Origin of the sequence: Burkholderia sp. BCC0506, assembly GCF_902833145.1 — a bacterium.
GTDB lineage: Bacteria > Pseudomonadota > Gammaproteobacteria > Burkholderiales > Burkholderiaceae > Burkholderia.
Genome location: NZ_CADFEN010000004.1, coordinates 115,344 through 173,014, shown reverse-complemented (window position 1 = coordinate 173,014; position 57,671 = coordinate 115,344). Strand labels below are relative to the sequence as shown.

At 67.7% G+C, this 57,671-nt stretch carries 43 protein-coding genes and 2 pseudogenes (1 of these 45 only partly in view); 29 read left to right on the top strand and 16 right to left on the bottom strand.

Going from position 1 to position 57,671, the window contains the following annotated elements:
* From HWX62_RS10750 to HWX62_RS10740, 3 genes are all read left to right on the top strand, one after another.
* Window positions 1-5,598: the 3' portion of an MG2 domain-containing protein gene (locus HWX62_RS10750; protein ID WP_175928614.1), read on the top strand. It extends 453 nt beyond the left edge of the window; 5,598 of the gene's 6,051 nt are visible here — the last part of the coding sequence; its start codon lies off the left edge, out of view; its stop codon occupies window positions 5,596-5,598.
* A gap of 10 nt (window positions 5,599-5,608) precedes the next feature.
* Window positions 5,609-7,873, top strand: coding sequence for a penicillin-binding protein 1C (gene pbpC, locus HWX62_RS10745; RefSeq protein WP_175928615.1), 2,265 nt, complete (start codon window positions 5,609-5,611; stop codon window positions 7,871-7,873).
* 104 nt (window positions 7,874-7,977) lie between these two features.
* Window positions 7,978-8,667 (top strand): hypothetical protein, encoded by a 690-nt coding sequence (locus tag HWX62_RS10740; protein ID WP_175928616.1) that lies wholly within the window; start codon window positions 7,978-7,980, stop codon window positions 8,665-8,667.
* A 29-nt stretch (window positions 8,668-8,696) separates the two neighbouring features.
* On the opposite strand, the gene HWX62_RS10735 is transcribed toward HWX62_RS10740, so the two are convergent.
* The gene (locus tag HWX62_RS10735; RefSeq protein WP_175928617.1) at window positions 8,697-9,218 is read right to left on the bottom strand and encodes a GNAT family protein; all 522 of its coding nucleotides are present in this window, start codon (window positions 9,216-9,218) and stop codon (window positions 8,697-8,699) included.
* Between the two features lie 21 nt (window positions 9,219-9,239).
* Window positions 9,240-10,487 carry a multidrug effflux MFS transporter gene (locus HWX62_RS10730; RefSeq protein WP_175928618.1) on the bottom strand — a complete coding sequence of 416 codons (1,248 nt, stop codon included), beginning with the start codon at window positions 10,485-10,487 and terminating at the stop codon, window positions 9,240-9,242.
* Window positions 10,488-10,781: 294 nt separating this feature from the next.
* On the opposite strand from HWX62_RS10730, the gene HWX62_RS10725 reads away from it, so the two are divergent.
* The 3 genes from HWX62_RS10725 to HWX62_RS10715 all read left to right on the top strand — a co-directional run bounded on the left by HWX62_RS10725 (window position 10,782) and on the right by HWX62_RS10715 (window position 13,226).
* Window positions 10,782-11,315, top strand: a complete 534-nt coding sequence (locus tag HWX62_RS10725) for a hypothetical protein (protein WP_175928619.1) — start codon at window positions 10,782-10,784, stop codon at window positions 11,313-11,315.
* A 290-nt stretch (window positions 11,316-11,605) separates the two neighbouring features.
* Window positions 11,606-12,466 (top strand): DUF1989 domain-containing protein, encoded by an 861-nt coding sequence (locus HWX62_RS10720; protein ID WP_175928620.1) that lies wholly within the window; start codon window positions 11,606-11,608, stop codon window positions 12,464-12,466.
* Between the two features lie 85 nt (window positions 12,467-12,551).
* Complete coding sequence (locus tag HWX62_RS10715) at window positions 12,552-13,226, top strand: GntR family transcriptional regulator (protein ID WP_175928621.1); 675 nt, start codon at window positions 12,552-12,554, stop codon at window positions 13,224-13,226.
* Window positions 13,227-13,292: 66 nt separating this feature from the next.
* Here HWX62_RS10715 and HWX62_RS10710 read toward each other — a convergent pair whose 3' ends face one another.
* From HWX62_RS10710 to HWX62_RS10690, 5 genes are all read right to left on the bottom strand, one after another.
* Window positions 13,293-13,691: an ectoine synthase gene (locus HWX62_RS10710; protein WP_175928622.1), complete on the bottom strand. Its 399-nt coding sequence runs from the start codon at window positions 13,689-13,691 to the stop codon at window positions 13,293-13,295.
* A gap of 61 nt (window positions 13,692-13,752) precedes the next feature.
* On the bottom strand, window positions 13,753-15,090 hold the full coding sequence (locus tag HWX62_RS10705) for an amidase family protein (protein ID WP_175928623.1): 1,338 nt from the start codon (window positions 15,088-15,090) through the stop codon (window positions 13,753-13,755).
* Window positions 15,091-15,113: 23 nt separating this feature from the next.
* Window positions 15,114-16,616 carry an amino acid ABC transporter permease/ATP-binding protein gene (locus HWX62_RS10700; protein WP_175928624.1) on the bottom strand — a complete coding sequence of 501 codons (1,503 nt, stop codon included), beginning with the start codon at window positions 16,614-16,616 and terminating at the stop codon, window positions 15,114-15,116.
* Between the two features lie 88 nt (window positions 16,617-16,704).
* Window positions 16,705-17,547 (bottom strand): ABC transporter substrate-binding protein, encoded by an 843-nt coding sequence (locus HWX62_RS10695; protein ID WP_175928625.1) that lies wholly within the window; start codon window positions 17,545-17,547, stop codon window positions 16,705-16,707.
* A gap of 495 nt (window positions 17,548-18,042) precedes the next feature.
* Entirely contained in the window at window positions 18,043-18,939 is an 897-nt protein-coding gene (locus HWX62_RS10690) for a glutamate/aspartate ABC transporter substrate-binding protein (RefSeq protein ID WP_175928626.1), read from the bottom strand.
* Window positions 18,940-19,359: 420 nt separating this feature from the next.
* Here HWX62_RS10690 and HWX62_RS10685 point away from each other — a divergent pair, with 420 nt between their 5' ends.
* Together HWX62_RS10685 and mgtA are read left to right on the top strand one after the other, a co-directional pair.
* Window positions 19,360-21,018 (top strand): S8 family peptidase, encoded by a 1,659-nt coding sequence (locus tag HWX62_RS10685; RefSeq protein ID WP_175928627.1) that lies wholly within the window; start codon window positions 19,360-19,362, stop codon window positions 21,016-21,018.
* 715 nt (window positions 21,019-21,733) lie between these two features.
* The gene (mgtA, locus tag HWX62_RS10680; protein ID WP_175928628.1) at window positions 21,734-24,499 is read left to right on the top strand and encodes a magnesium-translocating P-type ATPase; all 2,766 of its coding nucleotides are present in this window, start codon (window positions 21,734-21,736) and stop codon (window positions 24,497-24,499) included.
* A 123-nt stretch (window positions 24,500-24,622) separates the two neighbouring features.
* On the opposite strand, the gene HWX62_RS10675 is transcribed toward mgtA, so the two are convergent.
* Window positions 24,623-24,907 (bottom strand): transcriptional regulator, encoded by a 285-nt coding sequence (locus HWX62_RS10675; protein WP_175928629.1) that lies wholly within the window; start codon window positions 24,905-24,907, stop codon window positions 24,623-24,625.
* 73 nt (window positions 24,908-24,980) lie between these two features.
* On the bottom strand, window positions 24,981-25,856 hold the full coding sequence (locus HWX62_RS10670; RefSeq protein ID WP_175928630.1) for a LysR substrate-binding domain-containing protein: 876 nt from the start codon (window positions 25,854-25,856) through the stop codon (window positions 24,981-24,983).
* Between the two features lie 51 nt (window positions 25,857-25,907).
* Here HWX62_RS10670 and HWX62_RS10665 point away from each other — a divergent pair, with 51 nt between their 5' ends.
* The 6 genes from HWX62_RS10665 to HWX62_RS10640 all read left to right on the top strand — a co-directional run bounded on the left by HWX62_RS10665 (window position 25,908) and on the right by HWX62_RS10640 (window position 30,344).
* A complete protein-coding gene (locus HWX62_RS10665; RefSeq protein ID WP_175928631.1) occupies window positions 25,908-26,186 on the top strand; it encodes a hypothetical protein in 279 nt (92 codons plus the stop codon).
* A 196-nt stretch (window positions 26,187-26,382) separates the two neighbouring features.
* Entirely contained in the window at window positions 26,383-27,465 is a 1,083-nt protein-coding gene (locus tag HWX62_RS10660) for a serine hydrolase (protein ID WP_175928632.1), read from the top strand.
* Between the two features lie 44 nt (window positions 27,466-27,509).
* Window positions 27,510-27,788, top strand: coding sequence for a hypothetical protein (locus HWX62_RS10655; RefSeq protein ID WP_175928633.1), 279 nt, complete (start codon window positions 27,510-27,512; stop codon window positions 27,786-27,788).
* A gap of 38 nt (window positions 27,789-27,826) precedes the next feature.
* A complete protein-coding gene (locus tag HWX62_RS10650; protein ID WP_175928756.1) occupies window positions 27,827-28,270 on the top strand; it encodes a MarR family transcriptional regulator in 444 nt (147 codons plus the stop codon).
* A gap of 59 nt (window positions 28,271-28,329) precedes the next feature.
* Window positions 28,330-28,893: an isochorismatase family protein gene (locus tag HWX62_RS10645; protein ID WP_175928634.1), complete on the top strand. Its 564-nt coding sequence runs from the start codon at window positions 28,330-28,332 to the stop codon at window positions 28,891-28,893.
* The gene (locus HWX62_RS10640; protein ID WP_175928635.1) at window positions 28,890-30,344 is read left to right on the top strand and encodes a DHA2 family efflux MFS transporter permease subunit; all 1,455 of its coding nucleotides are present in this window, start codon (window positions 28,890-28,892) and stop codon (window positions 30,342-30,344) included. Before HWX62_RS10645 ends, HWX62_RS10640 begins: the two co-directional genes overlap by 4 nt.
* Window positions 30,345-30,366: 22 nt before the next feature.
* Here the strand turns inward: HWX62_RS10640 and HWX62_RS10635 are convergent, their stop codons facing one another.
* Window positions 30,367-32,085 carry a SulP family inorganic anion transporter gene (locus tag HWX62_RS10635; protein WP_175928636.1) on the bottom strand — a complete coding sequence of 573 codons (1,719 nt, stop codon included), beginning with the start codon at window positions 32,083-32,085 and terminating at the stop codon, window positions 30,367-30,369.
* Between the two features lie 453 nt (window positions 32,086-32,538).
* On the opposite strand from HWX62_RS10635, the gene HWX62_RS10630 reads away from it, so the two are divergent.
* The gene (locus HWX62_RS10630) at window positions 32,539-33,780 is read left to right on the top strand and encodes a mechanosensitive ion channel family protein (RefSeq protein WP_175928637.1); all 1,242 of its coding nucleotides are present in this window, start codon (window positions 32,539-32,541) and stop codon (window positions 33,778-33,780) included.
* Between the two features lie 37 nt (window positions 33,781-33,817).
* Here the strand turns inward: HWX62_RS10630 and HWX62_RS10625 are convergent, their stop codons facing one another.
* The gene (locus tag HWX62_RS10625) at window positions 33,818-35,239 is read right to left on the bottom strand and encodes a PLP-dependent aminotransferase family protein (protein WP_175928638.1); all 1,422 of its coding nucleotides are present in this window, start codon (window positions 35,237-35,239) and stop codon (window positions 33,818-33,820) included.
* Between the two features lie 152 nt (window positions 35,240-35,391).
* Between HWX62_RS10625 and HWX62_RS10620 the strand changes: the two genes are divergently transcribed.
* The 5 genes and pseudogenes from HWX62_RS10620 to HWX62_RS10600 all read left to right on the top strand — a co-directional run bounded on the left by HWX62_RS10620 (window position 35,392) and on the right by HWX62_RS10600 (window position 41,872).
* Complete coding sequence (locus tag HWX62_RS10620) at window positions 35,392-37,716, top strand: FdhF/YdeP family oxidoreductase (RefSeq protein ID WP_175985132.1); 2,325 nt, start codon at window positions 35,392-35,394, stop codon at window positions 37,714-37,716.
* A 122-nt stretch (window positions 37,717-37,838) separates the two neighbouring features.
* A pseudogene (locus HWX62_RS10615) lies at window positions 37,839-38,150 on the top strand (EmrB/QacA family drug resistance transporter); the annotation flags it as partial.
* 297 nt (window positions 38,151-38,447) lie between these two features.
* Entirely contained in the window at window positions 38,448-38,783 is a 336-nt protein-coding gene (locus HWX62_RS10610; RefSeq protein ID WP_175928639.1) for a sugar ABC transporter ATPase, read from the top strand.
* Between the two features lie 136 nt (window positions 38,784-38,919).
* Window positions 38,920-40,509 (top strand): ABC transporter substrate-binding protein, encoded by a 1,590-nt coding sequence (locus tag HWX62_RS10605; RefSeq protein WP_175928640.1) that lies wholly within the window; start codon window positions 38,920-38,922, stop codon window positions 40,507-40,509.
* 109 nt (window positions 40,510-40,618) lie between these two features.
* Entirely contained in the window at window positions 40,619-41,872 is a 1,254-nt protein-coding gene (locus HWX62_RS10600; RefSeq protein WP_175928641.1) for a hypothetical protein, read from the top strand.
* A gap of 18 nt (window positions 41,873-41,890) precedes the next feature.
* Here the strand turns inward: HWX62_RS10600 and HWX62_RS10595 are convergent.
* From HWX62_RS10595 to HWX62_RS10575, 5 genes and pseudogenes are all read right to left on the bottom strand, one after another.
* Window positions 41,891-43,196: pseudogene (locus HWX62_RS10595) on the bottom strand (Nramp family divalent metal transporter).
* Between the two features lie 95 nt (window positions 43,197-43,291).
* Window positions 43,292-44,548, bottom strand: coding sequence for an oxalate decarboxylase family bicupin (locus HWX62_RS10590; RefSeq protein ID WP_175928643.1), 1,257 nt, complete (start codon window positions 44,546-44,548; stop codon window positions 43,292-43,294).
* Window positions 44,549-44,860: 312 nt separating this feature from the next.
* The gene (locus HWX62_RS33055) at window positions 44,861-45,292 is read right to left on the bottom strand and encodes a hypothetical protein (RefSeq protein WP_244136021.1); all 432 of its coding nucleotides are present in this window, start codon (window positions 45,290-45,292) and stop codon (window positions 44,861-44,863) included.
* An 89-nt stretch (window positions 45,293-45,381) separates the two neighbouring features.
* Entirely contained in the window at window positions 45,382-46,743 is a 1,362-nt protein-coding gene (locus tag HWX62_RS10580; RefSeq protein WP_175928644.1) for a lytic polysaccharide monooxygenase, read from the bottom strand.
* A gap of 47 nt (window positions 46,744-46,790) precedes the next feature.
* Complete coding sequence (locus HWX62_RS10575) at window positions 46,791-48,353, bottom strand: glycosyl hydrolase family 18 protein (protein ID WP_244136020.1); 1,563 nt, start codon at window positions 48,351-48,353, stop codon at window positions 46,791-46,793.
* A gap of 484 nt (window positions 48,354-48,837) precedes the next feature.
* On the opposite strand from HWX62_RS10575, the gene HWX62_RS10570 reads away from it, so the two are divergent.
* The 9 genes from HWX62_RS10570 (at window position 48,838) to HWX62_RS10530 (ending at window position 57,547) form a co-directional block, all read left to right on the top strand.
* Window positions 48,838-49,719, top strand: coding sequence for a MurR/RpiR family transcriptional regulator (locus tag HWX62_RS10570; RefSeq protein ID WP_175928645.1), 882 nt, complete (start codon window positions 48,838-48,840; stop codon window positions 49,717-49,719).
* A gap of 17 nt (window positions 49,720-49,736) precedes the next feature.
* Complete coding sequence (gene ddpX, locus HWX62_RS10565) at window positions 49,737-50,300, top strand: D-alanyl-D-alanine dipeptidase (RefSeq protein ID WP_175928646.1); 564 nt, start codon at window positions 49,737-49,739, stop codon at window positions 50,298-50,300.
* A gap of 70 nt (window positions 50,301-50,370) precedes the next feature.
* On the top strand, window positions 50,371-51,972 hold the full coding sequence (locus HWX62_RS10560; RefSeq protein ID WP_175928647.1) for an ABC transporter substrate-binding protein: 1,602 nt from the start codon (window positions 50,371-50,373) through the stop codon (window positions 51,970-51,972).
* A gap of 10 nt (window positions 51,973-51,982) precedes the next feature.
* The gene (locus HWX62_RS10555; RefSeq protein WP_175928648.1) at window positions 51,983-53,053 is read left to right on the top strand and encodes an ABC transporter permease; all 1,071 of its coding nucleotides are present in this window, start codon (window positions 51,983-51,985) and stop codon (window positions 53,051-53,053) included.
* 65 nt (window positions 53,054-53,118) lie between these two features.
* Window positions 53,119-54,033, top strand: coding sequence for a nickel transporter permease (gene nikC / locus HWX62_RS10550; protein ID WP_175928649.1), 915 nt, complete (start codon window positions 53,119-53,121; stop codon window positions 54,031-54,033).
* A 1-nt stretch (window position 54,034) separates the two neighbouring features.
* Window positions 54,035-54,955 carry an ABC transporter ATP-binding protein gene (locus HWX62_RS10545; protein WP_175928650.1) on the top strand — a complete coding sequence of 307 codons (921 nt, stop codon included), beginning with the start codon at window positions 54,035-54,037 and terminating at the stop codon, window positions 54,953-54,955.
* Window positions 54,952-55,728 (top strand): ABC transporter ATP-binding protein, encoded by a 777-nt coding sequence (locus HWX62_RS10540; RefSeq protein WP_175928651.1) that lies wholly within the window; start codon window positions 54,952-54,954, stop codon window positions 55,726-55,728. The genes HWX62_RS10545 and HWX62_RS10540 overlap by 4 nt, the downstream gene beginning before the upstream one ends.
* Before the next feature lie 415 nt (window positions 55,729-56,143).
* Window positions 56,144-56,695 carry a fimbrial protein gene (locus HWX62_RS10535; protein WP_175928652.1) on the top strand — a complete coding sequence of 184 codons (552 nt, stop codon included), beginning with the start codon at window positions 56,144-56,146 and terminating at the stop codon, window positions 56,693-56,695.
* 111 nt (window positions 56,696-56,806) lie between these two features.
* Entirely contained in the window at window positions 56,807-57,547 is a 741-nt protein-coding gene (locus HWX62_RS10530) for a fimbria/pilus periplasmic chaperone (RefSeq protein ID WP_175928653.1), read from the top strand.
* Window positions 57,548-57,671 lie beyond the last annotated feature (124 nt).

The window sequence follows — 57,671 nt, the reverse complement described above, 5'->3', positions numbered from 1 at the left end:
CCCGGCTCCCGCGAGATCGAGGAGCGGCAGGTCTTCGTGATGAAGCTGAACGGCCCGGCCGAGCCGCGCTCGGCGCTCGCGAACATCTGGTGCGAAGCGGCCGGCATCGGCAACCGCATTCCCGTCACGGCGGCCGACGACGCTACGCGCAACGCCCTGCTCGATCATTTCGGGCTGAAGAAAGACGCGGCGCGCGTGCTGACGCTGTCGTGCTCGCAGGCGCTGCCGGCGAGCGCGAAGATGCAGCTCGTGTACGGCAAGGGCGTCGCGAGCCCGAGCGGCATCGCGAACGACACCGAACGGCGCTTCGATTTCACCGTGCGCGCGCCGTTCGCCGCGAGCTTCTCGTGCGAGCGCGAGAACGCGAAGGCGCCCTGCACGCCGCTGCGCCCGGTCACGCTGTCGTTCAACGCACCGATTTCGCGCAAGCAGGCGGAAGCGATCAAGCTGCGTGGCCCCGACGGCTCGCTGTCGCCGACCTTCGCGGCCGACGATCGCAGCGAGGAAGTGACGACCGTCACGTTCAACCCGCCGCTGCCCGCGCAGGCCGGCCTGACCGTCGAGCTGCCGTCGGGCCTGCGCGACGTGACCGACCGCCCGCTGTCCAACGCCGACCTGTTCCCGCTCGCGACGCGCACCGCGCCGATGCCGCCGCTCGCGAAATTCTCGTCGGGCACCTTCGGGATCGTCGAGCGCTTCGCCGAGCCCGGTACGCCCGCGCTGGTGCCCGTCACGCTGCGCAACGTCGAGGCCGACCTGCATATCGCCGGGCTCAATGCGGGCGGCGCGCAATTCGCGAACCTGAAGGTCGAGAACGACACCGCGATCCGCCAGTGGATGCGCACCGTCGATCGCTTCGACAACTGGTCGATGACGGCCGGCTCGATCGACGACCAGATTCCCGGCCTGCTGGAACGCAAGGGCCAACGCCCCGTCTACGTGCCGCTCGAGGCCGGCGAAAAGCAGCCCGCGCCGAAGAACCGCCGTATCGACGTGCGTTCGCTGTCGCTGCTGACCGGCGAGCCCGGCGCGCAGGTGCTGACGCTGCCGAAGGCCGACCCGAAGACGCTGCGCCCGTTCGAAGTGGTCGGCGTGCCGATCGACAAACCGGGCTTCTACGTGCTCGAACTCGCGTCGCCCGCGCTCGGCCGCTCGCTGCTCGCGAAGCCGTCGAGCATGTACGTGCGCACCACCGTGCTCGTCACGAACCTCGGCGTGCACCTGAAACAGGGCCGCGAGAACAACCTCGTGTGGGTCACGACGCTCGACAAGGGCAAGCCCGTGCCGAACGCGCAGATCCGCGTGTCGGACTGCAACGGCGACGAGATCGCGGCCGGCAAGACCGACGCGCAGGGCCTGCTGAAGATCGACGGGCCGTTCGAGCCGAAGCGCGCGTGCAGTTCGTCGGCGCAGCGCTTCGACGACTACTTCGTGTCGGCGCGCGTCGACGATCCGAAGACGGGCCCCGACATGGCGTTCGTCAGCTCGGGCTGGAACCGCGGGATCGAATCGTGGCGCTTCAACGTGCCGACCGACACCGACAGCGCGCCGACCGTGCGCGCGCATACGGTATTCGACCGCACGCTGCTGCGCGCCGGCGAAACCGTGTCGATGAAGCATTTCATCCGTACCGAAACGCTGCAGAGCCTCGCGTTCCCGTCGCAATACCCGGCGCGCGTGACGATCCGCCATCTCGGCACCGGCCAGACCTACAAGCTGCCGCTCACGTGGGCGGCCGATCACAGCGCGGATTCGCAGTTCACGCTGCCGGCCGCCGCGAAGCTCGGCGAATACAGCGTCGAACTCGAAGGCGGCCCGGAAGATGCGCCGAGCGCTACCTACTACAGCGGCAGCTTCCGCGTCGAGGCGTTCCGCCTGCCGGTGCTGAAAGGCTCGATCGGCGCGCGCGACGCGCAGAAGAGCCCGCTCGTCGCCGTGAAGGAGGCGCCGCTCGCGGTGCAGATCGACTACGTGTCGGGCGGCGGCGCGTCGAACCTGCCGGTGCAGGTGTCGGCACTGATGAAATGGGCGTCGCCGCCGTTCGCCGATCGTTTCGAGGATTTCAGCTTCACGCCGTATCGCCCCGACACGAGCGACGGCAACGCCGACGACGATGCGCAGGACGGCGACAACGCGTCGTCGTCCGCGTCGAGCAACGATCCCGACGCGACCAAGCTGATCGCCGACAAGCTGCCGCTGACGCTCGACCGCAACGGCGCGGGCTCGGTCACGCTCAAGGGCCTGCCGGACGTCGACGCACCGAAGCGCATCGCGCTGGAGGCGACGTTCGCGGACCCGAACGGCGAAGTGCAGACGATCCGCGGCGACACGATCCTGTGGCCGGCCGCGGTGGTGGCCGGCATCAAGGCCGGCCGCTGGGTGTCGGTCGGCCAGCGCGTGCCGGTGCAGGCACTGGCGGTCGACCTGCAGGGCAAGCCGCGCGCGTCGGTGCCGCTCGAGATCAAGGGCGTCGCGCGCATCACGACGTCGTCGCGCAAGCGGATGGTCGGCGGCTTCTATGCGTACGACAACAAGAGCGATACGCGCGACCTCGGCGTGCTGTGCTCGGGCAAGACCGACGACAAGGGCCGCATGACGTGCGACGCGACGCTCGAGCAGGCCGGCAACGTGCAGCTGATCGCGGTCGCGAAGGACGGCGACGGCCGTACGTCGAATGCGTCGACGTCGGTATGGGTCACGCGCGAGGACGAACTCTGGTTCGGCGGCGACAACACCGACCGGATCGACGTGATCCCCGAGAAGACGTCGTACGAACCGGGCGAAACCGCCCGCTTCCAGGTACGCATGCCGTTCCGCTACGCGACCGCGCTGGTCGCGGTCGAGCGCGGCGGCGTCATGGAAACGCAGATCGTCGAGCTGAACGGCAAGAACCCGACCGTCGACCTGAAGGTCGGCGAATCGTGGGGGCCGAACGTCTACGTGTCGGTGCTCGCGCTGCGCGGCCGGATTCGCGAGGTGCCGTGGTACTCGTTCTTCACGTGGGGCTGGAAAGCGCCGGTCGAATGGGCGCGCGCGTTCTGGCGCGAAGGCCGCCACTATGAGGCGCCGACCGCGTTCGTCGACCTGTCGAAGCCCGCGTTCCGCTACGGCCTCGGCGAGATCAAGGTCGGCACGGGCGTGCATCGCCTCGGCGTGACCGTGACGACCGACGCGACGCGCTACACGGTACGCAGCAAGGCGCAAGCGCACGTGAAGGTCACGCTGCCGAACGGCCAGCCGGCACCGGCCGGCACGCAGATCGCGATCGCGGCCGTCGACGAGGCGCTGCTCGAACTGATGCCGAACAACAGCTGGGACCTGCTCGACGCGATGCTGCGCCGGCGCGCGTACGGCGTCGAGACGGCCACCGCGCAGATGGAAATCGTCGGCCGCCGCCACTTCGGCCGCAAGGCCGTGCCGGCCGGCGGCGGGGGCGGCAGCGCGCCGACCCGCGAGCTGTTCGACACGCTGCTGCTGTGGAACCCGCGCGTGACGCTGGACGCCAACGGCAGCGCCACCGTCGAGGTGCCGCTGAACGACGCGCTCACGCGCTTCCGGATCGTCGCGATCGCGGCGGTCGGCCCGGACCGCTTCGGCACGGGCAGCACGTCGATCCGCAGCACGCAGGATCTGCAGCTGATCTCCGGCCTGCCGCCGCTCGTGCGCGAAGGCGACGCGTTCCGCGCGCAGGTCACGCTGCGCAACACGACCGACCGCGCGATGCAGGTCGTCGTGACGCCGCGCGTGACGGGCCTCGACGTCGCACCGCAGACCGTATCGCTGGCGGCGAACGCGGCCACCGAAGTCGCATGGACGCTCACCGTGCCCGAGCAGGCGCTCGATGCGGCCGGTGCGCTGAACTGGCGCATCGAGGCGGCCGAGCAAGGCGGCAAGCGCGCGTCCGACGCGCTGGCGGTCGCGCAGAAGGTCGTGCCCGCGCTGCCGGTGACCGTCCAGCAGGCGACGCTCGCGCAGGTCGACGGCACGCTGACGGTGCCCGTGGCGGCCCCGGCCGGCGCGGTGAGCAACGCACAGGGCGCGCCGCGCGGCGGCATCGCCGTGTCGCTGCAGTCGAAGCTCGCCGACGGCCTGCCCGGCGTGCGGCGCTGGTTCGAGCGCTATCCGTACCGCTGCCTCGAACAGCAGACCTCGCGTGCGATCGGGCTGCGCGACCCCGCGCAATGGCAGGCGCTGATCGCGCGCATGCCGGTCTATCTCGACAGCGACGGCCTGGCGAGCTACTTCCCGCCGTCGTCCGACGATTCGCATCACGGCAGCCCGACGCTGTCGTCGTACCTGCTCGTGGTGTCCGACGAAGCCAGCCGTCTCGATCCGCGCTTCGCGCTGCCGGAAGACCTGCGCACGCAGCTCGAAGCCGGGCTCGCGCGCTTCGTCGACGGCCGCCTCGAGCGCAACGCGTGGGCGCCGCGCCAGGATCGCGACCTGCGCAAGCTCGCCGCGATCGAGGCGCTGTCGCGCTACGGCGCCGCGCAGGGCCGCATGCTCGGCTCGATCGAGATCGCGCCGAACCAGTGGCCGACGTCGGCGCTGATCGACTATCACGCGATCCTGACGCGCGTGAAGGACATCCCGCAACGCGACGAGAAACGCGCGCAGGTCGACCAGATCCTGCGGGCGCGCCTGACGTACCAGGGCACGCAGCTCGTGTTCTCGACCGCGCGCGACGACGACCTGTGGTGGCTGATGACCAGCAACGAGACCAACGCCGCGCGTCTCGCGCTGGCGTTCGCGGGCGATCCGGCATGGAAGGACGAAATGCCGCGCGTGACGGCCGGCCTGCTCGCGCTGCAACGCCAGGGCGCATGGCAGACGACGACGTCGAACGCGCTCGGCCTGCTCGCGGTCGAGCGCTTCTCGCGGACCTACGAGAGCACGCCGGTCGCCGGCGCGACGAAGGTTGCGCTGGGCGGCGACGAGCGCTCGATCTCGTGGTCGCAGGCGGCATCGGCCGCGCCCGCCGATACGCCTGCGTCGGCCACGCCCGCGACCCGCGCGGCCGCCGCGCGCAGCGTATTGATGCCGTGGCCGCGTGCGTCGCAGGGCCCGGCCACGCTGTCCGTCACGCAGGACGGCACCGGCCGGCCGTGGGCGACCGTCGAAAGCCTCGCGGCCGTGCCGCTGCGCGCGCCGTTCGCGGCCGGCTACCGGATCACGAAGACCGTCACGCCCGTGTCGCCGGCCGTCAAGGGCGTGCTGACGCGCGGCGACGTCGTGCGCGTGCATCTCGACATCGATGCGCAGAGCGACATGACGTGGGTCGCCGTCAACGATCCGATCCCGGCCGGTGCGACGATCCTCGGGTCGGGCCTCGGCCGCGATTCCGAAGCCGCGACGCAGGGCGAGAAAACGCCGGACGGCGCGTGGCCGGCGTTCATCGAGCGCGACTTCGACGGTTACCGCGCGTACTACGACTATTTGCCGAAGGGCAAATTCTCGGTCGAGTACACGGTGCGGCTGAACAACGTCGGCACGTTCGGATTGCCGCCGACGCGCGTCGAGGCGCTGTATGCACCGTCCGTGTACGGCCTGTGGCCGAACCCGCCGATGACCGTGAAGCCGGCCGACGCGGGCAAGTGACGAGACCGCGATGACCGATCTGGCTTGGCCGCGGCCGGCGCGTTTCGCCGGCCGCATCTTCGTCGCCGCCGTGCTGGCCGCGCCGCTCGTCGCGCATGCGCTGCCCGGCTACGACGACGTGCGCCGCAACTGGCGCAGCTCCGACTGGGTGCTGCTCGCGCGCGACGGCACGCCGCTGCAGCGCACGCGCATCGACCTTGCGGAACGGCGTGGCGACTGGGTATCCCTCGCCGACGTATCGCCTGCGTTCCGCGAGGCGATCGTCGTATCCGAGGACAAGCGCTTCTACGAACACAGCGGCGTCGACTGGCGAGGGATTGCCGGCGCCGCGTGGGGCAACCTGTGGAACGAGCGCACGCGCGGCGCGTCGACCGTCACGATGCAACTGGCGGGCCTGCTCAGCGATTCGCCGCGCCGCTCGGGCCAGCGCTCGCTGCCGCAGAAGGCCACGCAGGCCGTGAACGCGCTGTGGCTCGAACGCAGCTGGCGCAAGGACCAGATCCTCGAGGCCTACCTGAACCTGGTGCCGTTGCGCGGCGAGACGATCGGGCTCGGCGCGCTGTCGCAGGTGCTGTTCGGCAAGGCGCCGTCGGGCCTCGACGCGCGCGAGGCCGCGATCGCCGCCGCGCTCGTGCGGGCGCCCAACGCGGCCCCCGCGAAGATCGCCGAGCGCGCGTGCCGGATCCTGCGCGACATGCATGCCGAACAAGCCTGCGCGTCGCTCGACGGCTACGTGCAGCTCGTCGTCGCACGCCCGGCCCATACCGTCCGCGACGACGGCGCCGCCCTCGCCCCGCACTTCGCGCGGCGCATCGCGGCCGAGGTCAAGCCGGCAGCCGGCGCGCAGGTCCGCACGACGCTCGATGCGCCGCTGCAGCGCTTCGCGCGCGACACGCTGATGCGCGCGCTGACCGAACTGAACGCGCCCGCGCACCGGCGCAACGTGCAGGACGGCGCGGTGGTCGTGATCGACAATGCGACCGGCGAGATCCGCGCGTGGGTCGGCTCGTCGGGGGCGCTGTCGAGCGCGCGCGACGTCGATGCCGTGCTCGCGCCGCGCCAGGCCGGCTCGACGCTCAAGCCGTTCCTCTATGCGCAGGCGATCGATGAAAAACGGCTGACGGCCGCGTCGCTGCTCGACGATGCGCCGATCAACCTCGCCGCGGGCGGCGGCCTGTACATTCCGCAGAACTACGACAAGGATTTCAAGGGCTGGGTGAGCGTGCGCAGCGCGCTCGGCGGCTCGTTGAACGTGCCGGCCGTGCGCGCGCTCGTGCTCGTCACGCCGCACCGCTTCGCGCGCACGCTGACCGCGCTCGGCCTGCCGCTCGCGCAGGAAGGCGATTACTACGGCTTCAGCCTCGCGCTCGGCAGTGCGGACGTCACGCTGCTGTCGCTGACCAACGCCTACCGCGCGCTCGCGAACGGCGGCGTCGCGCGCCAGGTCGTCGACCTGCCGGCCGCGGCACCGATGCCCGCATCGGGCGCAACGGCGCCCGCCCGGACGGACGCCGGCACGCGCGTGTTCAGCGAGGCGGCCAGCTTCGTCGTGACCGACATCCTCGCCGACAACAACGCGCGCGTGCGCACGTTCGGCTTCGACAACCCGCTCGCGACGCGCTTTTTCTCGGCGGTCAAGACCGGCACGAGCAAGGACATGCGCGACAACTGGACGATCGGTTTCACGTCGCGCTATACGGTCGGCGTGTGGGTCGGCAATGCGGACGGCTCGCCGATGTGGGACGTGTCGGGCGTCACGGGCGCGTCGCCCGTGTGGTCGGCCGTCGTCGGCTACCTGCACCGCGACCTGCCGAGCCGTGCGCCGCGTGCGCCGGCCGGCGTCGAGACGCGCCGCATCGCGTTCGAGCGCGACATCGAGCCGGCCCGCAGCGAGTGGTTCATCGCGGGCACGGCGGTCGACACGATCCGGCTCGCGGCGCCCGTCACGCCGGGCAAGGACGGCGCGCGGGCGCCGCTGACGATCGGCGCGCCGACCGACGGCACGATCTTCGCGATCGATCCGGACATTCCGCCGAAGAACCAGCGGATCTGGTTCGAGCGCTCGGCCGGGCGCGCGACGAAGTTCGCGTGGCGGCTCGACGACAAGGTGATCGGGCACGCCGATCGCATCGCGTGGCTGCCGTGGCCCGGCCGGCACCGGCTCGAACTCGTCGATGCGCGCGGCAACGTCGCCGATGCGATCGGCTTCGAGGTGCGCGGCGCATTCGCGAAGCCGGCCGCGCCGCGCAAGCCCCGAGCCGGCGAGCCGGACTGACCGGCCGGCCGCATTCGCCTTCGCCCGGTTCACGACCTAGAATGACAGCAGCGCCGCATCCCCGACGCGCACCGGTTGCCTCATTCTCCCGATTGCCCGCGACCATGAACATCCGCCACGAACGCTTCACCCGCCCCGCGCTGGGCGCCTTGTGCGTCGCAACGCTCGCCGCCCTCCAGGCCTGCAACGGCGAGGCCTGCTTCGGCGTCGATGTCTGCTTCGACGACAACACGCAAACCGTCTCGCTGTCGGGCACGGCCGCGACGGGCGACCCGCTCGCGAGCGCACAGGTCACGGTCAATTGCGCGGCGGGCTCGGCGACGACGCTGACGGACGGCGGCGGCAACTACCGTGCGACGCTCAACGCCGCGCTGCCGTGCGTGATCACCGTGGCGGCGGGCGGCGCGAGCCTGCATTCGCTCGCCTACGCGGGCGGCACCTTCAATACGACGCCCGAGACCGAGCTGATGCTGGTCTACCTCGCGGCGCAACTCGGGACGAATACGGCCGGACTGATCGGCAATTTTCAGGGCACCCTGCGCTACCAGCGGGCGATGAACAGCCCGGACACCGTGCAGGCCGCGCAATCGGCCGTGGTGACGAACCTGCAGCAGCGCTATGCGGTCACGCTCGCCGCGCCGGCGTTCCTGACCACGTCGTTCGTGGTCGGGCAACCGGGCGTCGACGGCGATCTCGTCGCGCTGGCCAAGGCCGGCGCGATCGATCCGAACGGACTGCCGGACCCGGTTGCCGTTTCGCTCTTGCAGCAGGCCGGAGCCGCGCATCCGCTGTAAGCACCGCGCGGCTGGACAGGAATCGACCGTCAGGCGCCCGCTTCGCGCGCGTCGTCGGCCAGCAACGCCCAGCGCTCGTGGTCGCGCCATTCGCCGCCGATGCGCAGATAGCGCGGCGACAATCCCTCTTGCCTGAACCCGAGCCGTCGCACCAGCGCGATCGACGCATGGTTGCCGGGCTGGATATTCGCTTCCAGCCGATGCAGCCCGAGTTCGCCGAACGCGACGTCGATCGCCGCGCGCAACGCATCCGTCATCAGCCCCTTGCGGCTGAAGTCGACCATCCCGTAATAGCCGAGATAAGCGCTCTGAAACACGCCGCCGACGATCTCGTTGAGGTTCACCACGCCGACCACCGCGCCCGACGCCCGCTCGCGCGCGACCAAGCCGACGTTCGGCCCCGTCAGGCAGCGGGCGAACCATTGATCGAACCCGGCCTGATCGATGAACGAATCGACCCACGGCAGATGATGATTCCGGCTCGCGCGGTTGCCGGCGATCAGGTCGGCGGCGTCGGTCCGCGCGACGCGATTCAGCAGGATCCGGTTCATGAGTCGCTCGACAGCCGGCAATTAAGCCGCCTCCCCGCTTCCGCACACCGCCGGCGCCGCCTGCTGCCGCGACAGATACCGCAGCAGCTTCGTCACCATCCACACGACGATGAACGACAACGCGACGAAGAACACCGCCAGCGGCGTCAGCACGTGAATCGACACGAAGCCGGCGAGGCCCATCATCGCGGACGACACGAGCAGCAGCGCGCAGCCGAGAATCGCGCTCGTCAGCCCGGCGATATGCGGAAACAGCGAGTTGCCCTTGGCCATCAGCGTCGGGTACATCGCGCCCGCGCAGAAGCCCATCACGAGCACCGGCGTCGCGAGCGTCCACACGCGCAGGCCGATGGTCAGCGCCAGTACCAGCATCGCGATCGACGCGCCCGCCATCACGCGCGCGCCGATGCGCAGCCGTTGCTCGGCGCTCGGCAGCCCGCGGCCGTGAATCCGGTTCGACAGGCCGCCGAGGAAATACATGAGGCCGATGCCGAGCGCGAGATAACCGAAGAAGGTCGGCGGCTTGTGCAACGTGGTCTGTACCATGAACGGCCCGACGATGTTGAACACCAGCAGGATGCTGTAGCACAGCCCCTGTGCGAGGAAGCAGCTCTGGAACACCGGGCTGGCCAGCACCTTGCCCGTGTTCGCGATCAACGTGCGCGGCTCGAGATGCACCGGTTTCGGCAAGGTTTCGCGGTAGCGCCACAGCAGCGCCCACATCGCCAGCGAGTAGACCAGCAGGAACACGAGGCACGCGCGCCAGCCGAACCATTCCTGCAGGTGCGCGCCGATCACCGGCGCGATGATCGGCGCCAGTCCCCACGCAATCGACATGTACGTGAACGCGTGCATCAACGCCTGGCCGGAGAACGAATCGGTGATGATCGCCTTCGCCAGCAGGTTGGTGGTCGCGATCCCGAAGCCCTGCAGGCAGCGCGCGAGCACGAACGTCTCCAGGTTCGGCGCGCCCAGCGACAGCAGGCAGCCGATCGTGTAGATCACGAGCCCGAACGCGAGCACGCGCTTGCGTCCGTACGCGTCGGCGACCGGCCCGAAGATCAGCTGGCCGAGTGCGTAGGCCGCCATGTAGCCGGACACGCTCGACTGAATCGCCTGCGGCGTGGTCGCGAACGAGCGCGCCATGTCGGGCAGCGCGGGCACGTAGATGTCGATCGCGAGTTGGCCGGCGGATGCGAAAAGGCAGATCAGGAACAACAGGAAGCGCGGCGAATTCGACTCGCGCGCGGGAGTGAGCGTGGCGTTCATGACGGCTGGGAAGGAGGTGGGCAGCAGTGCCGCCCCGTCAATGTTCGAACGTCGAACACGCGTGCGGTCGTGGCGAATTCCGTATTGTGCCCGTTGTTGCACCGGGCGACAGGATTCCCCTGGCGCGGGCGAGGTTGAATGCCGATTGCGGCCCGTCCCGGAATGGGCTGACCGGGGCGCCCTCAGCGGTTTTAATGTTGATTTAAGCCGACGGCTGCATTGTGTCGGATGGCTCACTCCGTGAGCCGCACGTCATTGTTGATTCGATCAGTCTCGTTTGATGGAGATACGAAGATGCGATTCCGTTCGTATATGGCGGCGGGCGCGCTGGCGCTGGTGCCCGTGTTCGCCCTCGCCGGACAGGCCGGCGCGGCGGCGGCCGCTCAACCGATGTTCGTCAATGTCGACGGGCAGGCCGTGCCCGTGAAAGCCGAAACGCGCGTCGTCCAGACGGCGGTCGGCCCGATGAAGGTCAGCACGTGGAGCTGGCGCAGCCCGCAAGGCGGTGCGAGCTTCGAGATGCAGACGACGTCGTCGGGCGGCATGCCGCCCGCGGCGGCGTTGCGGCAAATGCAGGCCGCACAGTACCGGCTGCAGGCGGCACAGGCCCAGATGGTCGCGATGCAGCAGCAGATGATCGCACTCCAGCACATCGCGCTCGCCAACGCGTTCGGCATGCCGATGCCGCAGCCCGTCGGGTTCGCGATGCCGGCGTGGGCCGTTCCCCAACCGGTGCTCGTCATCGTACCGGCGCAGCCGCCGGTGCCTTCGGCGGCCCCGGCCACGCCGGCCGCACCCGCCGCACGCGGGCCTGAAATCAAGGCCTGACGCGCGCTTCCGGCGCACGAGCGACCGGGCTGCAAAGCGAAACCGCCGGCATGTGCCGGCGGTTTTTTATTTGCGGAGCGCCGGGCGTTTCGCCGAACGCGGCGCATGCCGCCTCCCCGCTCCTCCGTACTTTCCTCCGATTGACACACCTCCCCGCCTTCCCCCTATACTCGCCGGAGCGCCAGTTAATTGTTGAACAATCCAGCATGCGAATTGACGCCTGACCGGCCACCACCAAGGGTTTAAGCCGGATCGCCGCATCTGCCAACCTTTGCCGAGAGTACCGTGTCATGTCGAACTATCCCGCCGCCTACCAGGTCACCAAGGGTTCCGTCCTGAACGTCGACAAAGCCTTTTATTCCGCGATCGCCCAGCGCCAGGACGCGCGCGAACGGATCGCGTCGCACGTCGTGCCGATCCGCAGCGGCTTCGCATGGACGGTGCCGGCCGGCCACGTATTCCGGATCGTCACGCTCGAAGGCCCGCAAGTCGCCGACTTCAACATCTGGAACCTGCACAATCCGCGCGAACGCATGTGGGCGTCGCGCACACGCCAGTTGCAGGCCGCGCACGTGACGACATTCGACCGGCTCTGGTCGACGCTACCGTACCTGCGCCCGATGGTCACGATCACCGACGACACGCTCGCCGGCTACGGCGTCGACGGCGACGGCGGCCGCGTGCACGACCTGCTCGGCACGCGCTGCGACCCGTACGTGAACAAGCTGCTGACCGGCGAGGATTTTCATTTCCACTGCCACTCGAACCTCGTGCGCGCGGTCGCGCCGTACGGACTCACCGAATTCGACGTGCACGACGTGCTCAACGTGTTCCAGTGCACGGGCCTGAACGACGACGACAAGTACTTCATGAAGGCGTGTCCCGCGAAGCCGGGCGATTACCTCGAATTCTTCGCCGAAATCGACGTGCTGTGCGCGATGTCGACCTGCCCCGGCGGCGATCTGTCGGTGCCGATGTGGGGGCCCGACGCACGCGACCCGATCGACGTGTGCCGGCCGCTCGGCGTCGAGGTGTACCGGCTCGACCCGAGCCTGCTCGAAGGCTGGTCGTCGCCGTCCGTCGCGCCGTACCGCGGTCACCACGGCATGCAGCCGCCGCAGGCCGACTGGCAGCACGACAGGACGGCGTAATCGGGCCCGCAGCCCGTAGAATGGCGAAACGCCGCCGGCCTGCCACGCCGGCGGCACACAATCAGCAGAGGAGCGGACAAACGGAATGGCAAGCGAAAAAGCGAGAGGACAGTCGGTCGCCGACCGGATCAGCCATCAACTGCGCGAACACATCATCAGCGGCAAGCTGCCGCCCGGCACGGCGCTGATCGAGATGGACCTCGCCGCCGAGTACGACACGTCGCGCAACTCGCTTCGCGAAGTCCTGCATCAGCTCGGCCGCGAAGGGCTCGTCACGTTCGTGCGGCACAAGGGCGTCGTCGTGCGCACGCTCAATCGCCAGGACGTGCGCGATCTCTACGTCGCGCGCCGCACGCTTGAACTGCATGCGCTGAACACGGCCGAACTTGCGCAGCCGGCGCTGCTCGAAAAGATGCAGACCGCCATTCGCGCGGCCGAGCGAGAACTCGACAAGGAAAACTGGCAGGCCGTCGGCACGCACAGTCTGCGGTTTCACCAGCACATCGTCGCGCTGCAGAAGTCGGCGCTGCTCGACGAATTCTTCCGGACCATCTCGGCGCAGTTGCGTCTCGTCTTCGCCGCCGACCCCGACGAGAAGCGCGTGCAAACGCCCGACTGGATCCAGCGCGACTACCAGATCTACGACCTGCTCACGCAGAACCGCCGCAGCGAAGCCGTCACCACGCTGGCTCGTTATCTCGACGATTCCGAACGGATGCTCGTGGAAGCGATCAAGCGCAGCCATCGCGAAGCAGCCTGAATCCGCGCACCGCACGCCGCTGCGTGCCGCACGATGCGACGCGCAGCGGCCCGGCGGCACGCGTGATCAGGCTTGCCGTTCGGCCGGAAGCGCGTAGCTGCCGTCTTCCCGATGCGTCTCGCACCCCGTCAGCGGCGGATTGAACACGCACACGAGATGCAGGTCGCCGCGCGTCGCGCGCAGGATATGCGGATCGTTCAGGTTCAGCGCGTAGATCGTTCCGGGTGTGATCCGATGCACGGCGCCGGTCGCCGTGTCGACCACCTCGCCTTCTCCGGCCACGCAGTAGTTGGTCTCGAAGTGGTTCTTGTAATGCAGATGCAGTTCCGCGCCTTCATGCACGCGCGTTTCGTGGACGGAGTAGCCGACGCCGTCCTGCTTGACGATCATGCGCTTGCTGTCCCAGCCCGGTCCGCGGGCGTGACGTTCGGTATTGGCGATATCGGCCGATCTTACGACGATCATGAACACCTCTGAATCGTGACGATGAAGAATGGCAAGGCAGGCCCTGCCCCCGGAAAACGCGTCATGCGGAATCGGTCAGCGCGCGTTCGACCACGGCCGCGACATCGAGCAACCGCACGTCTCCGCCGCGGCGTCCGGTGATCAACAGGCCGACGGGCTGCCTGTTCCGCAAGTCGCCCGGCACACTGATGCTCGGCAGATCGAGCCGGTTCGCGAATTCGGTCAGCCTGAACGCCCGCGCATTCCGTGCGAGATACACGCCTTCGTCGGCCAGATCGGCCACACGCGGGGGCAGCATCGGCACCGTCGGCGTCAGCACGGCATCCGCGTCGCCCAGTTCGGTGTGGTACGTGTCGGCCAGCGCGGCGAGACGCAGCAAAGCCGCCGCATAGTCGTGCGCGCGCACGTGCTCGCCTGCGGCGATGCGCGGGCCGACCAACGGATCGTAGCGATCCGCGGCCGTTGCGAGACGCGTGCGATGCAGCATGAACGCTTCCGCGGCGACGATCCCGCCCGCGCGCGCCACCGCGCCGGCCTCGGCCACGCAATCGAGCCGCTTGCGCCGGATGCGCGCACCGTGCGCGGAGAGCCGCGATAACCATGTGTCGAACGCGCGCCCGACCTCGGGATCGAGATCGTCGACCGCGAATGGCTCGGGCACGATGAAAGTGAAGTCGCGAACGGTCGCCGGCGCTGCCCGTTGCACGGCGCGCCCGTACAGCGCGGCGTCCGCGCGCCGGCACAGGCCGACCGTCGCGGCCAGCAAGCCCGGTACGTCGAAGGTGGTCGACAGAAACTGCATGCCGCCGGTTGCATAGCGTCCGCGCGACGGTTTGAATCCGGTCACCCCGCAAAATGCCGCCGGAATGCGCGCGGAACCGCTCGTATCGGAGCCCACCGCCAGGTCCGCAGCACCGAGCGCCACCGACACCGCCGCGCCCGAACTCGAGCCTCCTGCGACCCGCTCGCGCCGTGCATCGAGCGGTGTCGCCGGCGTCCCGTACGCGCGGTTCACGCCGAGCGCGCCATATGCGAACTCGGTCATCGCGGTCTGCGCAATCAGCACCGCACCGGCACGGCGCAGCGCCGACACCAGCGCAGCATCGGTTCGTGCCGGGGGCGCATCGGCCAGCACGCGCGACCCGGCGTGCGTGACCCAGCCTTCGCAATCGAAGCAGGCCTTCACCGTCAGCACGGTGCCGGCCAACGGTGCTGCGATCGCCCCGCGCGGCGACGCATCCCATCTCCGCGCTTCCGCGATCGCCGCTTCATCACGGCGCGCGAGCCATGCCGTTCCGATGTCGAAGGGATACGCGTCCGCGCGTTCCAGACAGGCGAGCAGGTGCTCGGCACACGCAGGCTCGTGCCTGTCGGGCAGCCGGAAAGTCGTCGGGTCCATTCCTGCTCCGATCCGGTGGTTCGTCATGCGAAGTGAACGTGCTTCAGAAAATCCTTCACGCGCGCATCCGAGCTGCCGCGAATCCGCTCCGGCGGCACGTCGTACAGGATGCGTCCGTTCTCCATGAACACGATGCGGTCGGACACCTTGAACGCGAAATTCATTTCGTGGGTCACGATGATCATCGTCATCCCTTCTGCCGCCAGGGTCTCGACGACCTTCAGCACTTCACCGACGAGTTCGGGATCGAGCGCCGATGTCGGCTCGTCGAACAGCATGATCGACGGCCGCGTCGCGAGCGCGCGCGCAATCGCGACACGCTGCTGCTGGCCGCCCGACAACTGGTGCGGATACTTGTTCGCATGCTCGAGCATCCCGACCTTCGACAGCAGCGACAGCGCCTGCAGCCGGACCGCCGCCGTATCGGCCTGCCGGTGATAGCACGGCGCCATCATCACGTTCTGCAGCGCGGTGCGATGCGGGAACAGGTTGAAGCTCTGGAACACCATGCCGATATCCAGGATGCGCTCGTGCGGCACGCGCGGCGGATGCGAACCGGACGCGCGGATGAACGATACGCCGTACAGGTCGATCTCGCCGGCATTCACCGGCGCGAGGCCGTTGATGGTGCGGATCAGCGAGGTCTTGCCGGAACCGGACGGGCCGATGATCGACACGACCTGCCCGGGCGCCACGTCGAGATGAATGTCCTTCAGCACCTCGTGGCGGCCGTAGCGCTGCTGCACACCTTTCACGCGCAGCGCGAATTCCGCGCTTGCCCGCTGCCTGGGCGCGATGGCGGGCACCGACAGCGGCAGGTCGAGATTCGCGTGGCCTGACTGCACGGGTGTGCGTCGGCTGACGTCGAGGTGCCGCTCGAGATAGCCGAGCAGCCGGCTGAACACCGTGACGATCAGCACGTAGTAGAAGGCGACGGCCAGCATCGTTTCGAACACGAGGAAGTTCTGCGTGTAGAGCCGCTGTCCGACGAGCAGGATCTCGGCGAGCGATATCACGGACACCAGCGACGTGAGCTTGACGATCGTGATGAACTCGTTCGCAAGCGCCGGCAGCGCGATGCGGATCGCCTGCGGCATCACGATCAGCCGCTGGATGCCGGTAAAACGGATGCCGAGCGCACGGCCGGCCTCGAGCTGCCCGCGCGGCACCGACAGGATCCCGCCGCGATGGATTTCCGCGAAATACGCGGTTTCGCTCAGCACCATCGCGATGAGGCCGGCCGTGAACGGATCGGACAGCACCGCGCTGGTCGCGGGAACGACCTGCGGGAGGTTGTAGATGAAGACCAGCAGCACGAGCAGCGGCAGGCTGCGGAAAAACCAGATGTACCCGGCCGCCGCGCGCTTCAGCAACGGCCGGTGCGACTGCCGCGCGAGCGCCACCGGAAATCCGAGCAACACGCCGAGCCCCCACGCGGCGACGCTGAGCTCGACGACCACGACGCACGCATGCCAGAAATCCCTGTCCCACAACAATTGCAACGCATAGTGCCAATCGAACTGCATCGAAGACTCCTGAACCCCGAAGGGCGATGCGGCCGCGCTGCGCGGCACGCGATGGTCGGGTCGTGCGTGCGTCGTCCCTGCTGCGTGATTACTTCGCGGCGCCCAGCGCACCGGCGACGTCGGCCGGTGTGGGCGCCTGCAACCCGTATTTCTTCACGAGACTGCCGTATTCGCCGCTGCGCTTCGCATCGTTCAGCGCACCCTCGAGCGCAGCCTGCAGGCCGCTGTCGCCCTTCGTCACGCCCAGCCCGATCACGACCGGGTACAGCAGCGTCGTCGAACTGATTTCGATGCGCCCGTTCGTCTGCTTCGTCATCCCCTGCGCCACGGCCGCGTCCTCGATCTGCACGTCGACCGCCTTCGCCATCAGCGCGGACGTCGCTTCCGGCGACGTCGGGAACTCGAGGATCGCGATCTCGCCGAGCCCGGCCGCCTTGCAGGCGTCCTGCGAGACCGCGCGCAGCTTCGGCGTCCACGACGCGCCCTTGATCGAGCCGACCCGTTTGCCGCACAGGTCCTGCGGCGTCTTCGGCAGGAATGCGCTGCCTTTTGCGACGACCAGCGACGCGCCCGTCTTCAGGTACGGCACGAAATCGACCTGCTTCACGCGATCGGGCGTCACATAGAGCGCGGACGCGACGACGTCGAAGCGGCGCGCCTTCATCCCGAGGATGAGGTCCGGAAAACGCGTATCGAGAAACACCGGGTCCAGCTTCAGATGCTGCGCCAGCATCCGCGAGAACTCGGCGTCGAACCCGGCGGGCTTGCCGGCGTCCAGGTACGCGTAGGGCGGATACGTGAGATCCGAGCCCACCAGCAGCGTGCCGGGCCGCACCGTCTGCAGCGGCGCCGCCGCTGCGAGCGAGCACGCGAAGGCCAGCGGCGCGAGCGCGCCGCGCAGGAAACGTCGAAGCGAAAGACGAGCAAACATGGCGAGGCTCCTGGGTTATTCGACGCTCGCGCTGAAACGTCACAACGCCTCCCGCACGCCGCCCTGTGCGGCTTCCCGGGATTTTCCGTCGAAAATTGTTGAACAATTTCGGCCGATTCTGACCAGTTCAAATTGAAATCTGAATTCGGGTTTACGCGGCACATGGCGTCAGCGGACGCGCCACCGGCGTGCACGCGCATCCGGCAGTCCGGCGCGCGGAACGGGTCAGAAAAAAGGAGAAACGAACTTGCGGAGACGAAGCCCAGGGCGGGCCGTCGCGTTGCGCCGCCGCGGGCACGATGCGGCCCGCGGGAAGCATGAGGCGGATTTCGGCATCCGGCACGAACAGCGCCGAGCGGGTTCGCCGCCGCCGGCGGTACTGCTTCGCAGATCGGGCGGCGAGCGGGATTCGGGCATCCGGCGTAGCAAAGCGAAACCGCCGGCACGTTGCCGGCGGTTTTTTATTTGAGGCGCGATGCCATCACGGCGCGTCGATCAATACTGCGCCTGGTCGGTCGGATTCTTGAACAGCTGCTTCATCTCCGGCGACAGCGGATAGTTGAGGCTCACGCCTTTCGGCGGAATCGGCTGCATGAACCACTGGTCGTACAGTTTCTCGGCCGCGCCCGAAGTCTGCATCTTCGCGATCACCCCGTCGACGACACGCTTGAACGCCGGATCGTCCCTGCGCATCATGCACGCATAGTTTTCGTGAACGAGCGGCGTGCCCGCGACCGTGTACGCACCGGGGTTGCGGTCCTTCGCGATTTCGCCGTACAGCAGCGGCTCGTCCATCACGAACGCCACCGCGCGGCCCGTCGTGACGTTCATGAACGCTTCGGCGTGGTCCTTCGCGCTGATGATCGTCATGTTCATCGCCTTCTCTTCGTTGAGCTTGCGCAGCAGGCGCTCGTCCGACGTGCCGGCCGTCGTCGCGACCGTCTTGCCGGCCAGGTCCGCAAAGTCCTTCACGCCCGAATCCTTGCGCGTGCTGAAGCGGATGCCGTACAGAAAGATGCTGTTCGAGAACGCGGCCTGCTTTTGCCGTTCGAGCGTGTTCGTCGTCGATCCGCATTCGAAGTCGATCGTCCCGTTCTGCAGCAGCGGAATGCGGTTCTGCGACGTGATCGGGATTTCCTTCACGGCGAGGTTCGGCAGGTTCAGATCCGTCCTCAGCTGGTCGATGATGCGCGACGCGATGTCCCGCGAATAGCCGATGTTCTTCTGCTGGTTGTCCGAATACGAAAACGGCACCGACGACTCGCGAATACCCAGCGACACGACGCCCGTGTCCTTGATCTTCTTCAGCGTACCGGTAAGGGCCTGCGCGTGCGCGGTGCCGGCCAGCGCGCACGCGAGCGCGACAGCGAGCCAACGGAAACGGCGATCCATGCTTGTCTCCTGACGAAACGTTGAGCGAACCGCGATCGTACGCCCGACAATATTCGCGTCACATCAGGGCAAGCGTAAGCAACGTGCCGCCGCGGCCCGATCCCCGAAAGATCTTTTCCGTGCCGCGCAAACCGGCTCGCGCGCCCCGTTTCGCCCGACCGGCCGCGCGTGCACTCGGCCGCCCGTCTGTGCCAGTCGTTCCAAACGCGCGTTCATGCCGCAACGCAGCAACGTAATCGTTTGCGGCACCCCCCGTTTTTCTCGTGAAACGCACTCAAGAAGCCGCCGCGCACGCCGTTACCCAGTGCATGGCGCGTCGCAGCAACCTGCTGCAACCGTCAGACAAAAACACAAGGTCCGGCTCGGCCGGACCGGCGCCACCGCCGGCACGACGGTCATCTACGAGGATCGAGTTTCAACATGAGAACCAAGCGTTTCAATTTCGCGCTGGCGCGCCCCGCACATGCGCGCATGCTCGCCGGCATGCTGTCCGCCGCCGCCCTCCTGCCCCTCGCCGGTTGCGGCGGAGGCGGCGGCGACGGCAGCAACCCGTCTTCGTCCAACGCGTCGCCGGCGCCGGCGCCCGCTCCTGCGCCGGCGCCCGCACCCGCACCGTCGAACCCGCCGGCGTCGTCCGGCACGAATGCATGCACGTCGCAGCAAGCCGCCGTGCAGATGGCCGCGCAAACCGCACCGGTCGAGCCGCCGGTCGATCACCTCATCGTCAAGCTGAAGACGCTGACGGCCACGCGCGCGATGGCCGCCGTCGACACCGGCTCGCGACTCGACGCGGTGATCCAGCGCGCGATGACGCGCTGGACGGCCCCGGTGGCCGGCAGCGCACGCGCGTACGCGAGCACCGTCGCGCAAACGCCGGTGAACGTGCAGGTCGAGCGGACGATCTCGAACGGCGCGGCCGTGCTGTCGCTCGGCCAGCGCATGGCCGCCACCGACGCCGCCGCGCTTGCGCAGGCGTTCGCGGCCGACAGCGATGTCGACTACGCGGAACCGGATCACCCGATGCAGATTCGCGACACGCCGAGCGACCCGCTCTACAACCAGCAGTGGTACCTGTCCGACCCGTCCGCCGGCATCGACATGCCGCCCGCATGGAACGTCACCAAGGGTTCGCCGACCGTCGTCACGGCCGTGCTCGACACCGGCTACCGGCCGCACGGCGACCTCGTCGGCAATCTGATACAGCAAGGCTACAGCTTCATCAGTAACGTCAACACCAGCAACAACGGATTGACGCGCGGCCCGGACGCCACCGATCCGGGCGACTGGGTCACGCAGCAGGAACTCGACAACGCCAACGGCCCGTACTATCACTGCGCAAGCCAGCCGAGCAACAGCAGCTGGCACGGCACGCGCGTGATGGGCGTGATCGGCGCGACCGCCAACAACGGCACCGGTGTCGCCGGCGTATCGTGGCTCAGCCGGATCCTGCCGGTGCGCGTGCTCGGCAAGTGCGGCGGCGTGACGAGCGACATCGCCGACGGCATGCGCTGGGCGGCCGGCATCCCCGTCAATGGCGTGCCGAACAACCCGAACCCCGCGAAGATCATCAACCTGAGCCTCGGCGGCGTCGGCGCATGCAGCACGACGTTCCAGCAGGCAATCGACGACGTGACCGCGAAAGGCGTGACCGTGGTCGTCGCGGCCGGCAACGACGGCCTGTCGACCGGGCTCGACCAGCCCGCGAACTGCCGCGGCGTGATCACCGTCGGCGCGACCGACGCGACGGGCCGCCGCGCATCGTTCAGCAACTTCGGCGCCGATGTCGCGCTGAGCGCACCGGGCGTCAACATCCTGTCGACGTCCAACGCCGGCGCGACGACGCCGGGCTCGGACACCTATGACGTCGCGAACGGCACCAGCCTCGCGACGCCGCAGGTGACGGGGGCCGCCGCGCTGATGCTGTCGGTCAACGGCAACCTCACGCCTGCGCAGATCCTGCAGAAGCTGCAAGGCGGCACGCGTGCGGCAAAGCTCGCGGCCGGCACGTCGTGCACCGCGATGCCGGCAGGCTCGGGCATCCTCGATGCAGGGGCCGCCGTCGCGAAGGCGAACCAGTAACCGTCGCTTCGTTCGACGCGGCCGCGCGCATGCCATGTCGGCATGCGCGCGGCTGTTTCCTTGCGGGCTGCGAGGCACGCTTGCGACCACGCACCGGCTCGATCAAGCATCTCGAAATAACGCCTGACAAAAAGGTTGACGCTTCGCACGGCGAGCCATTACCATCGCCCCCGTCTAGTTACATGGAGTGTTCTGTGAACACCGATGCGAGTTGTAGTTGGTACGTCACCAACTTGACTGCTGCCTGAGGAAAACGCGCAGAGCCTCGTCTTCTGCCGCATCCCGGGAAGCAGGATGCGGCGTCCTTCCGGCCTGACCACGGGCCAGATCTCCCGCCGAATTTTCGATGTTGTCGAATGCACGCGACGCGCCGTCGCGCGTGTGCGTTCGTGTTGCGCGCGGCGCCAGCCGCGTGCGCTCTCCGTTCGCGTGCCGTCCGGCCGCGCGCCTCGTCACGCGCGCCGCAGCCGGTCGCCCGTGCCGACTCTCCACAACCGACAGGAGTGCAGATGAACTCAGACGACAGTAGTCGATTACCGCTCGCCGGTGCGACGCCGCGCATCGACACGCCGTCCGCATCGTGCGCGCCGGCGAGCGTTCCCGCCTTTACCGACCCACAGCCGATCGCGCCTGACGCGACGCGGCGGGGAGCGCTCGTGCGTCGATGACGTCAAGGCCGCGCCCCGCCCGCCGCCTCGTGCGCAAGGAGCGACTCATGACGACACGACACACCCCCTCGCACAAGAAACAGCGCGGCTTCATCAAGGCAGGCGCCGGCCAGCAGAACGAACCGCGCATCATGCGCGCCGCGCAGGAAGCCGCCCGCCCGCTCGACGACACGCTGAAGTCGCTGCGCGCCAGCACGCGCGGCCTCACCGACGACCAGGCCGCCGAGCGCCTGCAACACGACGGCCCGAACGAAATCGCGCACGACAAGCCGCCGCACTGGACCCGCCAGTTGCTGCTCTCGTTCCACAACCCGTTCGTCTACGTGCTGCTGGTGCTGGCCGCCATCAGCTTCTTCACCGACGTCTATTTCGCGGCGCCCGACGATCGCGACTACGTCGGCATGACGATCCTGCTGACGATGGTCACGATCAGCGCGCTGCTGCGCTTCGTGCAGGAATTCCGTTCGCTGCGCGCGGCCGAGAAGCTCAAGGCCATGGTCCGCACGACGGCGACCGTGCAGCGCACGGTGAGCGGCACGGCCGAGCCGTCGCGCCGCGAGGTGCCGATGCGCGAAGTCGTCGTCGGCGACATCGTGCATCTTTCCGCCGGCGACATGATCCCCGCCGACGTGCGCCTGCTCGCGTCGCGCGACCTGTTCATCAGCCAGGCGGTGCTGACCGGCGAGGCGCTGCCGGTCGAGAAATACGACACGCTCGGCGCGGTGGCCGGCAAATCGGCGAGCACGCGTGCGGCCGGCGCGGCCAACGACGCGACGGCGTCGCTGCTCGATCTCGAGAACGTCTGCTTCATGGGCACCAACGTCGTCAGCGGCACGGCGACGGCCGTCGTGGTCGCGACCGGCGAAGACACGTACTTCGGCTCGCTCGCGCGCAACGTCGTGAGTCACAAGCGCATCGAGACGAGCTTCGACCGCGGCGTCGCGAGCGTGAGCTGGCTGCTGATCAAGTTCATGTTCGTGATGGTGCCGATCGTGTTCATGATCAACGGGCTGACCAAGGGCGACTGGCTGAGCGCGCTCACGTTCGCGCTCGCGGTGGCCGTGGGCCTCACGCCCGAGATGCTGCCGATGATCGTCAGCGCGAACCTCGCGCGCGGCGCGGTCGCGATGGCGCGCCGCAAGGTCGTCGTCAAGCGGCTGAACTCGGTGCAGAACTTCGGTGCGATGGACGTGCTGTGCACCGACAAGACCGGCACGCTCACGCAGGACAAGATCATCCTCGAACACCATCTGGACCTGTCCGGCCACAAGAACGAGGACATCCTGCGGCTCGGCTGGCTGAACAGCTTCCACCAGAGCGGCCAGAAGAATCTGATCGACATCGCGGTCGTCGCGCGTGCCGACGAGATCGGCGAACGCGTGAAGCCGCAGGGCTACAAGAAGATCGACGAACTGCCGTTCGACTTCGTGCGGCGCCGCCTGTCGGTCGTCGTCGAGGATACGCGCGGCACGCACCTGCTCATCTGCAAGGGCGCAGTCGAGGAAATGCTGGCGGTTTCCACGCACGTACAGGATGAAGACGGCGTGCGCCCGCTCGACTTCGTGGCCCGCAAGCGGCTGCTCGAACAGGCCACCGCGTACAACGAGGACGGCTTCCGCGTGCTCGTGCTCGCCACCCGCGAGATCCCGCGCGGCGACGAGCGTAAGCAATACCGCACGGCCGACGAACGCGATCTCGTCGTGCGCGGCTTCCTGACTTTCCTCGATCCGCCGAAGGAGTCGGCCGCACCGGCGCTCGCCGCGCTGCGCGAGAACGGCGTCGCGGTGAAGGTGCTGACGGGCGACAACCCGACCGTCACGATCAGGGTGTGCCGCCAGGTCGGCCTCGAGCCCGGCAAGCCGATGCTCGGCACGGAAATCGAAGCGCTCGACGACGCCACGCTCGCGCAGGCGGTCGAACGCACGACCGTGTTCGCGAAGCTCACGCCGCTGCAGAAAGCGCGCATCGTCAAGGCGCTGCAGGCGAACGGCCACACGGTCGGCTTTCTCGGCGACGGCATCAACGATGCGCCCGCGCTGCGCGACGCGGACGTCGGCATCTCGGTCGACAGCGGCGCCGACATCGCGAAGGAAACCGCCGACATCATCCTGCTCGAAAAGAGCCTGATGGTGCTGGAGGAAGGCGTGATCAAGGGCCGCGAGACGTTCGGCAACATCCTCAAGTACCTGAACATGACGGCGAGCTCGAACTTCGGCAACGTGTTCTCGGTGCTCGTCGCCAGCGCGTTCCTGCCGTGGGAGCCGATGCTCGCGACGCAACTGCTCGTGCTCAACCTTGTCTACGACACGTCGCAGATGCTCTTGCCGTGGGACAAGATGGATCCGGAATTCCTGAAGAAGCCGCGCAAGTGGGAAGCCGGCAACATCGGCCGCTTCATGCTGTGGGTCGGGCCCACGTCGTCGGTATTCGACATCACGACCTACGTGCTGATGTGGACCGTGTTCGGTGCCGGTGCGATGTATCACCTGAACGGCGGCGCGAGCGGCCAGATCGTGATGAATTCGGGCTGGTTCATCGAGAGCCTCGTGTCGCAGACGCTCGTCGTGCACCTGCTGCGCACGCAGAAGATCCCTTTCCTGCAGAGCACGGCGTCGCTGCCGGTGCTGCTGTCGACCTTCACCGCGATCGCGATCGGCTGCTGGCTGCCGTTCTCGCCGTTCGCGCAAGCGCTCGGCTTCATGCACCTGCCGGGCACCTACTGGCTGTGGCTCGCCGCGACGATGGTCGGCTACATCGTGCTCGCGCAGATCGTCAAGACGATCTACGTGCGCCGCTACAAGCAGTGGTTCTGACGGTTCCGACGGCGCGCCGATGACGACGTGCCGGCCCGTGCCCGCAGGCGACGAGCGGGCCGGCACGGCGTGCGCGTCGAGCCGCTCCTATGCCACGGGCCGCATCGGCGGCCCGTTTCTCATTCATCCGCCGTCGTTCGCGCCGAACAGCTGCGCGCACACCGCGCGCCCTTCGTCGGTCAGCGCGGCGCTGCCGGTACCGTCCTCGTTCAGCGTCGTCGCGCTCAGGCCCGCGGCGTCGAGTTGCGTCAGCACGCGGCGCAGCGTGCTCATCGGCAGTTGCGTGCGCTTCGCGATCTTCGGCAGCGACCAGGGCTTGCCGGCCGGATCGCTCGCGGCTTCGTTCAGCGTCGCGAGCGTGGCGACGAGTGCGGGATCGAGCGGGGATTCGTCGGATTCTGAAGTCATCGGTTCGGATTCGTCGGCCGGCGCCGGGCCGGCATGTGCATGGAGAAAACGATCGCGGACACTATACGCCGCGTCACGCACCCTTGAGCGCCGCGCGCATGAACGACACGAAACGCGTGGTGACAGGATCGTCGCGATCGGACAGCCACGCGAGCCCCACGCGCCACTTCGCGTCACGGCCGTCGAGCGGCAGCACCGTCGCGTCGCGCAGCAGGTACCGCGCGCTCGACGGGATGAACGCGACGCCGACGCCGGCCGCGACCGACGTCAGCACCGACTGCACGTCTTCCGCCTGCTGCATCACGTGCGGCACGAAACGGCGCTGGACGCACCACCGGTCGATCTGCGCGGCCAGCCCCGGCCCGCGCGCACGCTGCAGCGCGATGAAGCCGATCTCGTTGAGCACGTCGAGGTTGGCCGGCACGCGCTTGAAGCCGAGATGCGGCGGCACCGCGAGCGCGAGCCCTTCGTCGATCACCTTGAACGACGACAAGCCTTCGTCGGAAGGCAGGCGCAGGAAACCGGCGTCGAGCTTGCCGGCGCGCAGCCGGCGCGTCTGTTCGGACGACGACAGGTCGCTCAGCGTTACCGCGATACCCGGATTGCAACGGCGGAATTCGGCGATCAGTTTCGGGACGAGCGTCAGCACGGACAGGCAGATGCCGAGCCGCAAATGCCCGCGCTGCCCGCTGGTCGCTTCCCGCGCACGCGCCAGGATTTCGTCGGCATCGCGCACGAGCGCCTGTGCGTCGGGCAGGAAGCGTTCGCCGAACGGCGTCAGTTCCGCGCCATGCCGGCCGCGCTCGAACAGCTTGCCGCCGAGGCTCGCCTCGAGCGCGCCGATCTGCTTGCTGAGCGCAGGCTGGCTCATGTGCAGCGCATCGGCCGCACGGCTGAAATGGCACAGCTCGGTGACCGTCAGGAAGGTGCGCAGCAGTTTCAGTTCCATTCTTCAACGGAATCGTAACGATCGAAATATTCATTTTACCGATCGAATGCAATGGCGTTCAATACGGACATGCCCTTCCCGGAACTTACCGTCATGTCTCTCGATCCAGCGGCCGACTGCGTGGCCGAGCCACCATGCGATGCCACGGGCGCAAGCGCATGCGCTGCCGCCGCCGATACCCGCGCACCGAAACGTCGTGCCGAACGCGCGGACGGGCGCAGCCGCCGCTTTCGCTTCGGCGATGCGCTGGACGACGCGCCGCCACGCGCGGTGACGGGCTCGATCGCGATCAGTTTTGCGGTCGTGTCGCGGCGGAACTGGCCGCGCTGAACCGCGCACCTGCCCGACTTTCGCTCCACGCTCCCCGCTGCCCGGCAGCGCAAAAACAGCCGGAATCCCCCGCATCGCGCGTCATTGCGCGTCATCCAATCGTCATCGTCGCGCGATCGACCGTATAATTTCCCGCACCCGCCGACCGCCCGTGCATTGCGCGCCGCCGCATCGCGCGTGAAAAGGAGACTTTCGCTTGACCGGCCTCATCGCGCGCGTGCCTCGCGCCCGGACCACCCTGATCCTCGTCCTGTCGTTCCTGCTGCTCGCATTCGCCGCGAACGCGTCCGCGCGACGCGTGCAGCCGCATCGCACCGCCTACGCGCAGCCGCATGCACACACGAAGGCCGTCAAGAAAAAACCTCATCGCAAGAAAAAGGCCGTCAAGCATCGCCGCTCGCGCGTCACGCATCAAGCGGCCAAACGCCACGCGGCGCCTGCGCCGCAGCAGCGGCGCGCGAAACGCACGACTGCGGTACGGCCGCGCCCGCCCGCGAAACCGAAACTGCTCGCCAGTTGCGGCTACACGCCGCGCGCGGTCGGGTCGCTGCATTCACGCGCGGCTTACGTGCTCGACGTCGAGTCCGGCACCCCGCTGCTGGCGCGCAACGCACGCACCGTAAGGCCGATCGCATCGATTTCGAAACTGATGACGGCCGTCGTCGCGCGTGACGCCGATCGCCCGCTGAACGGTGTGCTGCGTGTGACCGCGCGCGATCGCGACACGATCAAGTTCACCGGTTCGCGCCTGCGGGTCGGCTCGGTGCTGTCGCGCCGCGACATGTTCCATATCGCGCTGATGTCGTCGGAGAACCGCGCGGCCGCTGCGCTCAGCCGCGACTATCCGGGCGGACGCACCGCGTTCGTCAACGCGATGAACCGCGAAGCGCGCCGGCTCGGCATGCGGCATACGCACTTTCGCGAACCCACCGGCCTGTCGCCGCACAACGTGTCGACGGCGGAAGATCTCGCGCGGCTCGTCGGCGCGGCCGCAAAGGATCCGCTGATCCGCTATTTCTCGACCGACCTGTCGACCACCGTGCGCCCCGGCGATGGCGAACTCGTCTACGTGAATTCCGACCCGCTCGTGCGCTATCGCCGTCTGCCGATCCGGCTGCAGAAAACCGGCTTCATCAACGAATCGGGGCACGGCGTCGTGATGCGCATGCGCGTGAAAGGCCGCCGCGAAACGGTCGTGCTGCTCGGCGCACCGACGCGGGCCGGCGTATCGAGCGACGCCGTCAAAATCCATCGCTGGCTGTCCTGTTCGATCCAGTAAACGGACACGGGCAGCCGGCGCACTCACGCGACGGGAGCGACGCCATGCAGGACGAATACCGCTTCAACGCTTTCGGCCGGCTGCTCGCCGTGGTGCGCACGGACGGCGGCTGGGCCGTGTTCGATCTCGGCGCCGAAGGCAAGCGGCGCCCGGCCAATCTGCAGATTCCGTCCACGCTCGCCGCGGACGAACTCGCCCGGTACCTCGGCGATCTGCTGCACGAAAACGCGACCCCGCGATACGGCGAAGTCGTTCCGGTCTCGCATCGGCGCACGGAATCGCGCCGGATAGCGCCACCGGCCGGCAATCAATTCGACAGTTAAACTTGCAAGTTCAACTGTCGTGTTCTAAGATTCGCCGCATGAACCCGCCACGCAAACCCGGCGTTTCCGCCGAAACCGTCGCCGCCGAGCTGACCCTCGCGGTCGGCCAGCTCATCCGCAGGCTGCGCTCCGAGATCGATTCCGAAGGGCTCGGCATGTCCCAGACGAGCGCGCTCGCGCGGCTCGAACGGCACGGGCCGATGACGACCGCCGATCTCGCGCGCGCCGAAGCGATGAAGCCGCAGTCGATGAAGGCGATCCTCGCGAGCCTCGAGGAAGACGCGCTCGTCGAGCGCGAGCCGCATCCGACCGACGGCCGCCAGATCCTGTTCAAGCTCACCGCCGCCGGCCTCGACGCACGACGCAAGCGCCACGCTGCTAAACACAAGTGGCTCGGCGCTGCGATCGAGAAACTCGACCCGCAAGACATCGCCGCGCTCGCCGCGGCCATCCCGCTGATCCGCCGCATCGGCGAGCAATGAACCCGGCCGGCGCGCCGCGTGCGCGCACGGCTTTCCCCGCCCTTTCCCCGGAGCCCATCATGAGCGCAACCCGTCTCGACACGAACACGGCGCTGGTCGTCATCGACCTGCAGAAAGGCATCGTCGGTCTTCCCACCGCGCACCCGGTCGCACCGGTGATCGCGCACACCCGCACGCTGCTCGACGCATTCCGCAGCCGCGGTCTGCCGGTCGTGCTGGTCAACGTCGCGGGCGGCGCGCCGGGCCGCACCGAGCAGGCGCCGCGCACGGCGCAACTCCCCGCCGACTGGACCGAACTCGTACCCGAACTGAACCGCCAGCCAGGCGACCACGTCGTGACGAAGCGGACCTGGGGCGCCTTCACCGCCACCGGTCTCGACGCGCACCTGAAGGCAGCCGGCGTCACGCAGATCGTGCTGACCGGCGTCGCGACCAGCATCGGCGTCGAATCGACCGCGCGGCAGGCGCACGAACTCGGCTACAACGTGACGCTCGCCGTCGACGCGATGACCGACCTCAACGCGGATGCGCACGTCAACAGCATCGAGCGGCTGTTCCCGCGCCTCGGCGAAACCGGTACGACGCAGGACATCGTCGCGCTGCTCGATCGGCGCGGGGCGTGAGCGACCAGCGCATCCAGCCGGCGCCGGGCCACGCGGCCGGCCGGCGCGATCCGTCGATCTGGAAAGTCAGCGCGGTCGCGACGCTCGGCTCGCTGCTGTCGCAGCTCGACGCGACGATCGTCAACGTGTCGCTGTCGAGCCTCGCGACCGACCTGCATGCCAGCCTGTCGACGATCCAGTGGGTGACGAGCGGCTACCTGCTCGCGCTGACGCTGGTGCTGCCGCTGAACGGCTGGCTCGTCGACCGGATCGGTGCGAAGGCGCTGTACCTGTGGTGCTTCTCGGCGTTCACGCTCACGTCGGCGCTGTGCGGGCTCGCGTGGTCCGCGCCGTCGCTGATCGCGTTCCGCGTGTTGCAAGGCGTCAGCGGCGGCTTGCTCGCGCCGATGGCGCAGATGATGATCGCGCGCGTCGCCGGCCAGCAGATGGCGCGCGTGATCGGCTACGCGGCGGTACCGGTGCTGCTCGCGCCGATCCTCGGCCCGGTCGTGGCCGGCGCGATCCTGCAGCATACGTCGTGGCGCTGGCTGTTTCTGGTGAACCTGCCCGTCGGCGTATTCGCGCTCGCGCTGGCCGTACGATTCCTGCCCGGCGACCGGGACGATGCGACGCGGCGCGATCTCGACTGGATCGGCCTTGCGCTGTTGTCGCCGGGCCTCGTGCTGTTCCTGTACGGCGTCGAACGGATCGGTTCGGTGCCCGGTATCGCGGCGGTCGCCGGCTCGGCGCTGCTGCTCGTCGCGTTCCTGTACTTCGAGCGCCGCCGGGGCGACCATGCGCTGATCGACCTCACGCTGTTTCGCTCGCGCGTGTTCGGCGCGGCCGCCGGCACGCAGTTCCTGTCGAACGGCGCGACGTATGCGGGCCAGATGCTGATTCCGGTGTTCCTGATCCAGGCGTGCGGGCGCTCGCCGGGCGAGATGGGCTGGCTGCTCGCGCCGCTCGGGCTCGGCATGCTCGTCACCTATCCGTCGATGGGCGCGCTGACGAGCCGGTTCGGCGTACGCCGGCTGGCCGCCGCCGGTGCGTTGCTCGCCCTCGTCGCCACGCTGCCGTTCGTGTTCCTCGCGCTGACCGGCTACGATCCGCGCGTGCTCGTCCCGGCGCTGTTTCTGCGCGGCATGGGCCAGAGCGCGATCGGCGCGCCGTCGATCGCCGCCGCGTATGCGTCGGTCGCGCGCCGCAACCTGCCGATGGCGACCACGTCGCTCAATATCGTGCAGCGGCTCGGCGGCCCGACCTTCACGACGCTTTGCACGCTGTTTCTCGCGTGGCGGCTGCAGACCGAGGCGACGTCGGCCGGCGGCACGCAGGCCGTCGCGTATGCGTGGGCGTTCGGCCTGCTGTGCGCGCTGCATGCGGCGAGCTTCGCGACGACGCTGCGGCTGCCGTTGCGCTCGGCCGGGGCCGGCGGCCCGCCGACCGACAACGCACGGGCCGGTTCGCGCTGACCAGGGGCCGCGCCGCTGCGCCCTACACCGTGCCCGGCTCCTGCGGCGCGGGCGTCGTGCCTGCCGCCTCGAGCGCCTGATGCAGCGTGGCGAAGATGCACGACGCGCCGACCACCTCGGTGATCCCGTGACGATCCATGTCCGCGCGCAGATAGCGGTTCACGCGCCCGAACAGCACGCCGATCCCGCGCGCATGCAGCGCCCTGACGAGATCGATCAACGTGCGCGCGGCCGAATAGTCGACATCGGTGATCGCGCCCGCATCGACGACGAACCAGCGCGGCGGCACCGGCGCCGCGTCGACGAGCGCGGTCACTTCGGCTGCGAACAGGTGATCGTTCGCGAAGAACAGGTCGGCACCGAACCGGTAGACGATCAGCCCCGGCGCCGTCATCGCGCCGCGCCGGGTCGGCACCGGCTGCCACCGCCCGTTGCCGGCCACGGGTTCGAGCACCATCGTATGCGGCCGGTAGCTGTGGCGCACGTGCCGCATCAGCGACAGCGCCACGGCGAGCAGGATGCCCTGCTCGACGCCGACCGTCACGACGGCCGCGGCCGTGATCAGCGCGAGCGTGAATTCGCCGGGGCTTTCCCGGCGGATCGCCACGAGGCTGCGCACGTTGATCAGCCCGAGCGCGATCGTAAACACGATGCCGGCCAGTACCGCATGCGGCAGATACTGCAAATACGGACTGAAGAACAGCAGCACGACGGCGACCACGGCAGCGAACGCGAGATGCCCGATCTGGCTGCGCACGCCCGCACCGTCGGCCATCGCCGTTTGCGTCGGGCTGCCGTTGACGACGAACGCGCCGCCGAGCGCCGCCGCCGCGTTCGCGGCCGCGAGGCCGAGGATGTCGGCGTTGGTATCGACGTCCTCGCCATACTGCTGCGCGAACACGCGCGCGGCGGCGGCGCTCTGCGCGATGATCATCACGAAGCAAGAAGCGGCGACCGGCACGAGATCGAGAAACTGCTGCCACGTGACGGACGGCCAGCGCAGCGGCGGCAGCCCGCCCGCCACGGGCCCGAGCACCGCGATGCCGTGCGCGGCGAAGCCGAACGCACCGCTCGCGGCGATGCTTCCCGCGACCGCGATCATCGGCATCGGCACGCGCGGCAGGCACCGCTTGCACGCGAGAATCGCGCCGACGACGAGCGCCGCGAGCGCGAGCGTCGGCCGGTGCGTGTGAGCCAGGTGCGTGACGACGTAGTCGAGTTGCGCGAGGCTGCGCGACGCCGGGTACGGCACGGCCAGGCCGAACATGTCGCCGAGCATCGCGATCGATACCTGCACGCCGACGCCCGCGAGAAAGCCGACCAGCACCGTGCGCGACAGGAAATCGGCGAGAAAGCCGAGCTTGAAGATGCGCGCGAGCAGCAGCATCGCGGCGGTCAGCAGCGCGACCATGCCGGCCAGCGCCGCATAGTCGGCGCTGCCGGCCGGCGCCATCGACGACAGCCGGCTCGCGAAAATCGTCGCGGTCGCGGAATCGGCGGCGACCACGAGATGACGCGATGCGCCGAAGCACGCGAACGCAACGAGCGGCAGGAACACCGTGTAGAGCCCCGTGACGGCCGGCATGCCGGCGATGCGCGCGTAGCCGAGCACCTGCGGGATATCCATCGACGCGAGCGACATGCCCGCGAAGATGTCGCGCACCGCCGCCGCACGGCGGATCGGGAGGATGCCTGTCAGCAGCCGCACGCGTGACGGACGGCTTTCGTTGGAATCGTGCATAGGTGAATGCGTGAGTTCGAGTGACGGGCGCCACGCACGGGTGCGCGACGGTGTCGCGTGTCGCTCACCGTCGCCGGACGGTCCGCACGCCCACGCGAACGACACACCGGCAACGCCTGCGCCGTCCGCATGATTGCATGGATCGCCGGTCGTGCGCATCGACGCATACGGGCCTGCCGTCGCGGCGTGTGGCCGATCGCATCCCGGTGGACGACCCGCGCGGCACCCGGCTCGCACGCCCGCTTGCGGTGATGCGGATTCACTCCCAGCCTTCACCTAAATGCAGAGGATACCTGCACGATGGTGAGCCGATTCGGGAGCCGATCGGCCGGCCTTCACGGCACCCCTGCGGAACCCGATGGCACAATCACGGTCCCTTTCATGTGCCCTTCATCGGGCACGCGCCGCGTCGCGGCGCCGATTCAACGCACAAGAAGGTCCCAGTCTGCCCTCATGACCCTGAACGAATCCTGGTTGACGCCGCTCGTCGGCATCCTCGTCCTGCTCGCCGCCGCCGGCGCGATCACCGCCGTCGTCCATTTCCTGCTGTTTCGCGTGGTCGCGCGGCTCGCGCGGCTGTCCGCCACGCGCGTCGACGACGCGCTATTCGAATTCGGCGCCTTCAGATGGCTGAGCCGCATCGTCCCGTTCGTCGTGATCAAGCTCGGGCTCGGCGCGGTGGCCGGCATCCCGACCGTCGCCGCGCAGGTCGCCGACAAGGTGTTGTTCGCGCTGATCGTGTTCCTCGTGACGATGACGATCAGCGCGACGCTGTCCGCACTCGAGCACACGCACCGCACCTCGCAACGCGACCAGCCGCGCCTGTCGCTGAAAGGCGCGATGCAGCTCGTCAAGCTCGTGATGTTCATCACGGCCGCGCTCGTCGTGATCGGCGATGCGACCGGCAAGCAGATCGGCCTGCTGCTGTCCGGCATCGGCGCGATGTCCGCGGTGCTGATGCTGATCTTCAAGGACACGCTGCTCGGCCTCGTCGCCGGCGTGCAACTGTCGTCGAACGACATGCTGCGGATCGGCGACTGGATCACGATGCCGTCGGCCGGCGCGGACGGCACCGTGATCGACATCACGCTGAACACGGTCAAGGTCGCGAACTTCGATCACACGATCATCACGGTGCCGACGTGGAAGCTGATCACCGAGAGCTACCAGAACTGGCGCGGGATGACCGAAGCGGGCGGCCGCCGCATCAAGCGCGCGCTGTTCGTCGATGCGACGAGCGTGCGCTTTCTCACGAACGACGAGATCGAACGGCTCGAACGCCTGACGCTGCTGAAGGACTATCTCGCGGACAAGGTCGATGCGATCGAGCAATGGAACGGCACGCTCGGCGCGGCCGGCGATTGCCCGGCGAACCGCCGCCAGCTGACCAATCTCGGCACCTTCCGCGCGTACGTCGCGAACTACCTGAAGCGCCATCCGCGCATCCGCCGCGACATGACGAACATGGCGCGGCAGTTGCCGCTCACGGCCGAAGGCATTCCGCTCGAACTGTACTGCTTCACCGATACGACGACGTGGGTCGACTACGAGGCCATCCAGGCCGACCTGTTCGACCACCTGATCGCGGTGCTGCCGGAGTTCGGGCTACGCGTGTACCAGCATCCGTCGGGCTTCGACATGCGGCAGATGGTCGATGCCGCGCAAGCCGGGCTGCAGGCGCCACGCGCGGCCTGATACCGGCGCCCGGCGGCCGGCCGCCGGGCGGCCGCGCTCACCGCGCCGCGCACGCCGACGCGAGCCGCCCCAGCACCTTCAGCGCGTCCTCGATCTGCCGCGACCACGGGTAGCTGTAGTTGAGCCGGATGAAATGCCGGTAATCGGTGCCGGCCGAGAACATGTGGCCGGGCCCGACCGTGATCCGCTGCGCGAGCGCCAGCGTATACAGTTTCATCGCATCGACCTGCGGCGGCAGCTCGACCCACAGCACGTACCCGCCCTGCGGCTGCGACAGCCGCGTGCCTTCCGGGAAGAAACGCCGCACCATCGCGCTCATCAGGCTCGCCTGCTGCGCATACTGCTTGCGCATGCGTCGCAGATGAAAATCGTAGCCGTCGTGTTTCAGGTACTCGGCGATCGCGAGTTGCTCGATCGCGGGCGTCGCGAGCGTGTTCAGGAATTTCAGCTTCTCGACCTGGTCGCGGTAACGGCCCGGCATCGCCCAGCCGATCCGGTAGCGCGGCGACAGGCTCTTCGTGAACGACGCGCAATGCAGCACCAGCCCGTCGCGATCGAACGACTTCAGCGCGCTCGGCGCCGTGTCGCCGAAATGCAGCTCGTGATAGACGTCGCTCTCGATCGCCGGCACGCCGTGCTTCGCGAGCAGTTCGACGAGCGCGCGCTTGCGCGCATCGGGCATCTGGAAGCCGAGCGGATTCTGGAAGTTCGGCATCACCATGCAGGCCGCGATGCGCTCGCTCGACAGGATTCGCGCGAGCGCGTCGAGATCGATGCCGTCGCCCGGATGCGTCGCGACTTCCAGCGCGCGCATGCCCATCCGCTCGATCGCGTGCAGCATCGCGTAGAAGGTCGGCGACTCCACCGCGATCGTGTCGCCCGGCTTCGCGACGGCCTGCAGGCACAGGTTGATCGCCTCGGTCGCGCCGATCGTCATCACGATCTCGCCGGGCTCGACCGCGATCCCGCGCTCCGCGTAGCGTCGCGCGATCTGGCGGATCAGCTCCTGGTTGCCGGGCGGCAGATCGTCGATCACGCCCCAGCGCGTGCGGCGCCGCCCGATCGTCTGCGCATAGCGCGCGAGGCGCTGCACCGGAAACTGCGACGCGTCGGGATACGGCGAGCCGAGCGGCACCGCGTCGTCGCGCGCGATCGAGCGCAGCGTCGACAGCACGAGCCGGCTCACGTCCACGGCCGACGGCTCGGCGGCCGGCGCCGAGACATGCAGCTCGGCCTCGGCCGGCGCCGCCGCACGCGCCCGCACGAAATAGCCCGATTGCGGCCGGCTTTCGATCAGGCCGCGGCTTTCCAGCACGAGGTATGCGCGCAGCACGGTCGTGACGCTGAGCTGCTGCTGCCGGCTCGCGTGCCGCACCGACGGAATCCGCTCGCCGGGCCGGTACACGCCCCGCTCGATCTGCGCCTGGAGATCGTCGGCCAGTTGTTCGTAACGCTTCACGCGCCTCCCTTTCAACTTCCCTTCAGCAACACAGTTGCGATCCGCACTGGATGAATGGCCGAAACTGTACTCTTTTTTGAAGTGAAGAGGTGTACACACAGCGCGACGGGGGCCGCGCGTACTGTGCACGCATCGCCCCCGACACCCGCATCATGAAAAAGAAATCCGCCACCGCGCGCATCGAACCGTACACCCACCCGGCCGCCGGCTGGGGCGCGCTGAAAGCCGTCACGATCAACCTGATCAAGGAAAAGGTCGCCGGCGGCAACTACCGCACGCTGCTGCGCCAGAACCAGCCGGACGGTTTCGACTGCCCGGGCTGTGCGTGGCCCGACCGGCAGCACGCGTCGACGTTCGAATTCTGCGAGAACGGCGTGAAGGCCGTGGCCGCGGAAGCGACGAGCAAGCGCGTGACGCCCGAATTCTTCGCCGCGCACACGGTGACCGAACTGCTCGAACAGTCGGATTTCGAGCTCGAACAGCACGGCCGGCTCACCGACCCGATGGTGTACGACGCGCGGACCGATCGCTACGTGCCGATCGCATGGGACGACGCGTTCGAACTGATCGCGCGCCACCTGCGCGCGCTGCCCGACCCGAATCAGGCCGCGTTCTACACGTCGGGCCGCGCCAGCAACGAAGCGGCGTTCCTTTACCAGTTGTTCGTGCGCCTGTACGGCACGAACAACTTCCCCGACTGCTCGAACATGTGCCACGAGGCGACGAGCCGCGGGCTGCCGGCGTCGGTCGGCGTCGGCAAGGGCACCGTCACGCTCGACGATTTCGAGCATGCGGACACGCTGCTGATCTTCGGCCAGAACCCCGCGACCAACCACCCGCGAATGATGGGCGAACTGCGCGAATGCGCGAAGCGCGGCGCGACGATCGTGTCGATCAATCCGCTGAAAGAGCGCGGCCTCGAGCGCTTCGCCGATCCGCAGAGCCCGCTCGAGATGCTGACGATGTCGGGCACGAAGATCGCATCGACATTCATCCAGCCGACCATCGGCGGCGATTTCGCGCTGATCAAGGGGATGGCCAAGCGCGTGCTCGAACTCGACGACGCCGCGCGCGCCGGCGGTGCGCCGCGTGTGCTCGACACCGCGTTCATCGACGGGCACACGGCCGGCTTCGACGCGTTCGCCGACGATCTGCGCGCCGAAAGCTGGTCCGCGCTGACGGCCGAAAGCGGCGTGCCGTACGAGCAGATCGACGCGCTCGCGCGGCTCTACGCACGCAGCGAACGCGTGATCGCGACGTGGGGCATGGGCATCACGCAGCACAAGCATTCGGTCGCCACGGTGCAGATGCTGACCAACCTGATGCTGATGCGCGGCAACATCGGCCGCCCGGGCGCCGGCCTGTGCCCGGTGCGCGGCCATTCGAACGTGCAGGGCAACCGCACGGTCGGCATCGAGGAAAAACCGTCGCAGGCGTTCCTCGACCGGCTCGGCCACGTATTCGATTTCGAACCGCCGCGCCATCACGGCTACGACGTCGTCGAGACGATCGAAGCGATGCTCGACGGCCGCGTGAAGGTGCTGATCGGCCTCGGCGGCAACTTCGCGATGGCGACGCCCGACACGCCGCGCACGTGGGCAGGCATGCGGCGCTGCGAACTGTCCGTGCACATCGCGACCAAGCTGAACCGCAGCCATCTGATCCACGGCCGCGACGCGCTGATCCTGCCGACGCTCGGCCGCACCGAGATCGACCTGCAGGACAACGTCGCGCAAGGCGTGACGGTCGAGGATTCGATGAGCATGGTCCACGTATCGTACGGGATGAACAAGCCGGCGTCGCCGAACCTGATGTCGGAACCCGCGATCGTCGCGCACATGGCGCATGCGCTGTTCGGCAGCGACAAGATCGACTGGCTCGCGTACAAGGACGACTACGCGAAGATCCGCGATGCGATCGAGGCGACGCTCGACGGCTTCTACGACTACAACACGCGCATCGCGCGGCCGGGCGGCTTTCACCTGCGCGTGGCCTCGCGCGACCGAGAATGGCTGACGCCGACGGGCAAGGCGAACTTCATCGCGCACGCACTGCCGACCGACACGCCGATCCAGCGCGCCCGCGCGCTGCACGGCGAACGGCTGATGACGCTGATGACGACGCGCTCGCACGACCAGTACAACACGACCGTCTACGGGCTCGACGACCGCTACCGCGGCGTGTTCGGGCAGCGCCGCGTGGTGTTCGTCAACCGCGACGACCTTGCGATGCTCGGCCTGAAGGCCGGCGAATGGGTCGACATGGAAACCGTGTGGCACGACGGCATCGAGCGCCGCGCGAACGGCTTCCTGCTCGTCGAATACGACATTCCGCGCGGCTGCATCGGCGCGTACTACCCGGAAACCAACCCGCTCGTGCCGCTCGACAGCGTCGGCGACGTGTGCAACACGCCGACGTCGAAATCGGTGCCCGTGCTGCTGCATCGCGCGGCCGCGCCGGCGTCGATCGCCGCCTGACGGGGTACGGCGATGATCGTTCGTCCGCGCGAGCACTGGTGCGGATGCTGCTCGTCTGGAACGGCTCGCTGCTGCCGACCATCCTGCCGCAGCTCGTGCTGACGCTCGCGATCAGCCTCGTCTCGCTGATCGGCAATGCGTGGAACGACCGCACGATCCTGCACCACGTGCGGCTCATCGAACAGGCGAGCGTCACCAATCCGGTCTTCACGCAGCAGCTCGACACGACCCGTTCGCTGCTGCACCTGAGCCCCGATTCGACGCTCGCGTTCTTCAATGCGTCGGTCGATCCGCAAGCGGCCGTGATGGGCCTGAACGACATCTTCTACGTGTCGGCGATCATCTTCGTCGCGATCATCCCGCTCATCTGGATCACGAAACCGGCGCGTTCGGGCGGCGGCGATGCCGACGCGGCGGCAGCCGGCGCGCATTGATCCGCATTCCCGGCATCGCCGGACCGCGCACCGGCATCGCGACGACCGGGCGATCGGGCCGCAACGACGACGATGGCGACGATGAGAAAACAAGCGCTTGTGCGGCAGCGGGCGCTTGTTGTATCGAATCGTTTCAACGCGCCAACGGCGTCAAATGCTGCGGGTATACTCCGTCGTCAGCCGCCCGCCGTCTCGTCGTCCGTCAAAAGCGGCCCGATTCCGGGCGGTTTCGTCGCGAAGCTTCGCGTTTCGCTACCCCGCGCCCCAGCCTCGATACGAGACACCCGACGACCGACCATGAAACGATTCCTGCTGCTCCTTCCCGCCGCCCTGCTCGCCGCCTGCGGTTCCGCTCCCTCCTCGTCCGACTCGGCGAGCTCGGGTACCGCACCGATGATCTACGTGTCGTCGCAACGTCCGGCCTATGCGGTCGCAAACTGCCTCGACAGCCGCCTGTCGGGCACCGAACAATCGCAGCACAACGGCGTGACGGATATCTCCGTCGGCTCGAATTCGTACTTCGTCACGCTGACGCCATCGGGCAACGGCTCGGTGATCAAGGTCGTGCGCGGCTCGGGCAACGAGCCGGCCGAGGAAGCGATGCGCTTCGCGGTCGCGCGCTGCGCGATCTGATCCGAACCTGCCGATGCCGGGCGCCCGCCCGGCTCGCTCGTGCGCGCCAACCCGCCGGCGCGCCCGCCGAATATTTTCATCCGGGCGGCCGTCGATGAGAGAATCGCACCCACGATTCCCTTTCAACGGAGCCCGCATGAAGCACCTGCTGTCCCGGCTGTTCGTCAGCGCCGCGCTCGTCGCGCTTGTTCCGGCGCTGCCGGCGCAGGCTGCCACGCCGCCCGGCATCTTCGTCGTCGCCACGCAACTCGGCGAATTCACGACCCTCGACCCGAGCGGGATCTACGAGCTGGTGCCGTCCGAATACGTCGCGAACACCTACGAGCGGCTGGTGCGCGTCGACCTGAAGGACCCGACGCGCTTCGACGGACAGATCGCGCAATCGTGGACGGTCGGCGCCGACGGCATGACCTACACGTTCAAGCTGCGCCCCGGCCTCACGTTCCATTCCGGCAACCCGGTGACCGCCGACGACGTCGCGTGGTCGCTGCAGCGCACCATCCTGCTCGACAAGGGGCCGGCCGGCGTACTCGCCGATCTCGGCCTCACGAAGGCGAACGTGATGCAGAAAGTGCGCGTGGTCGATCCGCAAACCGTCGTGCTCGAAACCGACCGCAAATACGCGCCGAGCTTCGTGCTCAACGTGCTGAGCGCGTGCCCGGCATCGGTCTTCGACAAGAAGCTGCTGCTGTCGCACCAGCAAGGCAACGATTTCGGCAGCGGCTGGCTGCGCACCAACGACGCGGGCTCGGGCCCGTACCAGCTCGTCAAGTGGACGCCGAACGAGACCATCGTGCTGCAGCGTTTCGACAAATACCGCACGCCGTACCCGATGAAGCGCGTGGTGCTGCGCCACGTGCCGGAAGCGTCCGCGCAACGGCTGCTGCTGGAGAACGGCGACGCCGACGCCGCGCGCAACCTGAGCCCCGACAGCCTCGCCGCGCTGTCGAAGGCCGGCAAGATCAAGGTCGCGTCGTGGCCGGTATCGGCCCTGCTGTACCTGAGCCTGAACACGAAGAACCCGAACCTCGCGAAGCCCGAGGTGCAGCAGGCGATGAAGTGGCTCGTCGATTACGACGGCATCCAGCGCAACATCGTCAGCACGACCTACAAGGTGCATCAGACCTTCCTGCCCGAGGGCTTTCTCGGCGCGTCCAACGCGCGACCGTACAGGCAGGACGTCGCGAAGGCGAAGGCGCTGCTCGCGAAGGCCGGCTTGCCGAACGGCTTCGACGTGACGATGGACATGCCGAACGACTATCCGTACCTCGAGATCGCGCAGGCGCTGCAGGCGAATTTCGCGCAGGGCGGCATCCGCGTGAAGCTGATCCCGGGCGACGCGAAGCAGGCGATCGGCAAGTACCGCGCGCGCCAGCACGACATCTTCGTCGGCGAATGGTCGCCCGACTACATGGACCCGAACAGCAACGCGCGCGGGTTCGCGTGGAATCCGGACAACTCGGACCAGTCGCCGACCAAGATGCTCGCATGGCGCAACGGCTGGGACATTCCGCAACTGACGAAGGACACCGAGGCCGCGCTGGTCGAGCCGTCGCCCGCGAAGCGCGCGCAGCGTTACGAAGCGCTGCAGAAGGCCGTGCTCGCGAATTCGCCGTTCATCATCATGTTCGAGAAGGTCGTGCAGGTCGCCACGCGCCCCGGCGCGACCGGACCGGAAATCGGGCCGATCAACGACCTCGTGTCGTACCGGACGCTCGCGAAGTAAGCGCGGCCACGCCGCCGCGGCCGGCGCCGGGCCGTGCGGCCGCGGTGGCGATCTACAATAGCCGGCATCGCGCGGGTACCGCGCCGGGCACACGTAACGGGACACCAACATGCATTCGAGCGAGCACGCGGTCTGCGTGGCGATCAACGACAACAACCGCGCGTGGTACGAAATGCTCGTGCCGTTCCTGCTGTCGCTGCGGCACGCGGGCTACGACGGGCGCATCGCGGTGATCGGCTACGGGCTGTCCGAACGCAAGCGGCAGATTCTCGCGAGCCAGTCGGTCGACGTGATCGACGCGTCGGCCGCCTACGCGCTGCCGGTCGGCCGCTTCATCGAGGCCGCCGACTATTGCGCGCGCCATCCGCAGATCCGCAAGCTCGCGCTGTACGACGCGGACATCTGGTTCTGCGCGCCGCAGTTCGACCTGTTCTCGCAGATCGGCGACGACCGGCTCCACGTGTGCCCCGACCCGCTGTTCTGCACGTTCGTCGTCACGCCGCTGATCGGCGAGCGGCGCGACGAGCACTGGCGCCTCGTCGTCGACGAAGTCAACGCGCGCCACGGCGGTGCGCTGCAGGCCGGGCTCGTCGCCGGGACCGCCGACGCATGGGCGCGTTATGCCGACCACCTGCGCGACTGCATCGCCCGCATCGGCACCGATTTCCAGGAATGCTTCGGCATCGATACGACGTTCCTGCACCTGTGGAGCGCGCGAGGCGAAACGGCGCTGCTCGACCCGGTCCAGAACTTCGTCAGCAAGTACGGGATTCACGAATCGTTCGATGCGGACAGCGGCAAGACGACGCTCCGGTACCACGGCGAGCCGATCCGCGCGCTGCACATGACCGGCGACATCCGCTTCCTCGACCGGTGGCGCTACTACGCGAACCATACCGACGTCGCGCTGCGCGACGGCAGGCCGTTCGCGCTGTCGGACGGCACGCCGGCCCCGTCCGACGCGGTCGCCGCACGCATCGCGGCCGCGGATTACGTGCAATCGGCCGGGCTGACCGTGGCGTCCGCCGCGATCGAGGCAAGCGCGGGTGCCTATCTGCAGGCAATCGACGAGCCGGGCGGCACGATGCTCGTCGGCAGCGGAAACCACGAAATCGTGTTCACCGCGACGCGCGACATCGCCCGGCTGAACGTCTACGTCACGCACCCGTCCGGCTCGCCGTCGCCGCTGCTGTGCGAGGTGCTGGTCGACGGCCACGCGCAGCGCAAGGGCACCGAACTGATGGCGCATTTCTGGTACCGGGTGGCTGCCGGCGCCGTCATCACGCTGCGCGCGACGAGCCTCGGCGGCCAGCAGTGCAACGCGATCTGGCGGCTGCGCGAAGCGCCGGACATGCAGCAGTAAGCACCGGCCCGCCCCCGTTCAATTGAATGCGGCCCATACCAGGTACGCATTCAGCCCGACGATCATGACCGTCGCCGCGCCGGCGACGATCCGCAGCGGCATCCGCATCGCGTAAGCGCCCATCACGTCGGTGCGCGCCGACAGCATCAGCAGCGCGATCATCGGCATTGGAAGTACGAAACTCAGCACGACCTGGCTCGCCACCATCGCCCGCGTGACGTCGCAGCCGAGCGCGACCACCGCGAACGCGGGCGCGATCGTCACCGCGCGCCGCACCCAGATCGACATGCGACGGTGAATAAAGCCCTGCATCACGACCTGCCCGGCCATCGTGCCGACCACCGAGCTCGACACGCCCGAGGTCAGCAGCGCGACGAGAAACAGCGCGCCGGCCGCCGGCCCGAGCACCGGAATCAGCGTGTGATAGGCGTCGCCGATGTCGGTCATGCCCGGCGCGGTCATGTGAAACGCCGAGGACGCCATCATCACCATCGCGAGATTCACGAACCCCGCGAGCCCGAGCGCGGCCACGACTTCGCGGTTCGAGAAACGCACGAGCCGCCGCCGCTCGGCGTCGTCGCGCGGCGCGGTGCGATCCTGCGTGAGGCCCGAATGCAGATACAGCGTGTGCGGCATGATCGTCGCGCCGATGATCCCGACCGCGATCGTCAGCGCCGCATGATCCGGAATCTGCGGAACCACCAGATGGAACGCGGCCGCGTGCCAGTCCTGCGGCGCGATCAGCAGTTCGCCGAGATAGCACGCGCCGATCACGCCGACCAGCGCCGCGATCGCGGCTTCCAGCGGCCGGAAGCCGCGCTTTTCGAGGGCGAGGATCGCGCAGGTCGCGAACGCGGTCGCGATCATCCCCGCGAACAGCGGCAGGTGGCACAACAATCCGAACGCGAGCGCGCCGCCGAGGAATTCGGCGAGATCGGTCGCCATCGCGGCGATCTCCGACGCGATCCACATGCCCCACACGACCGGCGCGGGAAAACGGTCGCGGCACAGTTCGGCGAGATTGCGGCCGGTCACGATGCCGAGCTTCGCCGACATCGCCTGGAACAGCCGCGATCGCGTTCGCGGCCAGCACGACCCACAGCAGCCGGTAGCCGTACGCGGCGCCGGCCTGGATATTGGTCGCGAAGTTGCCGGGGTCCATGTAGCCGATCGACGCGATCACGGCCGGGCCGACGAACGGCAGCAACGCGGCGACGCCGGTGCGGCGCCCTTCCAGCGCGGCGCGCGCCGCGCCGTCGGTATGCTCGGCGGACCGGCCCGGCAGCGCGAAGCCGCCGGCGGGTTTGCTCGGGACGGGAATCATGGTCAGTATTCCGTTCGAATGAGGACGGCTGTTCGGGATTGCGCCCCGCCACGGCCGGCATGCCGCCCGCCGGCCACGGCAGGACGCAGGCGGCGTTACAGCGGCACGACGTCGGGACGATTGCGCGGAAACTGCGCGATCACGTCCGGCGCGACGTTCAGGTGCGCTTCGACGAGCTTCGGCGGCGTGTGCGCGAGCCAGTCTGACAACGACACCTCCGCATAACGGTCGGTCTTGAAGATCTCGAGGAACACGAGATCGGTCTGGCCGGTGTTCTGCACGTAGTGCCCGAGGCTCTTCTTCACATAGCCGACGTCGCCCGCGCGGAAGTCGGCCGTCTGCGCCTTCGGCCCCGTGTCGAACACCGTCATGCGCGCCTCGCCCTGCAGGTAGTACTGCCATTCGTCGGCGTTCGGGTGCCAGTGCAGCTCGCGCATGCCGCCCGGGTGCACGGTGACGAGCGCCGCCGCGACGGTCGTCGATACGGTGAAGTTAGTGCTGTCCGCGATCCGCACCTCGCCGCCGCGCGTCTTCCTGACCGGCTTCATGTCGCCGAGCGAAAAGACGAACGGATGCGGCGGCGCACCGGCCGACGCGGCCGACGCGCGCTGCGCCGCCGCGAGCGGGCCCGGCTCGTCGCCCTGGAAGATCCACAGGTTGTCGAGCGGCACGTTCCTGAACGCGTCGGCCGGCACGCCGAAGTTGAGCGCGAGCACGTCGGGCGGCGTATGCGCGATCCAGTCGGTCAGCAATAGCGTGTTGAATTCCGATGCGCGGCCGTTATCGAATGCGAGCAGGAATTCGGCGCCGTCGCTGCCGAGGCCCTGCAGCGAATGCGGCAGGCCGGGCGGGAAATACCAGAGATCGCCGGTCTTGACGTCCTGCACCGACGGCCGCCCGAGTTCGTCGAGCACCGTGATCCGGCAGCGACCGTCGAGCATGATCGCCCACTCGGCCTGCTGGTGCCAGTGCATCTCGCGAATGCCGCCGCGCGTCAGCCGCATATTGACGCCGGAAATGGTTTCGGAAATCGCAAAATCGTCCTGCGTCACCTCGCGAGCCCATCCGCCATTCTGAATGCGTTTATGTGCATTATTGAAAGACGCCCAGAATAACGGCATCCCGTTGATATCGGTGGCCGGCGGATCCTGAAAAGACGGGAATTGATTGGCGATCGCCGGATTTTTAGGCCCCGGATCGGTCAGGCTCTGGCGGTTGCGCGCATTCACCGCGCCTTCCGGCGGGCTGTCCGGATTACCGAACGAGGCGGCCGTGGCCGAGACCGCGATGCCCGCGGCAGCGATGGCGCCGGCCGTGCTCGCCAGCATTTTGCGTCGAGAAAGATTCGTCATGATTTCCTCTTCATTCGTGCAATCGAGAGAATTTCCATTACGGAATACTTGCCGTTTTTTCGAATCACCGAAAATCAGACATCCCGTGACGCAAGTTAAATCCAAAATCACATGAAAATTAAATGAATTATTAACCTGAATTCATGATTTAATCTGATCGACTTTAATTTTTGTAATTATTGCGATGCAGCAGGAGCGACGAGTGCCGACAGGAAGAAATCGATATGCGCACCGCGTAATTGCGAGCAACCGTCATCGACCCCGGGTTTCTTATCGCGTAAGCCGGAACGGGAAATGCCGATGCTCCGGCTTTCACCTGCCCGCCGCAGACCGGGACCGGGTCACTCCCGCAGCATTTCGGTCAGTCGCTGCGCGGCGAAGCGCAATCCGCCCAGGATGCGTTCGGCGATCCTCACCGGAAACCGGCCGGCCGCTGCCGACCGATTCGATCGCGTGCGGCGTCATCGCAACGAGTCGTTCGACGATCGGTGTAGCGATATCGCCAAGCAGGCAATATTCGGCCATCGCAGTAAAGTGCCGGCGCATAATGTCGCGCATTGCATAGTGCTTGCGCTTGCCGTGCATCGCCATCGCGAGCTTGGCCTTGTTCAACGCGCCGCCTCGACGGGGTCGCATCGCATGGTGCGTGCACTCGGTCGCAATGAGAACAGGCGCCGAAACTTTGGAGCCCGAATAATCGACCCAGCGATATCGGGCCCGACATTCGTCGTCGAGCCCTGCCATCACACTTTTCTCATGCGGATGTGGGGTCCGCTGACGCGTGCGCCCGGCGCAACGCCGCGCACGCGTCTCGACGACGTGTCAGCCGGACGTCAGCGCACCGGATTCGCGGAGGCCGTACGCTGCACGATCTCGACCCAGAGCACGTTGATCGTCTCGACCGGCGTCCATGCCGGGTTGGACGTATGCGGCTGCAGGCACCGGTATGCGCTGCCCTGGTAACTGACCTCGTCCCCGGTCGAATACGCCACGCCGGATTCCCACGCCGGTCGGATGCCGGTATCTCCCTGTGTGCGCGCGATCAGCACGTTGCTCGGCAGCGAAAGCCAGTCGCGCGAATCCACGGCCGCGACGAAGTAGCGATACTCCGTGCTGGCCGCGAGACCCGTATCGACGAACTCGAGCCTCGGCGGTACGGTCTCGCCGACCGGCACGCCGTTGCGATACACGCGATACAGCTTGATCGGATGACTGCCGGTGGACTCGCCCCACATCAGATGCACCGACTGCGCGGTTTCTCCCATCGAATGCAGGTGCGTCGGCGCCTTCGGCGGATGCGGTTCGCCGTCGCCGAACGTGCGAATGGTGATGCTGTCGCTCGGGCTCGACTGCGTACCGTCGATGTCGGTGGCGCGAACGTGGTACGCGTACGCGGTATCGGGATCGAGCGGCCGGTCGACAAAGCGTGTCGTTCCGGCGTCGACCTTGACGAGAAGGCGATCGTCGCGATAGACCGAGTAAAAGTCGAGCGGCAGCGCACTGCTCGAAGGCAGCCAGTTCAACTCGATCGACAACGTCGTGATTTCACCGGCCTGCAGATCCCGCGGCGGCGTCGGGCGCGGGCCGCCGCCAGCGCTAAACTCGAAATCGACGACCTGGTAGAACGCATTGCCCGTGTTGGCCACTTCCCACACGGCCAGAACGACGTGGTAGCCCTCCCGTTCCGGCAGCACCACCTCGTGCGTGGTGGGCGCAGGCGGCCACAAGCCGTCCTCGTGCTCCCAATACGGCTCCAGCAGATACTCCACCCGGTGGAACGGCTCGGCTTCGAACTGGTCGCGGCTCAGCTTGCGCTGCGGATCCCAGTTCCGCTTCGTGATGAAGTAGTTCCAGCGTCGCGCCGCATGGCGCGCCGAATAATCCCATGAAAACGGGATCACGTCGCCGGGGCTGGCCGGATGCTTTCGCCAGTGCGTGCCGGGCTCGTCGAGAAACAGCGCGGCCGGGAAGCCGCCGCTCGCGAGCTGGCCGTCGGCCGGCGGCAGGTTGTTGACGACGTCCGAGGAAATGACCGGATCGGGCAGACCGGCCGCCGCAGCCGGAAAGAACTTCCCGGCTTCGAGACTGTTCACATCGTAGTAACTCAGTTTTCCGTCGAGGTACGCGAACATCGCGCGCGACTCGGGGGAAAACACATGCCCATGACGCACTTGCTTGCTGCGAACGTTGGCCATATCGTGATGCTCCGTTGAGTTGGCGTAGGCGAGCGGAACCGCACGCATCATCGCGTGACCGGCTGCGCCAGCCAAAGCATGTCGGCGAGAGGCGGCAGCCAGAACCGGTTCGACGTGTGTTCCTGGATGCAGATGTAGCGGACGCGTTCGTAGGTCACGCCATCGCCGCGGTCATACCACGCGTCCTCCTGCCAGGACGGAAATTCGCCCGGGCCCGAGCCGGATTCGGTCGTCACCGTCACGGCTTCGCTGCGCTCGGACATCTCGCCGCGGGCATCGGTCGCGCTGACCTGATACCGATATGTGGCGCCGGCCTGCAGCCCGGTGTCGACATACGATCGCGTCGTCGTGTCGGCGATCCGGTCGTCGTTCCGGTAAACCGTATAGCGAACGATCGGCTGCGGGCCCGATGCGGCCTGCCAGGCAAGCGACACGCTGTGCTGCGTCTGGCTCGGCGAATGCAGGCCGGTCGGCGCGGCGGGCCGCTCGCCCGGCCCGCCGCCGCCCGTCAGGAAGCCGTAGCGACGCGCGAATTCCCAGTTGTAGCGCCGGCCGTTCTTGTCCACGCCGTCGTCCCAGCTCGCCGACCAGGTCATCAATCCGCGAATCGGCAGACGCGCGTCGTCGAGCCGCTTCAGCGCACCGATCGCCGCCTGCGCGTCGATCACGTAGCCGGTGGCCGCGGCGTCAGGATTACTGGGCAGGCCGATCGCGAACCGGTCGTGCGCAATCCGGGCGAAGCCGCGCGTGCCCGATACGATGCTTTCGGTGAGGTAGTAGAGAAAGTCCTCTTTACGCGCGTCGTCGTTTTGCGTCAGATAACCGACGCCCTCCACCCAGATGCCGTCGCCGCCCTGGTTGTAATACTGCGGCGCGATAAAATCGTAGTAACCATCGAGTGCATTCAGGTAGGCGAGATAAGCCCCATTTTCCCGCAAATACGGAAACTCGGGCGCCATGGAAATAATGAAATGCCGGCCTTCCTTCTCATAATGCTCACGGACCATTTTAAGCGCGGCCGGGATTACCGTCCGGTTGTCCGCCAGCGTAATCGCCGACTGCTCGAGGTCGATATCGAGTCCGTCGAAGCCGTAGGTTTCGACGAGGCGGATGATCTCGTATGCGAGCGGCTCCTCCTGCCCGGCATGAAGCTCGATATGCGCGTCCGCGCCGCCGAGCGAAATCAGCACCGCGCGCTGTTGCGCATTGAGCACGCCCACCTGCCGGCGAAACGCCTCGTCCGACAGGTTGTACGGACGGAAAGTCGGGATGCCGTGCCCTTTCATGAAGGCGACCGCCACGACGTTGTACGCTTCCGGGATATCCGTCAGCGGGATCTCCGCGAACCGGCCGCCCTGATACCCTTGCCCCGCATCGGACGGCCAGTTGTGCCAGAACCCCATCAGGATCTTCCTGCCCGACAGGTCCGGCATCGCGGACGCATCGTCCACCGACGCCCGTCGCAACTGTTGAACGACTCCTGGATTCAGCATGAGCACCTGCTCCTTCTCGTGTGTCATACAACCGACGTGCGCGCAATGCGCGCCCCGACGACGCCATGGGGCACCTGCCCGACTGCATCGCTGCGCACTCCCTGGCGGCGGATTCACGGCAGGCAATCCGTCCGTCACTTATCCGCCCCGTCAGCAGGACAAATAATTCGAATCTCATAACGACGCCGCATTATGCGCACACAATCCACCGATACAATCCAGGTGAAAATAAAAACAAACCCGGCAAATCAATTTTATTGACAAAAATCAAAACACCCCCATCCACCAAGTCAACAATTAACTCCATTTAAAAATAAAACGATCCCACTGTTTTTTTAATCCCTGAATAAAATTGATTGCCGTTTCGATCCGCGCAATCAATCGCATGAAAAGCCGCGGCTGGCCACGATCGGGGGCCGGGCGCCTACCGGCCGCCGTGTCGGGTAGAAGATGTCGAGGCCGCCGCCGCGCCCTCCCCGACGCGACACGGAAAAAGCTATTCACGACAGCGCCCGCATAGTTTTTTTTATCTGGTGCCGTTTTTATTGGTTTTGTTAGATGGATGACATTCCGTTATCAAACGACAACGATCTAACAGCCGATGACCTGCGCGTTCGCCCGTACCGTCGAATCCCGCTATGCCGAGCTGACGCCGACGGCCAAGCGCATCGCGAGCTACATGCTCGCGAACCTCGACCGGCTCGGGCTCGAGACGGCCGACCAGATCGCGCAGCAGGCCGGCACGAGCGGCATCTCGGTCGGGCGTTTCCTGCGCAGCGTCGGCTACCGCAATCTCGACGACCTGAAGCGCGAACTGCGCGGCGGCGCCGATCGCCCGTGGATGATCACGGACCGGCTCGACGAATACCGCCGCGTCGCCGGCGCGCAGCCGGCCGAACGCAACGGCAACGGCAGCGACGGCACGCTCGTGTCGTCGCTCGAGCGCGAGCTCGACGCGATCCGCCACGTGTACCGCCTCGCCGAAGGCCCGGTGTTCGCGCAGGTGGCCGACCGGATCGCGCATGCCGACGCCGTGTTCATCCTCGGCATCCAGTCGACGCGCGGCATCAGCAATGCATTCAGCAGCTACCTCGAATACCTGCGCCCGCGCGTGTTCTATTCCGACGGACAGTCGGGCTCGTACGTCGATTCGCTGAACTCCGAATTCGAGCGGCCGTACTGCATCGTCACCGATACGCGCGCGTATTCGCGCAGCGCGCGCCGCTATTGCCAGGCGGCGGCCGAGCTCGGACAGCCGTTCGCGCTGGTCACCGATCTGTATTGCCCGTGGGCGCGCGAATGGCCGGCCGACCTGCTGCAGGTGAAGACCGACGTCGGCCAGTTCTGGGATTCGCTCGCGCCGCTCACCTGCCTGTTCAACCTGCTGATCACGGCCGTGGTCGATCGCCTCGGCCCCGCGATCGACCGGCGCGTCGCGCGCAACCGCGAATTGCAGCGCACGTTCGATCAATTCGAATCCTGAGCGAGCCCGCCCCGCCGATGAACGATCACCGCCTCGTCGAAATCACGCCCGCCACGCACCGCGTCGACATCGATCTCGTCTACGCGACCGACCGCAACCTGACCGGCAAGCCGATTTACCGGCGCGCACACTGCCTGCTGCTCGAGCCGGCCGAAGCCGCATTGCGGCGCGCAGTCGACGTGGCCGCGCAAGCCGGCTTCACGCTGCGCATCTACGACGCATACCGGCCGCCGCAGGCGCAGCAGGTGCTGTGGGATTTCCTGCCCGATCCGAACTTCGTCGCCGATCTCGGCCGCGGCTCGAATCACAGCCGCGGCACCGCGCTCGACCTGACGCTCGTCGGCGCGAACGGCGAGCCGCTCGACATGGGCACGGGCTTCGACGAGATGGTGGCCGCGTCGGGCCATTTTCACGCGGGATTGCCCGAGCAGGTGCAACGCAATCGCCTGCTGCTGCTCGGCGTGATGCATGCGGCAGGCTTCGCGCACATCGACAGCGAATGGTGGCACTACGAACTGCCCGGCTCGCGTGCGCTGCCGCAGATCGACAACGCGGCGAGCGGCCCGTGGCGCCTGATGTAACGACGATGCACGCCTCCTTTTTCATGCAGGTTCACGTTCAACGACTCTAACGACAGATGGAGAAGCGCCCATGAAACTCCCGATCTCCCGGCTCGTCGCAGCGCTGGCCGCCGCGTCCCTGCTCGCCGCCGTTCCGCTTTCCGCGGCCCATGCGGAAACGCCGAAGGACATGTTCGTGATGGCCACGCTGCTCGACGAATTCACGACGCTCGACCCGGGCGAGATCTACGAGCTGGTGCCGGAAGAATACGTCGCGAACACGTACGACCGGCTCGTGCGCGTCGACCTGCGAGATCCGTCGAAATTCAACGGCGACGTCGCGCAGTCGTGGACGGTCAGCCCCGACGGCCTGACCTATACGTTCAAGCTGCGCTCGGGCCTCAAGTTCCACTCGGGCAACCCGCTGACGGCCGACGACGTCGCGTGGTCGATCCAGCGCGCGGTGCTGCTCGACAAGGGACCGGCCGCGGTGCTGACGGGTATCGGCCTCACGAAGGCGAACGTCGTCGCGAACGTGAAGAAGCTCGACGACGCGACGGTGTCGGTCACGACCGACCGCAAGTACGCGCCGACCTTCGTGCTTAACGTGCTCGGCTCGTGGCCCGCGTCGGTGGTCGACAGGAAGCTGCTGCTGTCGCACCAGCAGGGCAACGACTTCGGCAACGCATGGCTGAAGACCAACGAAGCCGGCTCCGGCGCCTACAAGCTCGTCAAGTGGACAGCCGGCGACAGCATCGTGCTGCAGCGCTTCGACGGCTACCGGCTGCCGCTCGCGATGAAGCGCATCGTGCTGCGCCACGTGCCCGAAGCCGCGAGCCAGCGGCTGCTGCTGGAAAACGGCGACGTCGACGCGGCGCGCGACCTGAGCCCCGACGATCTGGCATCGGTCGTGAAGTCGGGCAAGGCGAAGGTGGCGGCCTCGCCGCAGGCGACGCTGCTGTATCTCGGCCTGAACACGAAGAACCCGACGCTCGCGAAACCCGACGTGCAGGAAGCGCTGAAATGGCTGGTCGACTACGCGGGCATCCAGTCCAACGTCGTGAAGACGACCTACAAGGTGCACCAGACCTTCCTGCCCGATGGCTTCCTCGGCACGCTGAATTCGAACCCGTACAAGCTCGACGTCGCGAAGGCGAAGGCGCTGCTCGCGAAGGCCGGCGTGCCGAACGGCTTCTCGGTGACGATGGACGTGCGCAACGACTATCCGTATACGGAGATCGCGCAGGCCGTGCAGGCGAACTTCGCGCAGGCGGGCATCAAGGTGCAGTTGATCCCCGGGGACAACAAGCAGACGCTCGCGAAATACCGCGCGCGCCAGCACGACATCTACATCGGCGAATGGTCGGCGGACTACATCGATCCGCACAGCAACGCGCAGGGCTTCGCGTGGAATCCGGACAACACCGACAAGTCGAGCTATAAAATGCTGGCCTGGCGCAACAGCTGGGACATCCCGCAACTGACGAAGGAAACCGACACCGCGCTCGCCGAACCGACCGCCGCGAAACGCGCGCAACTGTATCAGGCGATGCAGAAGGAAGTGCTTGCGCGCTCGCCGTTCGTGATCATGTTCGAGAAAGTCGCGCAGGTCGCGACGCGGCCGGGCGTGAACGGGCTCGAAGTCGGGCCGATCAACGACCTGGTGTCGTACCGCAACCTGAAGAAGCAATAAGATTCGCCGCATGTCGACCCCCGCCTCCTCCCTCGAAGCCCTGCGCACGCTGCCCGCGCGGCGCCCGGCCGTACGCTGGGCGCTGCGCGTGCTGCGCTGGGCGATCACGCTCGCCGTCACGTTCGCGGGGCTGCTCGCGCTGACGTTCGTGATCGGCCGCAAGGTGCCGATCGATCCCGTGCTCGCGATCCTCGGCGATCGCGCGTCGGCCGAGGCGTACGCGGCCGAGCGCATCGCACTCGGGCTCGACAAGCCGCTCGCCACGCAATTCCTGATCTATGCGCGCGACGTGCTGCACGGCAATCTCGGCGTGTCGCTGCTGACCGCGAACCCGGTGCTCGACGACATCAGGCGCGTGTTCCCGGCCACGCTCGAACTGGCGACGATCGCGACGCTGATCGGCATCGCGATCGGCGTGCCGCTTGGCGTCGCGGCCGCCGTGAAGCACAACCGCCCGATCGATCACATCGCGCGCTTCGTCGGGCTGATCGGCAATTCGGTTCCCGTGTTCTGGCTCGGGTTGATGGGGCTGCTGCTGTTCTACGCGCGGCTGCACTGGGTCGGCGGCCCCGGCCGGCTCGATCCCGTGTACGACGGGATGGTCGACCCGCGCACGGGCAGCCTGCTGCTCGACGCGGCACTGGCCGGCGAGTGGGACGTGTTCCGCAACGCGGTGTCGCACATCGCGCTGCCGGCCGCGATCCTCGGCTACTACTCGGTCGCGTATCTCAGCCGCATGACGCGCTCGTTCATGCTCGACCAGCTGAGCCAGGAATACATCGTCACCGCACGCGCGAAGGGTCTGTCCGAGCGGCGCGTGATCTGGCGGCACGCGTTCGGCAACATCGCGGTGCCGCTGCTCACGGTGATCGCGCTCACGTACAGCAACCTGCTCGAAGGCTCGGTGCTGACCGAGATCGTGTTCGCGTGGCCGGGGCTCGGCTCGTACCTGACCGGCGCGCTGCTGAACGCCGACATGAACGCCGTGCTCGGCGCGACGCTCGTGATCGGCGCGATGTTCATCACCGTCAACCTGCTGACCGACGCGCTGTACCGCGTGTTCGATCCGCGTGCGCGCTGAGGGCCGCCCGACATGAACGCTTTCCCCCCGCTTCTTTCATCGTCCATGCCGAAGGCCGTCCAATCATGAGCGCCGAGCGTCTCTCCCTGCGCGCGTGGCTGTTGTCCGACGCGCCCGCCTCGCGCTCGCAGGCCGCCTTCGGCCTCGCGTACCGACGCTGGCGCCGGTTCGCCACGAATCCGCTCAACCTGTTCGGGCTCGCGATCCTGCTCGCGCTGATCGCGGTCGCGATCGTCGGCCCGCTGATCACGCCGCACGATCCGCTGCGCCAGGTGCTGGCCGACCGGCTGCTGCCGCCCGGCTCGCCGTCGCACTGGTTCGGCACCGACCAGCTCGGCCGCGACATCCTCTCGCGGCTGATCGCCGGGTCGCGCCTGACGCTCGGCATCGCGCTGCTCGTCGTCGTGATCGTCGTACCGATCGGCCTCCTGATCGGCACGACGGCCGGCTATTGCGGCGGCTTCGTCGACAGCGTGCTGATGCGCATCACCGACATCGCGCTCGCATTCCCGAAGATCGTGCTCGCGCTCGCGTTCGCGGCCGCGCTCGGCCCCGGCGTGATCAACGCGGTCGTCGCGATCTCGATCACCGCATGGCCCGCGTATGCGCGGCTCGCGCGCGCGGAGACGATCCGCATCGCGCAGGCCGACTACATCCATGCCGCGCGGCTGCAAGGCGCGTCGGGGCCGCGCATCCTGCTGCGCTACATCATGCCGCTCTGCATGTCGTCGGTGATCGTGCGCGCGACGCTCGACATGGCCGGCATCATCCTGACCGTCGCGGGCCTCGGCTTTCTCGGCCTCGGCGCGCAGCCGCCGAGCCCCGAATGGGGCTTCATGGTCGCGTCGGGCCGCAACGTGCTGCTCGACGCGTGGTGGGTCGCGACGCTGCCCGGCATCGCGATCCTGCTCGTGAGCCTCGCGTTCAACCTGCTCGGCGACGGGCTGCGCGACGTCTTCGACCCCCGCCATGGAGCATGACATGCCGATGAATTCCACCGCCGCGCCGGCGCCGCTCTGCGAGATCGACGGGCTGAAGATCGGCTTTCGCGGGCACGACGGCAGCGTCACCGACGCCGTGCGCGACCTGTCGCTGACGCTCGCGCCGGGCGAGCGGCTCGGCATCGTCGGCGAATCGGGCTCCGGCAAGTCGCTGACCGGCCGCGCGCTGCTCGGCCTGCTGCCCGACGCCGCGCGCTGGTCGGCGCGCACGATGCGCTTCGCGGGCCACGACCTGCTCGCGATGTCGCCGCGCGAGCGCCGGCGGCTGTGCGGCAGCCGGATGGGGATGATCCTGCAGGACCCGAAATATTCGCTGAACCCGGTGATGACGGTCGCGAAGCAGATGGGCGAGGCGTTCCGGCTGCACGAGCCCGGCCTGCGCGGCCGTGCGCTGCGCGAGCGGATCGTCGATGCGCTCGCGGCCGTGCAGATCCGCGATCCGGCGCGCGTCGCCGATGCGTATCCGCACGAGCTGTCGGGCGGCATGGGGCAGCGCGTGATGATCGCGATGATGGTGTCGACCGGCCCGCGCCTGTTGATCGCCGACGAGCCGACCTCCGCGCTCGACGTCGCGGTGTCGATGCAGGTGCTCGCGGTGCTCGACGCGATGATCGCGCGGCACGGCACGGGCCTGATGTTCATCAGCCACGACCTGCCGCTCGTGATGTCGTTCTGCGACCGCGTCGCGGTGATGTATGCGGGCCGCGTCGTCGAAACCTGCGCCGCGCGCGACCTGCGCGACGCGTCTCACCCGTATACCCGCGGGCTGCTCGCGGCGAACCCGCCGCTCGCGAACCCGCCCGACGAATTGCCGGTGCTGCGACGCGATCCGGCATGGCTCGACGCCGCATCGTCGGCGTCAGCTACCGCAGCCGCCGATCGACAGGAGGCCGTACGATGATCGACGTCGATCACGCATCGATCCGTTTCCCGACCCGCACGGGTCACGTCGACGCCGTGCGCAACGCGAGCTTCGCGGTGCGCGACGGCGAAGTGTTCGGGCTCGTCGGCGAATCGGGTTCAGGCAAGTCGACGCTGCTGCGTGCGCTGACGGGCCTCGTGCCGCTCGCGTCCGGCAGCCTGTCGATCGACGGCCGCCCGGTCGACGGCACGCCCGATCGCGCGTTCCGCCGCCACGTGCAGATGGTGTTCCAGGATCCGTATGCGTCGCTGCATCCGCGCTTCACCGTCGACCAGACGCTGCGCGAGCCGCTGTCGATCCATGCGATCGGCGACGCCGATGCGCGGATCGCCCGCGCGCTCGCCGAGGTGGGCCTCGGCCCCGCGTTCCGCTTCCGCTATCCGCACCAGTTGTCGGGCGGCCAGCGGCAGCGCGTGGCGATCGCGCGCGCGCTGATCGTCGAGCCGCGCGTGCTGCTGCTCGACGAGCCGACGTCCGCGCTCGACGTATCGGTGCAGGCCGAAATCCTGAACCTGCTGCGCCGCCTGCATCGCGAACGCAACCTGACGATGATCCTCGTCAGCCACAACCTCGCGGTGATCGGCTTCCTGTGCCAGCGCGTCGCGGTGATGCAGCACGGCGAGATCGTCGAGCAGCTGCGGGTCGAGGACGTGCGGGCCGGGCAGGTCGCACGCGACTACACGCGCACGCTGCTGAACGCGACCGAAGGCTACCGCCGGCTCGACCCGATCGCCGGCGCCCCCACGACCTGACTCGCGTCGCCCCGCGATATCGCGACCGGCCGCACGTGCGACCGTTGCATGACCTGCGTCTCCCGCAACGTCGCCCGTCGGCCGGTCATGCCCGCGTCGATCCGCTGCGATTGACGAATACCGAATAGCGCGACCAACGAAATCGGTGCCTCGCCGACTTCGGTAACGGGACGAGCATGCTCGCCCGCTCCCTCCTGCCTGCGCCCTCCTGCTCGGCCCCTCGCCCCGCCTGAAAGGCCGCTACTGGCGACCCAAACAACTTAGTACGCGTACTAGTAAAAAAGCTTATCAATTCGTACCCGTCAAATTACAAAATCATTACATGGCAAGCATAATTCAATCCGAAACGCGCCATTCGTAGTTTTAAATTCACCTCGCGCTTTCGATCGTCGAACTTTATTTGGAGTTGTTAAATATGAAGAACCTCAAGCGCAGCGCTATCCCGTTCCTCCTCGTCGCAGCCGGCGTCGCCTTCTCGTCCGCCGCTCACGCATCGGACGGCACCATCAACTTCAACGGCAAAGTCGTCGCGTCGACCTGCAGCGTCGAAGGCGGATCGGACCTCACCGTCCCGCTGCCGCCGGTCAGCACCACGGCGCTGGCCGACGTCGGCTCCGTCGCCGCTCGCAGCGCATTCTCGCTGGCGCTCAAGGGCTGCGCGACCGGCGATGAAAATCCGGTGAAGGTCGGCGTCATCTTCGAGAACGGCACGAACGTCGATCAGTCGAGCGGTCGTCTGACGATCGATGCGGGCGACAAGGCCGCGGAAGGCGTCCAGATCAACGTGCTGGACGACCAACAGAAGCTGGTCCCCATCGGCGCGCAGACGCCGGCCAGCACGCAGCTCGCCACCATCGGCACCGATGGCACCGCGAAGCTCAACTACTTCGCCGAGTACTACGCGTCCGGTGCCGTGAAGGCCGGCGACGTCAACTCGCGCGTCGAGTACTCGCTGATCTATCAGTAAGGCCCGACGCGTGGAGGTCGCCGTGTCGGCGATCTCCCCCCGTCGCGTCGCGCGGTGCGGACAACCCCGGTTTCCGCCCGCTTTCTCCCAACGATCCGACTCTCCCCGCCTATGAAACTGTTGAAGCTCTTCCGTACGCTGACCCTGGCCGTCACCGCATTCGCGTCGCAAGCCGACGCAAGCGTCGTGATCGCCGGCACGCGCGTGATCTTCCCGTCCAGCGAGCGCGAGGTCACGATCCAACTCACGAACGACAGCAAGCGTCCGGCGCTGGTGCAGGCGTGGCTCGACGACGGCAATAGCAGCGCGTTGCCCGAGAACGTCGACGTTCCGTTCACGCTGACGCCGTCGGTCTTCCGGATGGAATCCGGCAACGGCCAGACGCTGCGCCTCGTCCACACCGGCGAACCGCTTCCCGCCGACCGCGAATCGCTGTTCTGGCTGAACGTGCTCGAAGTGCCGCCGAAGGCATCCGCGGAAAACAACCGGAACCGCATCCAGCTCGCGGTCCGCTCGCGTATCAAGATCATGTATCGCCCCGACGGGCTCGCAGGCAGCGCCGACGATGCGCCGATGCAGCTCGACTGGCGCGTGGTTCGCACGGCTGACGGCTACGCGCTCGAGGCAAGCAATCCGACACCGTTCGTCGTCAATTTGGGCAGCGTCCTGCTGAATGCCGCCGGCCGCAAGCATGATGCCGGCATGGGCTACGTGCTGCCCCGAAGCACACAACGATTCCCGATCAAGCAGCTCGCCGGCGCGCCCGCCGCGGGTGCAACGGTCGAGTTCGGCGGCATCAACGACTGGGGCCGGTCCATCGACGTCAAGCGTCCGGTCAGCATCGCCCCGTAGCACGGTCGAAGCCGGTAGCGCGCATCACGGGCGCGTCCGACCGCTTCTCCCCCTTTCGTCCGCCGCTCTTCCCGCCGTCCCGACCAGACGGCCCTGAATCCCCGGATTCGACATTCGCCACGCA

Bases quoted from the DNA above. Each gene is read 5' to 3' on its own strand.
- pbpC (WP_175928615.1), top strand. From the start codon at position 5,609: ATGACCGATCTGGCTTGGCCGCGGCCGGCGCGTTTCGCCGGCCGCATC.
- HWX62_RS10740 (WP_175928616.1), top strand. From the start codon at position 7,978: ATGAACATCCGCCACGAACGCTTCACCCGCCCCGCGCTGGGCGCCTTG.
- HWX62_RS10735 (WP_175928617.1), bottom strand. From the start codon at position 9,218: ATGAACCGGATCCTGCTGAATCGCGTCGCGCGGACCGACGCCGCCGAC.
- HWX62_RS10730 (WP_175928618.1), bottom strand. From the start codon at position 10,487: ATGAACGCCACGCTCACTCCCGCGCGCGAGTCGAATTCGCCGCGCTTC.
- HWX62_RS10725 (WP_175928619.1), top strand. From the start codon at position 10,782: ATGCGATTCCGTTCGTATATGGCGGCGGGCGCGCTGGCGCTGGTGCCC.
- HWX62_RS10720 (WP_175928620.1), top strand. From the start codon at position 11,606: ATGTCGAACTATCCCGCCGCCTACCAGGTCACCAAGGGTTCCGTCCTG.
- HWX62_RS10715 (WP_175928621.1), top strand. From the start codon at position 12,552: ATGGCAAGCGAAAAAGCGAGAGGACAGTCGGTCGCCGACCGGATCAGC.
- HWX62_RS10710 (WP_175928622.1), bottom strand. From the start codon at position 13,691: ATGATCGTCGTAAGATCGGCCGATATCGCCAATACCGAACGTCACGCC.
- HWX62_RS10705 (WP_175928623.1), bottom strand. From the start codon at position 15,090: ATGGACCCGACGACTTTCCGGCTGCCCGACAGGCACGAGCCTGCGTGT.
- HWX62_RS10700 (WP_175928624.1), bottom strand. From the start codon at position 16,616: ATGCAGTTCGATTGGCACTATGCGTTGCAATTGTTGTGGGACAGGGAT.
- HWX62_RS10695 (WP_175928625.1), bottom strand. From the start codon at position 17,547: ATGTTTGCTCGTCTTTCGCTTCGACGTTTCCTGCGCGGCGCGCTCGCG.
- HWX62_RS10690 (WP_175928626.1), bottom strand. From the start codon at position 18,939: ATGGATCGCCGTTTCCGTTGGCTCGCTGTCGCGCTCGCGTGCGCGCTG.
- HWX62_RS10685 (WP_175928627.1), top strand. From the start codon at position 19,360: ATGAGAACCAAGCGTTTCAATTTCGCGCTGGCGCGCCCCGCACATGCG.
- mgtA (WP_175928628.1), top strand. From the start codon at position 21,734: ATGACGACACGACACACCCCCTCGCACAAGAAACAGCGCGGCTTCATC.
- HWX62_RS10675 (WP_175928629.1), bottom strand. From the start codon at position 24,907: ATGACTTCAGAATCCGACGAATCCCCGCTCGATCCCGCACTCGTCGCC.
- HWX62_RS10670 (WP_175928630.1), bottom strand. From the start codon at position 25,856: ATGGAACTGAAACTGCTGCGCACCTTCCTGACGGTCACCGAGCTGTGC.
- HWX62_RS10665 (WP_175928631.1), top strand. From the start codon at position 25,908: ATGGCGTTCAATACGGACATGCCCTTCCCGGAACTTACCGTCATGTCT.
- HWX62_RS10655 (WP_175928633.1), top strand. From the start codon at position 27,510: ATGCAGGACGAATACCGCTTCAACGCTTTCGGCCGGCTGCTCGCCGTG.
- HWX62_RS10650 (WP_175928756.1), top strand. From the start codon at position 27,827: ATGAACCCGCCACGCAAACCCGGCGTTTCCGCCGAAACCGTCGCCGCC.
- HWX62_RS10645 (WP_175928634.1), top strand. From the start codon at position 28,330: ATGAGCGCAACCCGTCTCGACACGAACACGGCGCTGGTCGTCATCGAC.
- HWX62_RS10635 (WP_175928636.1), bottom strand. From the start codon at position 32,085: ATGCACGATTCCAACGAAAGCCGTCCGTCACGCGTGCGGCTGCTGACA.
- HWX62_RS10630 (WP_175928637.1), top strand. From the start codon at position 32,539: ATGACCCTGAACGAATCCTGGTTGACGCCGCTCGTCGGCATCCTCGTC.
- HWX62_RS10620 (WP_175985132.1), top strand. From the start codon at position 35,392: ATGAAAAAGAAATCCGCCACCGCGCGCATCGAACCGTACACCCACCCG.
- HWX62_RS10610 (WP_175928639.1), top strand. From the start codon at position 38,448: ATGAAACGATTCCTGCTGCTCCTTCCCGCCGCCCTGCTCGCCGCCTGC.
- HWX62_RS10605 (WP_175928640.1), top strand. From the start codon at position 38,920: ATGAAGCACCTGCTGTCCCGGCTGTTCGTCAGCGCCGCGCTCGTCGCG.
- HWX62_RS10600 (WP_175928641.1), top strand. From the start codon at position 40,619: ATGCATTCGAGCGAGCACGCGGTCTGCGTGGCGATCAACGACAACAAC.
- HWX62_RS10590 (WP_175928643.1), bottom strand. From the start codon at position 44,548: ATGACGAATCTTTCTCGACGCAAAATGCTGGCGAGCACGGCCGGCGCC.
- HWX62_RS33055 (WP_244136021.1), bottom strand. From the start codon at position 45,292: ATGGCAGGGCTCGACGACGAATGTCGGGCCCGATATCGCTGGGTCGAT.
- HWX62_RS10580 (WP_175928644.1), bottom strand. From the start codon at position 46,743: ATGGCCAACGTTCGCAGCAAGCAAGTGCGTCATGGGCATGTGTTTTCC.
- HWX62_RS10570 (WP_175928645.1), top strand. From the start codon at position 48,838: ATGACCTGCGCGTTCGCCCGTACCGTCGAATCCCGCTATGCCGAGCTG.
- ddpX (WP_175928646.1), top strand. From the start codon at position 49,737: ATGAACGATCACCGCCTCGTCGAAATCACGCCCGCCACGCACCGCGTC.
- HWX62_RS10560 (WP_175928647.1), top strand. From the start codon at position 50,371: ATGAAACTCCCGATCTCCCGGCTCGTCGCAGCGCTGGCCGCCGCGTCC.
- HWX62_RS10555 (WP_175928648.1), top strand. From the start codon at position 51,983: ATGTCGACCCCCGCCTCCTCCCTCGAAGCCCTGCGCACGCTGCCCGCG.
- nikC (WP_175928649.1), top strand. From the start codon at position 53,119: ATGAGCGCCGAGCGTCTCTCCCTGCGCGCGTGGCTGTTGTCCGACGCG.
- HWX62_RS10545 (WP_175928650.1), top strand. From the start codon at position 54,035: ATGCCGATGAATTCCACCGCCGCGCCGGCGCCGCTCTGCGAGATCGAC.
- HWX62_RS10540 (WP_175928651.1), top strand. From the start codon at position 54,952: ATGATCGACGTCGATCACGCATCGATCCGTTTCCCGACCCGCACGGGT.
- HWX62_RS10535 (WP_175928652.1), top strand. From the start codon at position 56,144: ATGAAGAACCTCAAGCGCAGCGCTATCCCGTTCCTCCTCGTCGCAGCC.
- HWX62_RS10530 (WP_175928653.1), top strand. From the start codon at position 56,807: ATGAAACTGTTGAAGCTCTTCCGTACGCTGACCCTGGCCGTCACCGCA.